At 33.3% G+C, this 57,671-nt stretch carries 46 protein-coding genes; 23 read left to right on the top strand and 23 right to left on the bottom strand.

Annotated elements, in window-relative coordinates:
* Positions 1-66 precede the first annotated feature (66 nt).
* The 11 genes from AAGV28_RS04650 to AAGV28_RS04600 form a co-directional block, all read right to left on the bottom strand.
* Entirely contained in the window at positions 67-633 is a 567-nt protein-coding gene (locus AAGV28_RS04650; RefSeq protein ID WP_373405659.1) for an anthranilate synthase component II, read from the bottom strand.
* A 78-nt stretch (positions 634-711) separates the two neighbouring features.
* Positions 712-2,112 (bottom strand): anthranilate synthase component I family protein, encoded by a 1,401-nt coding sequence (locus AAGV28_RS04645; RefSeq protein WP_373405658.1) that lies wholly within the window; start codon positions 2,110-2,112, stop codon positions 712-714.
* 319 nt (positions 2,113-2,431) lie between these two features.
* Complete coding sequence (locus AAGV28_RS04640; protein ID WP_373405657.1) at positions 2,432-2,998, bottom strand: YceI family protein; 567 nt, start codon at positions 2,996-2,998, stop codon at positions 2,432-2,434.
* 28 nt (positions 2,999-3,026) lie between these two features.
* The gene (locus AAGV28_RS04635; RefSeq protein ID WP_373405656.1) at positions 3,027-3,659 is read right to left on the bottom strand and encodes an NAD(P)H-dependent oxidoreductase; all 633 of its coding nucleotides are present in this window, start codon (positions 3,657-3,659) and stop codon (positions 3,027-3,029) included.
* A 10-nt stretch (positions 3,660-3,669) separates the two neighbouring features.
* Positions 3,670-4,125 (bottom strand): MarR family winged helix-turn-helix transcriptional regulator, encoded by a 456-nt coding sequence (locus tag AAGV28_RS04630; protein WP_373405655.1) that lies wholly within the window; start codon positions 4,123-4,125, stop codon positions 3,670-3,672.
* A 134-nt stretch (positions 4,126-4,259) separates the two neighbouring features.
* Positions 4,260-4,553, bottom strand: coding sequence for a chaperone modulator CbpM (locus tag AAGV28_RS04625; protein WP_373405654.1), 294 nt, complete (start codon positions 4,551-4,553; stop codon positions 4,260-4,262).
* Positions 4,550-5,449 carry a DnaJ C-terminal domain-containing protein gene (locus AAGV28_RS04620; RefSeq protein ID WP_373405653.1) on the bottom strand — a complete coding sequence of 300 codons (900 nt, stop codon included), beginning with the start codon at positions 5,447-5,449 and terminating at the stop codon, positions 4,550-4,552. The genes AAGV28_RS04625 and AAGV28_RS04620 overlap by 4 nt, the downstream gene beginning before the upstream one ends.
* Before the next feature lie 185 nt (positions 5,450-5,634).
* On the bottom strand, positions 5,635-7,068 hold the full coding sequence (locus AAGV28_RS04615; protein WP_373405652.1) for a hypothetical protein: 1,434 nt from the start codon (positions 7,066-7,068) through the stop codon (positions 5,635-5,637).
* A 97-nt stretch (positions 7,069-7,165) separates the two neighbouring features.
* The gene (locus AAGV28_RS04610; protein ID WP_373405651.1) at positions 7,166-9,403 is read right to left on the bottom strand and encodes a cation:proton antiporter domain-containing protein; all 2,238 of its coding nucleotides are present in this window, start codon (positions 9,401-9,403) and stop codon (positions 7,166-7,168) included.
* A gap of 139 nt (positions 9,404-9,542) precedes the next feature.
* Positions 9,543-10,889 carry an adenylosuccinate lyase gene (purB, locus tag AAGV28_RS04605; RefSeq protein ID WP_373405650.1) on the bottom strand — a complete coding sequence of 449 codons (1,347 nt, stop codon included), beginning with the start codon at positions 10,887-10,889 and terminating at the stop codon, positions 9,543-9,545.
* 333 nt (positions 10,890-11,222) lie between these two features.
* Positions 11,223-11,918, bottom strand: a complete 696-nt coding sequence (locus AAGV28_RS04600; protein ID WP_373405649.1) for an SIR2 family NAD-dependent protein deacylase — start codon at positions 11,916-11,918, stop codon at positions 11,223-11,225.
* A gap of 216 nt (positions 11,919-12,134) precedes the next feature.
* Here AAGV28_RS04600 and AAGV28_RS04595 point away from each other — a divergent pair, with 216 nt between their 5' ends.
* Positions 12,135-12,788 carry a TrmH family RNA methyltransferase gene (locus AAGV28_RS04595; protein WP_373405648.1) on the top strand — a complete coding sequence of 218 codons (654 nt, stop codon included), beginning with the start codon at positions 12,135-12,137 and terminating at the stop codon, positions 12,786-12,788.
* 62 nt (positions 12,789-12,850) lie between these two features.
* On the opposite strand, the gene AAGV28_RS04590 is transcribed toward AAGV28_RS04595, so the two are convergent.
* From AAGV28_RS04590 to AAGV28_RS04575, 4 genes are all read right to left on the bottom strand, one after another.
* Positions 12,851-14,449, bottom strand: a complete 1,599-nt coding sequence (locus AAGV28_RS04590) for a PepSY domain-containing protein (RefSeq protein WP_373405647.1) — start codon at positions 14,447-14,449, stop codon at positions 12,851-12,853.
* Positions 14,450-14,562: 113 nt separating this feature from the next.
* Positions 14,563-16,725, bottom strand: coding sequence for a TonB-dependent receptor (locus AAGV28_RS04585; RefSeq protein ID WP_373405646.1), 2,163 nt, complete (start codon positions 16,723-16,725; stop codon positions 14,563-14,565).
* 93 nt (positions 16,726-16,818) lie between these two features.
* Positions 16,819-17,199, bottom strand: coding sequence for a hypothetical protein (locus AAGV28_RS04580; RefSeq protein WP_373405645.1), 381 nt, complete (start codon positions 17,197-17,199; stop codon positions 16,819-16,821).
* Between the two features lie 348 nt (positions 17,200-17,547).
* A complete protein-coding gene (locus tag AAGV28_RS04575; protein ID WP_373405644.1) occupies positions 17,548-18,522 on the bottom strand; it encodes a D-alanine--D-alanine ligase in 975 nt (324 codons plus the stop codon).
* Positions 18,523-18,739: 217 nt separating this feature from the next.
* On the opposite strand from AAGV28_RS04575, the gene AAGV28_RS04570 reads away from it, so the two are divergent.
* The 4 genes from AAGV28_RS04570 (at position 18,740) to AAGV28_RS04555 (ending at position 25,021) form a co-directional block, all read left to right on the top strand.
* Positions 18,740-19,369 carry a PASTA domain-containing protein gene (locus tag AAGV28_RS04570; protein ID WP_373405643.1) on the top strand — a complete coding sequence of 210 codons (630 nt, stop codon included), beginning with the start codon at positions 18,740-18,742 and terminating at the stop codon, positions 19,367-19,369.
* A complete protein-coding gene (locus AAGV28_RS04565; protein ID WP_373405642.1) occupies positions 19,359-20,402 on the top strand; it encodes an RluA family pseudouridine synthase in 1,044 nt (347 codons plus the stop codon). Before AAGV28_RS04570 ends, AAGV28_RS04565 begins: the two co-directional genes overlap by 11 nt.
* Positions 20,403-20,972: 570 nt before the next feature.
* Complete coding sequence (locus tag AAGV28_RS04560; RefSeq protein WP_373405641.1) at positions 20,973-23,504, top strand: PAS domain S-box protein; 2,532 nt, start codon at positions 20,973-20,975, stop codon at positions 23,502-23,504.
* Positions 23,505-23,815: 311 nt separating this feature from the next.
* Positions 23,816-25,021 carry a sensor histidine kinase gene (locus AAGV28_RS04555; protein WP_373405640.1) on the top strand — a complete coding sequence of 402 codons (1,206 nt, stop codon included), beginning with the start codon at positions 23,816-23,818 and terminating at the stop codon, positions 25,019-25,021.
* 64 nt (positions 25,022-25,085) lie between these two features.
* On the opposite strand, the gene trxA is transcribed toward AAGV28_RS04555, so the two are convergent.
* The 4 genes from trxA to AAGV28_RS04535 form a co-directional block, all read right to left on the bottom strand.
* Positions 25,086-25,391 carry a thioredoxin gene (gene trxA, locus AAGV28_RS04550; RefSeq protein ID WP_373405639.1) on the bottom strand — a complete coding sequence of 102 codons (306 nt, stop codon included), beginning with the start codon at positions 25,389-25,391 and terminating at the stop codon, positions 25,086-25,088.
* Between the two features lie 36 nt (positions 25,392-25,427).
* A complete protein-coding gene (locus AAGV28_RS04545) occupies positions 25,428-26,258 on the bottom strand; it encodes a methyltransferase domain-containing protein (protein ID WP_373405638.1) in 831 nt (276 codons plus the stop codon).
* A 117-nt stretch (positions 26,259-26,375) separates the two neighbouring features.
* Positions 26,376-26,588, bottom strand: a complete 213-nt coding sequence (locus AAGV28_RS04540; RefSeq protein ID WP_373405637.1) for a YgaP family membrane protein — start codon at positions 26,586-26,588, stop codon at positions 26,376-26,378.
* An 80-nt stretch (positions 26,589-26,668) separates the two neighbouring features.
* Positions 26,669-28,087 carry an MBL fold metallo-hydrolase gene (locus AAGV28_RS04535; protein ID WP_373405636.1) on the bottom strand — a complete coding sequence of 473 codons (1,419 nt, stop codon included), beginning with the start codon at positions 28,085-28,087 and terminating at the stop codon, positions 26,669-26,671.
* A 194-nt stretch (positions 28,088-28,281) separates the two neighbouring features.
* Here AAGV28_RS04535 and AAGV28_RS04530 point away from each other — a divergent pair, with 194 nt between their 5' ends.
* From AAGV28_RS04530 to AAGV28_RS04520, 3 genes are all read left to right on the top strand, one after another.
* Positions 28,282-29,613 (top strand): cytochrome ubiquinol oxidase subunit I, encoded by a 1,332-nt coding sequence (locus AAGV28_RS04530; RefSeq protein ID WP_373405635.1) that lies wholly within the window; start codon positions 28,282-28,284, stop codon positions 29,611-29,613.
* A 121-nt stretch (positions 29,614-29,734) separates the two neighbouring features.
* Positions 29,735-30,811, top strand: a complete 1,077-nt coding sequence (gene cydB / locus AAGV28_RS04525; protein ID WP_373405634.1) for a cytochrome d ubiquinol oxidase subunit II — start codon at positions 29,735-29,737, stop codon at positions 30,809-30,811.
* 46 nt (positions 30,812-30,857) lie between these two features.
* Positions 30,858-31,382 carry a hypothetical protein gene (locus AAGV28_RS04520; protein WP_373405633.1) on the top strand — a complete coding sequence of 175 codons (525 nt, stop codon included), beginning with the start codon at positions 30,858-30,860 and terminating at the stop codon, positions 31,380-31,382.
* A gap of 89 nt (positions 31,383-31,471) precedes the next feature.
* On the opposite strand, the gene AAGV28_RS04515 is transcribed toward AAGV28_RS04520, so the two are convergent.
* Both AAGV28_RS04515 and AAGV28_RS04510 read right to left on the bottom strand, forming a co-directional pair.
* A complete protein-coding gene (locus AAGV28_RS04515; RefSeq protein ID WP_373405632.1) occupies positions 31,472-32,257 on the bottom strand; it encodes a sulfite exporter TauE/SafE family protein in 786 nt (261 codons plus the stop codon).
* Positions 32,258-32,327: 70 nt separating this feature from the next.
* Positions 32,328-32,963, bottom strand: coding sequence for a Crp/Fnr family transcriptional regulator (locus AAGV28_RS04510; protein ID WP_373405631.1), 636 nt, complete (start codon positions 32,961-32,963; stop codon positions 32,328-32,330).
* A gap of 325 nt (positions 32,964-33,288) precedes the next feature.
* On the opposite strand from AAGV28_RS04510, the gene AAGV28_RS04505 reads away from it, so the two are divergent.
* Together AAGV28_RS04505 and AAGV28_RS04500 are read left to right on the top strand one after the other, a co-directional pair.
* Entirely contained in the window at positions 33,289-33,600 is a 312-nt protein-coding gene (locus AAGV28_RS04505; protein ID WP_373405630.1) for a rhodanese-like domain-containing protein, read from the top strand.
* 41 nt (positions 33,601-33,641) lie between these two features.
* The gene (locus AAGV28_RS04500) at positions 33,642-35,222 is read left to right on the top strand and encodes an NADP-dependent glyceraldehyde-3-phosphate dehydrogenase (RefSeq protein WP_373405629.1); all 1,581 of its coding nucleotides are present in this window, start codon (positions 33,642-33,644) and stop codon (positions 35,220-35,222) included.
* A 201-nt stretch (positions 35,223-35,423) separates the two neighbouring features.
* Here AAGV28_RS04500 and AAGV28_RS04495 read toward each other — a convergent pair whose 3' ends face one another.
* Positions 35,424-36,113 carry an NUDIX hydrolase gene (locus AAGV28_RS04495; RefSeq protein WP_373405628.1) on the bottom strand — a complete coding sequence of 230 codons (690 nt, stop codon included), beginning with the start codon at positions 36,111-36,113 and terminating at the stop codon, positions 35,424-35,426.
* A gap of 144 nt (positions 36,114-36,257) precedes the next feature.
* A complete protein-coding gene (locus AAGV28_RS04490) occupies positions 36,258-36,833 on the bottom strand; it encodes an RNA polymerase sigma factor (RefSeq protein WP_373405627.1) in 576 nt (191 codons plus the stop codon).
* Between the two features lie 111 nt (positions 36,834-36,944).
* Between AAGV28_RS04490 and AAGV28_RS04485 the strand changes: the two genes are divergently transcribed.
* The 13 genes from AAGV28_RS04485 (at position 36,945) to AAGV28_RS04425 (ending at position 57,553) form a co-directional block, all read left to right on the top strand.
* A complete protein-coding gene (locus AAGV28_RS04485) occupies positions 36,945-38,114 on the top strand; it encodes a FecR family protein (protein ID WP_373405626.1) in 1,170 nt (389 codons plus the stop codon).
* Positions 38,115-38,266: 152 nt separating this feature from the next.
* The gene (locus AAGV28_RS04480) at positions 38,267-41,566 is read left to right on the top strand and encodes a SusC/RagA family TonB-linked outer membrane protein (protein ID WP_373405625.1); all 3,300 of its coding nucleotides are present in this window, start codon (positions 38,267-38,269) and stop codon (positions 41,564-41,566) included.
* A gap of 31 nt (positions 41,567-41,597) precedes the next feature.
* Positions 41,598-43,160: a RagB/SusD family nutrient uptake outer membrane protein gene (locus AAGV28_RS04475; protein ID WP_373405624.1), complete on the top strand. Its 1,563-nt coding sequence runs from the start codon at positions 41,598-41,600 to the stop codon at positions 43,158-43,160.
* 100 nt (positions 43,161-43,260) lie between these two features.
* The gene (locus AAGV28_RS04470; RefSeq protein ID WP_373405623.1) at positions 43,261-44,877 is read left to right on the top strand and encodes an arabinan endo-1,5-alpha-L-arabinosidase; all 1,617 of its coding nucleotides are present in this window, start codon (positions 43,261-43,263) and stop codon (positions 44,875-44,877) included.
* A 244-nt stretch (positions 44,878-45,121) separates the two neighbouring features.
* The gene (locus tag AAGV28_RS04465; RefSeq protein ID WP_373405622.1) at positions 45,122-46,669 is read left to right on the top strand and encodes an alpha-N-arabinofuranosidase; all 1,548 of its coding nucleotides are present in this window, start codon (positions 45,122-45,124) and stop codon (positions 46,667-46,669) included.
* Between the two features lie 9 nt (positions 46,670-46,678).
* Positions 46,679-47,668, top strand: coding sequence for a glycoside hydrolase family 43 protein (locus AAGV28_RS04460; RefSeq protein WP_373405621.1), 990 nt, complete (start codon positions 46,679-46,681; stop codon positions 47,666-47,668).
* Between the two features lie 4 nt (positions 47,669-47,672).
* The gene (locus tag AAGV28_RS04455; protein ID WP_373405620.1) at positions 47,673-48,638 is read left to right on the top strand and encodes an arabinan endo-1,5-alpha-L-arabinosidase; all 966 of its coding nucleotides are present in this window, start codon (positions 47,673-47,675) and stop codon (positions 48,636-48,638) included.
* 149 nt (positions 48,639-48,787) lie between these two features.
* On the top strand, positions 48,788-49,903 hold the full coding sequence (locus tag AAGV28_RS04450) for a family 43 glycosylhydrolase (RefSeq protein WP_373405619.1): 1,116 nt from the start codon (positions 48,788-48,790) through the stop codon (positions 49,901-49,903).
* 272 nt (positions 49,904-50,175) lie between these two features.
* Positions 50,176-52,161, top strand: coding sequence for an alpha-L-arabinofuranosidase C-terminal domain-containing protein (locus AAGV28_RS04445; protein WP_373405618.1), 1,986 nt, complete (start codon positions 50,176-50,178; stop codon positions 52,159-52,161).
* A 124-nt stretch (positions 52,162-52,285) separates the two neighbouring features.
* A complete protein-coding gene (locus AAGV28_RS04440) occupies positions 52,286-53,953 on the top strand; it encodes a ribulokinase (protein ID WP_373405617.1) in 1,668 nt (555 codons plus the stop codon).
* Between the two features lie 9 nt (positions 53,954-53,962).
* Positions 53,963-54,661: an L-ribulose-5-phosphate 4-epimerase gene (locus AAGV28_RS04435; protein WP_373405616.1), complete on the top strand. Its 699-nt coding sequence runs from the start codon at positions 53,963-53,965 to the stop codon at positions 54,659-54,661.
* 102 nt (positions 54,662-54,763) lie between these two features.
* Positions 54,764-56,272, top strand: coding sequence for an L-arabinose isomerase (gene araA, locus AAGV28_RS04430; RefSeq protein WP_373405615.1), 1,509 nt, complete (start codon positions 54,764-54,766; stop codon positions 56,270-56,272).
* 99 nt (positions 56,273-56,371) lie between these two features.
* Positions 56,372-57,553 (top strand): aldose epimerase family protein, encoded by a 1,182-nt coding sequence (locus tag AAGV28_RS04425; RefSeq protein ID WP_373405614.1) that lies wholly within the window; start codon positions 56,372-56,374, stop codon positions 57,551-57,553.
* Positions 57,554-57,671 lie beyond the last annotated feature (118 nt).

The raw sequence follows: 57,671 nt of genomic DNA, 5'->3' as shown, positions 1-57,671 counted from the left end.
AAACGTTTTATTCAGGCGTAGTTATATCTGTCTAGTCTCCCCTCCTTCGGAGGGGTTGGGGGAGGATTAACTATTTACCCAGTTTTCAAGCATTTTCTTTCCATTAGGCGTTAACACACTTTCAGGATGAAATTGTACTCCGCGAACATCAAATGTTTTGTGACGCAAAGACATTACCTGACCATTTTCGTCAAAAGAAGTGGCTTCTAAAACATCGGGTAAAGTGGCATCAACAACCCAGGAATGGTAACGTCCTACTTCAAATTCGTTGTCTAATCCTTGGAACAAAACTTCGTTATCCACAACCGTTTTTACCATTGTGGCAACACCGTGATAGACTTTGTCTAAGTTAGAAAGCGTTCCGCCGTAAACTTCACCAATGGCTTGTTGACCAAGGCAAACTCCAAAAATACTTTTGGTAGCTCCATATTTTGCAATAACTGGTTTTAATAAACCGGCTTCATCAGGAATTCCAGGTCCTGGTGAAAGTAGAATTTTGTCGAAATGAGCAATTTCGTCTAATTCAAATTCATCATTTCTATAAACGGTAACCTCACAATTTAAATCTTCCAGATAATGCACTAAATTGTATGTGAAACTATCGTAATTGTCTATAACTAGTATTTTCTTCATTTTATATAAAGTTGTGTGTTATAAGTTAGAGGTTATGCGTTTCACCGCTTAACATTTAACTCTTAACTTTTTTTCTTTTTAAATTGTTTCTGCTAAATCCAAAGCTGCATTTAAAGCTCTCAATTTGTTATATACTTCCTGCATTTCGCTTTCTTCATCTGAGCTGGCAACAATTCCGGCTCCTGCCTGACAATGCAATTGATGGTTTTTACTCAGGAAAGTACGAATCATAATGGCATGATTGAAATTGCCTTCAAAATCCATAAAACCGATGGCACCACCATAAAAATTACGATTTGTTTTTTCGTAATCTTCAATTAATTGCATCGCTCTGTGTTTTGGTGCACCGCTTAAAGTTCCTGCTGGGAAAGTATCGGCAACTACTTGCATCGTCGTAGCATCGTTATGCAAATGTCCGGTAACTTTTGAAACTAAGTGAATTACGTGTGAGAAAAACTGAACTTCTCTGTAACGCTCCACATTTACGTTATGTCCATGACGGCTCAAATCATTTCGAGCCAAATCAACTAACATGACGTGTTCGCTATTTTCTTTTTTGTCTTCTGATAATTGTTTGGCCAAAACAGCATCTTTTTCATCATCACCAGTTCTTTTAAAAGTTCCTGCAATGGGATGGATTTCGGCTTTTCTATTTTTTACAATAATTTGGGCTTCAGGCGAAGAACCAAATATTTTGAAATCGCCATAATCAAAAAAGAATAGGTAAGGTGATGGGTTGATGCTTCTTAAGGCTCTGTACACATTGAATTCGTCTCCTTTAAAACCTTGAGTAAATCGTCGGGAAAGTACTAATTGGAACACATCGCCACGGAAACAATGTTTTTTAGCCAAAGCCACATTGTGTTTGAATTCTTCATCAGTCAAATTAGAGAAACCTTCGCCTTCTTTCGAAAATTTATACGAAGGAATATTTCTGGATTGCATTAATTGCTCAATTTCAGAAATATTATTGCGGTCGTCCAGACTGTGGCAGAAAATATAAGCCTCATTTTTAAAATGATTGATAGCAATAATATTTTGGTAAACCGCATAATAAACATCAGGAATGGTATTGCTATTTTCTTTTTTAGCGATAGTTACTTTTTCGAAATAACGAACGGCATCATAAGAAATGTAACCAAACAATCCATTATTGATGAATTTAAAATTGTTTTTCTCTGACTTGAATTGTCCTGAAAATTGCTGAATTACTTCGGGAATATTCGTTTGCGCATCAATAGCAACTGTTTCGGTTGTACCGTCAGGGAATTGTTTAAAGATAGTTTCGTTTTCAATTTTTATCGAAGCAATAGGATTACAACAGATATAAGAAAAACTGTTGTCATTTCCATGATAATCACTGCTTTCCAGCAAAAGACTATTAGGGAATTTATCTCTAATTTTAAAATACACACTAACAGGAGTAATTGTGTCAGCTAGTATTTGCTTGAATTTTGTATTTAGTTTAAATTGTTTCAATTGGAATAAATTTAAAATTTGTATGCATTTGATTGAACTTCGTTTGGCATAAAAAAAAGGCCTGTCGTGATGACAAGCCTTTTCTATTTATAGATAATAATACCATAGGAGCTTAGTTCACGACTATTGACGTAAATTGTTCCACCACCAAGTATTATTTGTAATTGTTTCCATGTTGCAAATATAGGAATGTAATTTTAATTTTCAAATACTATAAAATAAAAAAATCCATTTTAATTGGAAAAATTGCTTAATTCTGTTCAAAAAGAAACCCCAACAAGTAAATGTTAGGGTTAATTAAAGTAAAATGCGTAATTGATTAGAATTTTAAAGCTACGGCTAATTCAAAGTCATCGTTGATTGTTTTGTCTCCTAAGCCTTGAAAAAAGTTTCCAGAACCGTATTTAATGTCATATTTAGTTCTGTCTACTTTAAATGCAGTTGTAGCAGTATTTCCTTTCACAGTAATATCAAAATTAACTGGTTTAGTAATTCCTTTAATCGTTAAATCAGCAGTTGCAGCATACACATCTTTAGCTTTTGCACCAATTTTTTTGATTACTAAAGTTGCAGTTGGATATTTGTCTGTTCCAAAGAAATCGTCAGCTTTCAGGTGACCGTCTAATTTTTGTTGGTACTCACCAGTTAAATCAGTAGCAGTAAGTGAAGTCATGTTTACAGTAAAACTACCACCAACTAATTTTTTTCCTTTTAAAACTACAGCGCCGTCTTTAAAGTTTACTGTTCCAGAGTGCTCTCCGGTTACTTTTTTACCTACCCATTTGATAGTAGATGCTTTTACGTCGATTTTTTTAGTTTGTGCATTTACTGAAATGCTAGCCGCAGCTACAAATAATGCTATTGCAATTGTTTTAAAATTTTTCATTTTTTTTAAATTTGATTTTAATTAATAATTATAAAGTGATAAATAATTCTTGTTCTGATTTTCTAACTTTTTTATAGTGCTGAGTGTCGTCTGCTTCGTGTCTGTAACCTAATGTTGCGATAAGCGAAGTGTTCAATCCTAATTTTTCTAATCCTAAAATTTCGTTTACTTGTTCAGGAATAAAACCTTCCATTGGTGTTACATCAATTTTTAATTCGGCTGCTGCGTTTAATAAATTCTCTAGCGCTAAATAAGTTTGTTTTGCTGTCCAAACATTTTTAGTCTCCTCAGGTAAAGTTAGGATTTTTGATTTCATGAAATCAGCATATCCTGAAAGTGCTTCCACAGGAATATTTCTTGTAGCACTAATATTGATTACATAATTATCAATGTCCTGTTCTTTTAGCTGTATTTCATTTGCAAAAATAATAAGGTGTGAAGCTTCTACAATTTGGGATTGTCCCCATGCAGCTGGTTGAATTTTTGCTCTTAATTCTGGATTTTCGACTATGATTACTTTGTAAGGTTGCAATCCATAAGAAGATGAACTTAATCGGATGGCTTCTTTAATGGTATTTAAATCTTCATTCGAAATTTTTTTTGTGGCATCAAATTTCTTTGTTGCATATCTCCAGTTTTGGTTTTCTAAAAAGGTGCTCATGGTAATTTTTTTATTGATTTCGGTATTTTTCTAATAAACTATTTAATTGTTCTAACTCTTCATTATTTAAATTACTGGTTAAGGCATTTTCATGTTCAATCACTTTAGGATCTAATTCTGCTAAAACATCTAATCCTTTTTGAGTTATAAGAACTTCAATTTTTCTACGATTATCAGAACAAACATTTCGGGTAACTAATTCTTTCAACAATAATTTGTCAACCAGTCTAGTGGTGTTGCTTGTTTTAGCAATCATCCGCTCTTGGATTACACACATATTGGCTGGATTCCCCTTTTGACCTCTAAGTATGCGTAACACATTGTATTGTTCTCCAGATAAATCGTATGGTTTTAAAACCTCATTAAACTTTTCATTCAAAATATTTTGTGTGTACATAATATTGAGAATTATTTTTTTAGAGAGTGTTAGTTCAACTGTACTTTTTATTTCCTCTTCAATTTTCATTCCAACACTGTTTTTGTTTGTTGGTACAAATGTAACACTTTTTTCATTTGTATATACAAATGTTTTAAAAAAATTCTAAATTATTTTTTAAAGGCATTGAAAATACGTTAAAGGAGTGCTATACTAGCGTTTGTTTAATTTTCATACAGTAATAAACGATTTCTCACTTTCAATAATTCGGTTTGTAAATCATCTATTTTTTGAAGTAAATTTAGAACAACATCAATTCCTTCAATATTAACATCCAGTTCTTTGTGCATGCGAACTATCTTTTCAATTTCATAAATAGATTCTTTATGGATGTATTGAATGTTATCGACATATTGAATTTCGATTAAGCCATTTTCATTGAGTGTATTAAAAAAACTAATTTCAAGTTTATAATGCTGACATAATGTATTGATTGGAATAAAGTTTTCAGTACTCATGGTCTTCTTAATTTAGATAGTTGGGTAAATAATTCCAGCTCTTTATCAGAGAGATTTGTTGGTATTTTAATTTGGAAAGTAATATATAAATCGCCAAAATGTCCTTCTTTTTTGTAAACAGGAAACCCTTTTCCTTTAAGTTTTACTTTTGTGCCGTTTTGTGTTCCAGGAGTAATTTTGAGTTTTACTTTACCATCAAAAGTAGTTACTGTAATTTCGCCTCCTAACACTGCTTCGAATAAATCTAGTGTTACAGAAGTGTACAAATTATCTTTATCTCTTTTAAAATCAGGGTGGTTTTTAATAAAAAAAGTAATAAATAAATCGCCTTTAGGTCCTCCGCCAATACCGTCACCACCGTGCCCTGCTATTTTAATAGTTTGTCCGTTTTCGACACCTGCAGGAATAGTGAATCGAATGTTTCTTCCATTAACTGTAATTGTCTTTTTTTGAGTTGTGTAGACTTCGTTTAGATCTAGCTGTAGTTCGGCATTAAAATCAGTTCCTTTAAATTGTTCGCTTCTGCTGCGATTTTGATTGCCATTACCAAAAAGCGATTCAAAAAAAGAAGAATAATCTTCACTGTCTCTTCCGTAAGAATTGAATTCTTCTTGGGAAGCATTTTTGTTATAATACCTTTGCTGCTGATTGGCTTTTTCATATTCCCCTGCATGTTGCCAGTTTTCGCCATAAGCATCATATTTTTTTCTTTTTTCAGTATTCCCTAATACTTCATTTGCCTCATTAATTTCTTTGAATTTTTTTTCCGCATCTTTATCATTTGGATTAATGTCTGGATGGTACTTACGGGCTAATTTTCGGTAAGCCTTTTTTATTTCTGCATCCGTTGCTTTTTTGTCTATTTCTAATATTTTGTAATAGTCTATAAATGCCATGTCAAATTGTTTTTAATTAGTGCTATTATAGAATTTCTGAAGGGAAATTTCAAGATTGCGTTAATAATTCCTGCTTCTTGATACTATAAATTTACTTAAATTTCAATTGTAAAAGGACATCTTAGAACTTTATTTTAGAAAAAAACAACGAGCAAAAAATTAATAATAATAGGTTTAACAAATAATTAATTCAAAGGTATTTTAATTCCTGTAATATAATAATCAGGATTGTCTGTTCCAAATGCCATAAAAAGATATAAGATATCGTTTTTAATAATAGGAGAGATGAATCCGCCTAAATGATCCCAGGCCCAATTATAAATAGGGTATTTATTATGAATTTGAACAGGATTGACAATTAGTGGACTTCGGCTATCATGTAGCCATTTGTCATTGTGTAAGCGCATTAAGCCATATTCTCTATTATTAGAAGTTAAATAGTTAGATGATACTTCTTCACCACCAATTATGATGTACAACTTTGATTTGAAAGTTATATAGGTAGCATCATCGGCTTTTCCTTTTAAATACCCCTGACTTAATCTCCCTTTGTGTATTATTTTAGAAGAAATTATGCCTTTGTTAAAATCCAATGCTTCCTCTAAATCCGAAAAAATAAGTTCATGTATTTCTCTATCAATAAAATTTTGGCTTCTTTTGTGTAATAATAGTCGGTACTGATTATTAAATTTGGTTAATGATAACGGGAAACTATTTTTATCTAATTCGTTCCATTGCGGTATCATAATTTTTTTAGGCTGTTGAATGATGTTTAGGTTTTCATCCATTATCATGTACGCTGAAGTGTAATTATTGTTAGGTTGTTCTACTCCTAATAAAAAAAGCAGGTTCCCATTATCTAATTTAAGAGGGTTTCCTGTTGAAAATACATTTCCATTTGTTTTACCAAAAGGAATCATATTTGTACTAAGTATTTTTTTATTATGAAAAACCCAATCATCTAAGTTTGTACTGCTGGCGTAATAAATACTTCTTTTATTATGTGATCCAAATACAATAGGGGTTAATAATATGTAAGTCCCATCTGATTTTTCAAATATACCTCCTGATTGAATGTAATTGAATTCTCCTTCTATTACAGATGTTGGATAAGGATCAAATAATGGTTTGTCTTGAATTATTTCGTAATTAATAAAAGGATTAAAAAATTCTAAAGTTGCACCAATACGGGAATTTAAAGTTCCTAAATAAGTATTTCCTAATGTAATCCAACCATCATTATTAATGCCTGTTATTTCAACAACTGTAGAAGCTTCACTACCTTGAGTTACAAACCAACTTTGATTGTTTTTTGCTTTGATTAGTAAATTTTTTAAATTACTATAGTTGGTTTTTATTCGATTATTTATGGCATCAAATTCAGTTATTTGTATGGGATTAGATCTATTAATGTTATTGAATCTATCTGAAATTAAAGCATTTGAAAAATAGCTATTTAAACTTCCTTCAGGAAAATTTTCTTCCACAGTAGCAATTTCCAATTCATTTGTTGGTTCTTCTACAGTTGGCAAAATTTCATCGTTTTTTAATGGAGTTGAATCTTCCTGACTACAAGATATAATAAGACAAAATGTAAAAAAAAGGAATGTTTTTTTCATGCAATAGTTTTTCACAATATTAAGTCTTTATTGTAAAAGCACAAATTATTTATTCTTAATTTTTTTACAGGTATTTTTTTGTTAAAAAAAATATGTTTTATTCTTTAAATATTTCTGCCATTAATTTTTTATCGCCCACAAGCCATAACAAATCATTTTTTTCTAAAATAATATTGGATTCAGGATTAAGTATTCGTTTTCCTTTCCGTTCCACACCCACTAATAATCCGTTTGTACGTTCTCTTAATTTAGATTGCCCCACACTAACACCAATGAAATCTTCGTTATTCAATTCAATTTGGCGCAATACAACTTGATCTGTGGCTTTTGAAGAAACTTCAACTTCATTTTGAGTTAAAAAGCTAGCAAATTCTTTCACTTGTGCATCCGAACCTATCACACAAATTTCATCACCAGGAAACAAACGTTCGTTTTTATTAGGAACCTGGATTACAATTTCTCCACGTGTAATATAAGCAATATTAACGCCTATAAGCTCTCTCATCTTGATTTCTCCGAGTGTTTTTCCAGCCAAATTAGATTCTTTTGCAATTTCAAATGTAGTCATGTGTCCATCCCAAGGCGTTAAGTTTGCATAGCGACGGTCTATTTTCTTTTCTTCTCGATCATTAAGATTCGTCAAGAAATGACTTTCAATTTTATGGTATTGCTCGTGTAACTTTTTTGGAAAAAACAAATAAATTACTATGGCTAATACCAAAGCAAAAAAGGCAATTATGGGAGAGAAAAAGATATTTAATAAAAATCCAATATAAAACACAGTCAATCCCATTCTAAAAAAGAAAAGCATTAAAATAGGACCGCGGTATTTTTTCTCTTCAAATAATAAATCGACTTCTTTTACAGCCACTCTTCGCAAAGAAAGTGCCCATAAAAATGGCGAAATAACAATCATAGTAATTAATGCTGCTATGGTATTTCCAAATTTTGAATCTTCGACTAAAGGCAAAATAAATTTAGAAGACAATAAAATAACCGAAGTAATAATAATGGTATGCAATACAATTTGGAGTAAATGAGCTCTAATCACTATTTGCCAGGTACTTACAGAACGAATGGCTTGTGCATTAGCACTGTAACGTGCAATTCGTTTAGTCCACTTTCTAGGTAATTTTTTTTCTAAATAACCAGAAAAAGGAACTGCCATTTTTACCATAAATGGAGTAGTAAATGTAGTCACAGCCGAAACAGCAACCACTACAGGATATAGAAATCCGCTTGTTACATTCATAGACATTCCCAGGGTGGCAATGATAAAGGAGAATTCTCCAATTTGAGATAAACTCATCCCTGTTTGTACCGATTGTTTTAAAGGTTGTCCTGAAATCAATGCACCAATAGTCGAACTGATAGATTGTCCAAAAATGGTAACAAATGTCAAGATAATTACGGGAATAGCATATTCATACAAAGTATCCGGGTTAATTAACATTCCTACCGATACAAAGAAAACCGCACCAAATAAATCTTTTACGGGTTTTATCAAGTGTTCAATATGTTCCGCTTGCGTAGTTTCTGCAATAATAGATCCCATGATAAAAGCACCTAAAGCAGGAGAAAAGCCCACATTTGAAGCTAAAATAACCATCATTAAGCATAAGGCTAATGATAGAATCAGCATCATTTCATCAGTTAGTAAATGTTTGGTTTTCTTTAATAAAGTAGGAATAAAAAAGATTCCGCCCACAAACCAGGCCACCAAGAAAAACCCTAATTTAAGTACGGAAAGTAACAATTCGCTACCCGAAAATTGTTGGCTAACCGCTACCGTTGACAATAATACCATCATTAAAATGGCTACTATATCCTGAACAATAAGCGATCCAATAACGATTCCAGCAAATTGTTGGGCTTTTACTCCCAGCTCATCAAAGGTTTTTAGTATAATTGTGGTCGAGGAAATGGACAGAATTACGCCGAGGAAAATACAATCCATTTCTTTCCATCCCATCCATTTACCCACTAGATAGCCCATTAAAACCATGACTATAATTTGGGTAATGGCTGTAATTGATGCTGTTCCGCCTACTTTCATTAACTTCTTAAAGCTAAATTCGAGACCTAAGCTAAATAATAAAATGATAACACCAATTTCGGCCCAGACTTCAACACTTTTCATATCAGTTATTGACGGAAAAAAATCAAAATGATTTCCTGCTAAAAATCCAGCAATCAAATAGCCTAAAACTAAAGGTTGTTTCATTTTTTTAAACAACAATACCGCAATTCCAGCAGTCATCAAAATTAGTCCTAAATCACTAATTAAGGGTTTTAAATGATGGGACGCATCAGCAACAGCAGCTATAGTACTCATATAGTATTCTTTAAAAATTCAATTTTGATAAATATAATAAAATGACTTTTGTTATGCAATTCTATTGTATAATTAATACCATTTTATAAAAAAAGCTATCGATTAGGATAGCTTTTTAAAAATAAATATGTTTTTTTAATTAGATTCCTAAAAAGTTACTTGGCGTAATTTGTAATAACTCCGCTTTAATTTCGTCAGAAACTTCTAAAGTACCTATAAATTCATGGATTGATTTTTTAGTAATTGCTTCGTTCGTTCTGGTTAAACCTTTTAAGGCTTCATAAGGATTTGGATAAGCTTCACGACGTAAAATCGTTTGGATAGCCTCAGCTACAACTGCCCAGTTGTTTTCTAAATCATCGTGGAATTTAGACTCGTTTAATAACAACTTGTTTAATCCTTTTAAAGTAGCTTCAAATGCAATAATTGTATGTCCCATTGGTACACCAATGTTTCTTAAAACCGTACTGTCTGTCAAATCACGTTGCAATCTTGAAACAGGTAATTTAGCTGATAAATGTTCGAAAATAGCGTTAGCAATTCCTAAGTTTCCCTCTGAATTTTCAAAATCAATTGGATTAACTTTATGCGGCATTGCCGATGAACCTATTTCTCCTGCCTTTATTTTTTGTTTGAAATATTCCATTGAAACATAGGTCCAGATATCACGATCTAAATCGATGATGATGGTGTTGATTCTTTTTAAAGCATCAAAAAAGGCAGCAAAATGATCGTAATGCTCGATTTGTGTTGTTGGGAATGAATGGTGTAATCCAAGGTTTTCTTGAACGAATTTAGTACCAAATTGCTTCCAGTCAATTTGTGGGTAAGCCACATGATGCGCATTATAATTTCCAGTTGCTCCACCAAATTTAGCTGCAAACGGAATGTTGAATAACAAACGCATTTGCTCTTCGATACGCTCCACAAAAACAGCAATTTCTTTTCCTAAACGAGTAGGAGAAGCTGGTTGTCCGTGGGTACGAGCTAACATTGGAATGTCCTTCCATTCTGAACTTAATTCTTTTAATTTTGAAATTAAAGTAATTAAAGAGGGCATGTAAACATTCTCAAAAGCTTCTTTTGTCGAAAGTGGAATCGCCGTATTATTGATATCTTGAGAAGTCAATCCAAAGTGGATGAATTCTTTAAATTCTGATAAACCTAATTTTTCAAAGGCATCTTTGATAAAATATTCAACGGCTTTAACATCGTGATTGGTTACTTTTTCTGTTTCTTTAATCCAAAGCGCATCTGCAGTAGAGAAGTTTTTATAGATATTACGTAAACTTTCGAATACGTTAGGATTTACATTTTTTAGTTGTGGCAAAGGCACTTCGCACAAAGCAATGAAATATTCAATTTCTACCAATACACGGTACTTGATTAAAGCTTCTTCTGAGAAAAAAGGAGCTAATGAAAGTGTTTTACTTCTATATCTTCCATCAATTGGAGAAATAGCATTCAATTCGTTTAAAGTCGTCATTGTGTTGTTATTTTTTCGAAAGGCACAAATATAGACAGAATTTTAGGAATTTCGGGCTATTTTAGAATTGATTTTAACGATAATAAAAATGGAATACAGTTCAAACTGATTTTAGCAGATTATCACAGATGGAGTTTTAAAAAAGCGATTTAAAATTGGTTTTATAGACTGTTTTTTTAGCCACGAATGCACGAATAATTCCTTCTATTATAACACAAATAATCAATGACTTTATTTGTAATTAGTGAAATTTAAAGATGTCTAATTCAAAAAATAATTTGTGAATTTGTGGCAAAAAATCAATAAGTATTAGTAATGTATAGTTGTTTTATCTTACTGAAATTCGGCTAATAATCTATTTTTTAAATGTGGAATTCCAGTTGTGGCTAACATCGGAAATGTTTCGACAATATTCTTCAGATTCGGAATTTGGATTGGTTTAGGATCAATATAGAATATAGGAATGTTTTTAGGAACAAAATCCAATAAACCCGCTGCGGGATACACCTGTAATGAAGTTCCAATAACGGCAAAATAATCGGCGGTTTCAGTAATGTTAATGGCTTCATCAAAAGCAGGAACGGCTTCGCCAAACCAAACAATATGCGGACGTAATTGATTTTTATGAGAATCCATATCGCCTAAATTCAAGTCGCCTTCCCATTCTAAAATAAAATTAGGGTTCTTTGTACTTCGCACTTTTAAAAGTTCGCCATGCAAGTGTAACACTTTTTTACTGCCAGCTCGTTCGTGCAAATCATCTACATTTTGGGTAATAATATGCACATCAAAATGAATTTGCAGCTGCGCTAATTCCCGATGTCCTAAATTGGGTTTTACTTCTTTGAGTTGTCGGCGTCTTTTGTTGTAAAAATCCAAAACTAATTCAGGATTTTTTTGCCAGCCTTCAATAGAAGCCACTTCCATAACATCATGTCCTTCCCACAATCCATCGCTGTCTCTAAAAGTTTTGATACCACTTTCGGCACTGATTCCTGCTCCAGTTAAAACCACTAATTTTTTTTTCATATTTATTTGAGGGATATAATGATTTTTTAATTTTAAAAAAATTAACCGCAAATTACACAAATTAACACAAATTAATTAGTGCTAATTTGTGTAATTTGTGGTTAATAAATAGCAGAACGAGTTTGTAATTGAACTTTAGTTTTTAATCATAAAGAAATATGTTGTGTTCCTAGCTTTTCTCTTTTTACTATTTTTGCCAAAATTAAAAAGAGTACAATGATTGATATCGATTACCTGAATTTCCTTGAAAATATATTAACTGACAATCGCAAAGAACGTTTTTTAGAAGTCTTAGCTAACCGAACGAAACATTTTACTGTTGTTGTCGAAGACGTTTTTCAAATGCACAATACTTCTGCGGTGATGCGTAGTTGTGAGGTTTTTGGAATTCAGGAATTGAATGTAATTGAGCAGCGTTATGGAAAAAAAATCGATAAAGAAATTGCTATGGGAGCCCAAAAATGGGTGGATATTAACCAGTTTGATTCGGTTTCCAATTGTATTTCGACTTTAAAAAATAAGGGGTACCAAATTATTGCAACCACGCCACATGAAAATGATTGTTTGCTGGAAGATTTCGATATTTCGAAACCAAGTGCGTTGTTTTTTGGAACAGAGCGCGACGGACTTTCGCCAGAAATACTAGAAAAAGCGGATGGTTTCCTGAAAATCCCTATGGTAGGTTTTACTGAGAGTTTAAATATTTCGGTTTCGGCAGCTATAATTATTCAGGATTTAACCAATAGATTGAGACGTTCCGAGATTGACTGGAAATTATCTGATGATGAAATTCTGGAAAAACGTTTGGCTTGGGCGAAGAATTCGATTAAAGATATTAAACGAATTGAAGCACGATACTATGAGTTATGAGTTAAAAGGTTATGGGTTATGAGTTCCAGTTGATAACTTATAACTCATAACCCATAACTTTTTTACTTCTTCTTTATAAAAAGAATCAATCCCAACACACTTACAATCAAAATAGCTAATGCCGCTAAAACCATTGTTAAATCGCGGATGTTTTTTCCCGCCCAGTCCATAAATAGAAATTTGTGAAGAATGGCAAAGGAATAACCTTCAATCCTATCAGCATTTTTGACAACAGCAGCCAGTCTTGAAGTAGATGTTTCTATAAAATAAGTGGTTTTTTCAGGAGTGTCATAAGCTAATTTTACCACTGGCAAACGCTTGTTGACAAAACCATATTCTCTGTTTTCAAAATTAGTAATTACTTTCGATTCTAATAATTTTACATTTTCAAGAGAAGTAACGCCTTCTTCAGGAATTTCAGGACTCATCATTTCACAACAAGCTGCTTTTGGAGCACCATCAGTAAAATAATAAGCCAAGAATTCAGCATATTGAATATCTAAATTTGGAACTGTTTTATTTGTGGTAGCATTGATATAAACTACTTCGGTTTTTGGAATTTCTTTTTTATTCCATTTCGAATTCGTATCTGACTTTGGCTTTTTGAATCTTCCAGTGGCTTTTTCGTCTAATTGGCAACGGAAATAAATACTATCATTAAACGTAATAAGACTTGCATTTTGAAAACGATTCCAGTCTAAATCGAGTTTGTTGTTTGCTAATGCAATTTCTGAAGTTTTAAAAGTCGGTTCGTAGACCATTTGGTCCAAGGTGTAAGGATCCCATTTGGTTGTTGCATGATAGCCGCCGCTAAATGCAAATGTTAACGTAAAAAGCGAAATCCAGATTCCTATTTGGCGATGGTATTTTCTGATTCCTTTTTTAGGTTCTAAGCTGTCTGATTTTTTAAATTGTTTCCATAAAAAGCCATAAATCACAATGCCACTAATGGCAGAAAATCCAATGATAGACAATAAGAGAATCATTGTGATGATGCGAATGCTATTGTTGCTAATCGCATCGATAAAAGACCAGTTGTGAAAAACATCAAAAAACCAAATGAAGAATTGTCTGGATGTGGGGTTGTAAGTCGCTAATTTGCCAGAAGATGTTTCCACATAAACTTCCATTGTATCTGGACGGTCTAAAGTTACTTTATAAACAGGCAAATACCGATTGATATATTTGTACTGATTGTCAAATTCAGTGATGATTTCGCTGTTTTTTAGACTGCTTTTTTGATCGTCTAGAAAATAACGCGACAACCATTCTGCATATATCCGGTCTCCGTTTTTAAGTTCATTTCCGGTTGAAGTATCAAAATACAATAAATCCCCAATTAGGTTTTTTACCTGATAAAAAGTAGTGCCATTGAAAGAAACAATCCGGAAGTTGGTAAATTGTTTAATATTGTTTTTTTCTAAAACTTCCTGAATAGAAAGCGATAAATCATTTTGATTGATTGTTTGAATCTCTATTTTTTCATTGGGAATTTCAGGTTTTAAAAAATGCGCCATAAATGGATGCATTAATCCTGATAAAGTCCAAAAAATAACTGGAATTATGGTAATAATACCAATGGTGCGATGCCATTGGTACATATTCTGTTTGATTTTCTTGACCAACTTGGAATCTTTCTTTTTGATGTTTTTCTTGCTCATTTTTGGAGAACTTAAGATTTGTTTTTTAGCCACAGATTAAAAAGATTAACACAGATTGTAAAATGAAATGTTTTAGAAAATCTTTTATTTTTTTTAATCTGTGGCTAGTTTTATTATTTGTTTTTCAACGAAAAATTATATTGAATTCCTAACACAAATGTTCTTGGCGCTGCTGCAGTAAAAGCAGCTTGCGCATTTGAGGCGTTGGCTCTCGAAACATTATACGCATATAATTTATCGGTTAGATTCATTACGTTTCCATAAAATTCAAAGTTTTTCCATTGGTAACCAATTCGGGCATTAAATAAATTATAACCATCGTATTTTACCGTATTGATTTGATCTTGGTAATAACTTCCCACATGTTGCCATTCGATGGAAGTTCTAAGTTTAGGAAGCCAATTTGGATAATAATAAATCTCCGAATTTCCAGACCATCTTGGTGCAGCTGGCATTTCTTTACCATCTAAATTTTGTAAAACATCAGTTGGTTTGTCTGAAACTTTGAAGTCGATAAAAGTATGTTGTGCATAAGTTCCGCCCAGGCGAAAGTGAATTTGAGTAGATGGTTTGTAGTTTATTCCAAACTCAATTCCTTTGTGACGCGTTTCCCCAGCCGAACGATAATCGGTTGAATTGTCTTCCAGTTTTACATTTAATAATTCGTTTTTGCCTTCCATATAATAGAAAGCATAATCAAAGTTTAGTTTATTTCGAAGTAAAGAAAACCAACCTCCAATTTCGTAATTTTCAAAACTGGCGGGTTTTAAATTATAATAAAACTCGGCAGGAACTCCAGTTGTTCCACCCGTTCCTGATTTGGCTCTAAAAATAGAAGTAATACCAGGAGGCGCAAAACCCTGAGAATAATTTCCATAAAATCCCGAAAAATCAAACGGATTGTAGTTTACTCCCGCTTTGAAAGTAGCTTTGTCGTAGATTTTATCGCCAGATGAAAGATCGAGTGCATTACTATATTTGATTTTCATATTATCATAACGACCGCCTAATGAAACCACTACTTTTTCGATAGGATTAAAACTCAACTGTGCATATCCAGCGGTGTTGTAAATATCCGCGGTATAATCGGCTATTTTTAAATCAGGTCGTTCTTCAATTACTTCATAGTGATGTACGGTTTGCGAACCAGTAGTTCCGGGATTTAAAACGGCTCTTAAATTAGTCCGATACGCCCAATAGTTTACAGGCGAATAATCATAAAGTGCTCCAGCAACGATTTTGGTATTTAAAAAATCAAATTTATGAGTGTGCTGTCCAATGGTTCCGTAGCTTTTAAAATTATTCGAATTCACTTCGCCAGTAGCCGTTGTTGGGTTTACAGCGGGATTCCATCTAATTCCATAAGAAGGATTTTGTCCCAGTTTATTGTCTCTAAAATATGCTGTAATGTAACTACTGGCGTTTTCGTTCCAGTCATGTTCCAGTGTTAATCTGGTGCGTAATGCGTCAGATTTTCTATAAGTAAAGTCAGAAGTACTGTTGTAGGTTCTATTATTGAAATCGGCTTCGTTGACACTTCCGCTCATTTGCGAGTAATATTTACCATACATCGTATTACTGATTAATCGGGTAGCAGCAGAGATGTTATAATCAATTCTAGCATTCAAATTGTCTTTGTTGTAATCAGAATTTGCCATCCAGCCATTTTCCTGTAAACTGGAAATTCCTGCAATATGAAAACCAATTTTTCCAATGGTGGCTCCACCAGCAGCCTGAATTCTGCGAAAACCAAAATGATCTCCCTGTATTCCAAATTTGAATTCGGGGTTGATACTTGGTTTTAGCGAAATAAAATTAATAGTTCCCCCTACAGCTTCTGGCCCATAAAGTGAAGAAACGGGGCCTTTAACCACTTCGATACTTTGCAAATTAAACTGATTGATTTCTAATAAAGCATTGTGATTAAAGATTCCCATTGGTCGAATAGGCAAACCATCTTCTAAATACAAGTAATACGCATTGGTAGTCATAGGCTGGCGAATAGCCATCGAATGTTGTTCGTTTCCTAAATTCACCATCAATACTCCAGGTGTTTTATTGACAATTTCGTATGCCGCATTCGCCTTAGTTTCGTTGATGGTTTTAGCGGTTAATTTGCTAATAGCAACTGGAGTTTCTTTGCGTAAAGTAGCCGTTCGATTAGCAGTTATAAAAACGTCCTGAAGTTCATGTACATTAGTGGTGTCTGATTTGCTTTTGTTTTGAGCAACAACAAATTGGCTTAATGCGAATAAAGCCAGTAGAATTTTCTTCATTTTAATTAATATAAATTTAAAAATAACGAGCTTTTCTTAGATGCAATCCAAGAAAATACAGTTCAATAAAAAATTGAAAACTGATATTAAAATTTATATCAAATAGGAGGGTGGTCGAAAAGAAGATAGGGAAACTGAGATTTCCTTCTTTTCTAAAATATAGAAATTAGGTTTGATAAGAAAATCGAATGCTATTAATTTAAAATCATTGGCAACAACGGTATTCTGGATAAAAACCAAATCTACTTTGCTGTCCAGGTTGTTTTGCATTCTTTTTTCGTTGTCTTCGTATTTTTTAAGGCTTTTTTGAAGCTCACAACGACCGTTACAACTGTTATTGACCATTTTTCGTTGTACACAAATGGTTTTTGCAATTTCGTCCTGATTTAATTTGAACGAACTGTAAGCAAAAAAGCTACCAAAAGAAGGTAGTAATAAAAGGATAGAAAGTACTATGCTGAATAGGGTCTTCAAAAAAGAACTTTTTTATTTTGGCTGCAAAAGTACAGTTTATTCTTTTTTTGAGAATGCTTTTTTGTTTTTTTAACACAAAATATTAGGCTGTTATTTCCTTAATCTTATTTCTTCGACGATGAAATTCACAAGCTATAGTAAACTGGCGAATCAATCACTTTAAGCAATTTGGTAAAGTATTATTACGAACACGGAATAAAATGCTGCACTAACTTTTTTTTTGGTATCTAATCGATTGGAAAGACAAAAATTAGGATAAACTATTCTGGAAAACCATATTTATGATAGCAAAAAAGCCACGTAAACTGTGGCTTTTTGACTATTTGTTTAGACGGATAGAATTTTATTTTAATGAGTTAAAGCCAATTCAATTGCATTGGTAAACAAATCTTCTAATGAAATTCCAGCTGCAGCAGCTTGTTGTGGAATCAAGCTTTCGGTGGTTAATCCCGGAATGGTATTCATTTCAAGCATGTGTGGTTCTTCGTTAACAATGATGAATTCTGAACGGGAGAATCCTTTCATTTTTAAAACTTCATAAGCACGTTTGGCAATGTTTCCTACTTTTTGAGTCATTTCGTCAGAAAGTCTTGCTGGAGTGATTTCCTGTGATTTTCCTTGATATTTGGCTTCATAATCAAAGAAATCATTTTCAGAAACGATTTCGGTAATAGGTAAGACAATAATCTCTCCTTTATAATTAATTACACCTACAGAAACTTCGATACCATCAAGGAAGCTTTCAATGATAATTTCGTTGTCTTCTTTGTAAGCGGTTTCGATTGCGGTAGGTAATTCGGCTTCGGTTTTTACTTTTGAAATTCCGAAACTAGATCCTGCTTTATTTGGTTTTACAAAACAAGGCAATCCTACTTTATGGATAATTTCAGTTGTATTAATTACATCGCCTTTGTTTAAATAATAAGAAATAGCTGTTTTAATTCCGTATGGTTTTAATACTGAAAGCAAATCTCTTTTATTGAAGGTTAAAGCGGCTTGGTAATAATCGCAAGAAGTTTGCGGAATGCCTAATAATTCAAAATAAGCTTGCATTAAACCATCTTCGCCTGGAGTTCCGTGAATGGCATTGAAAACGCAGTCAAAATTGATTTTGTTTCCGTTGACTGCTACTGAAAAATCGTTTTTGTCGATTGGAAATTCATTTTCGGAATCGTCTACATAAACCCATTTTTCTTTAAAAATGTGGATGCGAAACGCATTGTATTTTGATTGGTCTAGAAATTTGTAAACTACGTTACCGCTAATAAGTGAAATTTTGTACTCACTAGAATAGCCGCCCATGATGATGGCAATGTTTTTCATTTAGTCTCGTTATGTATTGTGAAAATTGGTTTTTTTGTTTTAGCCCCGATGGCAACGGCATCCTTTTTCTCGCTCCTTTAGCGAGGAAAAGATAGAGTGAACAGCGGGAAATAGCTTCTGAAATAAAATAAGCTAGAACAGAAGCTAGATTAAACAAAATTATCATTTTTTTTGAAACGAAATAGCTTTATCTTTGTCACCTTTCAAAAAAAAATATATGAGTATACGTAAATATCTTACTAGTCGCGCTTTTTTTACACAGGTTGTTATTGCTGCTTTGATAATCGTTCTTTTAGCTTATCTTTTAATGCATTGGTTGACTTTTACCACCGATCACGGAAATGAAATTACGGTTCCTGATTTGAGTAAATTGACAGAGGAACAAGTAGAGGAGAAGTTGGATGAATTAGATTTGTCTTATGTCTTGCTTGATAGCGTAGATTATAGAAGCAATTATCCTAAATACAGCGTGGTACAACAAGATCCATTGCCAGGAGCAAAGGTAAAAGAGGGAAGAAAAGTATATATTAAAATTAATAGTTCTGGTTTTTCATCGATTAGAGTACCAGATTTGATTGAGAAAACCTATCGTGAAGCGGTTCCAACATTAAGAGCATTAGGACTAGAAGAAGGAACAATTACTTATATTCCAAATCTGGGAAAAGATATGGTTTTAGAGATGCGTTATAAAGGAAGGAACATAAAACCAGGAGATCGTGTTTTGAAATCGTCTAAAATTGACTTGGTTTTAGGAGATGGAAAAGCGAGTTATGAAGAAGATATTACTAGTGAAACCGATACCATAATTGCTAATCCAGCAACAGAAGAAGCGCCAAATGAACAATAATATTGAGCCAATTGACATAGAAGAAGAGGAATTATTTGAGCATTTTAAATTTGAAGTTCCTAAAGGACAAGCAATTTTACGTATTGATAAATATTTGATGGGATTGATTCCCAATGCTACGCGAAATAAAATACAAAATGCTGCAACCGAAGGCAATATTTTTGTCAATAATGCTACGGTAAAATCCAATTATAAAGTAAAACCGATGGATGTAGTAACGGTAATGTTATCGCATCCGCCGTTTGAAAACCATGTTCTTCCAGAGAATATTCCGTTGAATATTGTGTATGAAGATGAGGCCTTATTATTGGTGAACAAAGAGCCGGGATTAGTGGTACATCCAGGTCACGGAAATTATACAGGAACTTTAGTGAATGCACTGGCTTTTCATTTTGAAAATTTACCAATGAATAGCAGCGAGCGCCCTGGATTGGTTCACCGAATTGATAAAGATACTTCGGGCTTGTTAGTCATTGCAAAAACTGAAGCGGCTATGACGCATTTAGCCAAACAATTTGAGGCTAAAACTACCGAAAGGGAATATGTGGCTTTGGTTTGGGGAAATGTAGCTGAAGAAAGCGGAACTATCGAAGGAAATCTGGCACGTCATTTAAAAGATCGTATGCAAATGGCTGTTTTTGCTGATCCCGAAATTGGAAAACCTGCCATTACACATTACAATGTTTTAGAGCGTTTTGGTTATGTAACTTTGATTACATGCCGATTAGAAACAGGTAGAACACACCAGATTAGAGCACACATGAAACACATTGGGCATCCATTATTCAATGATGAGCGTTATGGAGGTCATTTGATTTTAAAAGGAACTACGTTTACCAAATACAAGCAGTTTATAGAAAATTGTTTTAAAATCTTACCAAGACAGGCTTTGCATGCAAAAACATTGGGTTTTGTGCATCCTAATACAGGAGAGCTAATGCGTTTTGATACCGAATTACCTCAGGATTTTCAAGATTGTATCGAAAAATGGCGTAATTATTCCAAATCGCATGCTACTGGAGAAGACGAATAATGGAGTTATTCTAAAAAATATTCAATAAAAAAATCGGAACATAATTTAATTGTGTTCCGATTTTTTTATTCATTTTTTCGAGAATTTATTTTCAATAATTGCTCTTGGTCTTCCATGTTTCTAATTATACCGTTTAAATATAAATAAGGGAAGTAGCTAATCCATGCCCGTATGCAATCCTGTCTGCAATCGACCAATTTTCTATGGAAAATTAGCTAGTTTGTTCCACTCCTTTAATGTTCATAAAAAATTATCAATCAACCTTCAAGAACAAAGAAATGTGACTTGGAAATAACATCTTCAATAAATAAATTTTATTTGTTTGAACAGTTGTCGTTTTAAAAAAAGCAGATATGACATCAAAATCTTCATCGTATATTTGGATGAGTTTTTCTGAATAGAGTCGATATGTTTTGAAAATATTACTTTAGAAATGTGGTTAAAAGCTGTAGTATTTCAAATTCAAATATAAAAAAGCTTTAGCACTAGTTTTTTTGTTAATATTAGTACCGTTTTTTGATTACAAATGAGTACATTTATCAGTAAATGCACAGACTTACACGTTAATGTATGAAAGAAGATAAACCTAGTTATGAAGATTTATTGGTAGAAATAAATTTTCAAGAACAAAAAATGAATAAGGCAAAACGCTTGTATCTTTTTATAAGCCGAATTAATCAAATTATTGTTCGTACAAAGGAAAGAAATCAGTTATTCAAGGAAGTTTGTAATACTGCTGTTGAAATTGGCGGCTTTAAAATGGCTTGGATTGGCATGATTGATTTGGATACTCAAGATGTAATTCCTGTGGGTGTGGGTGGTCTTGACCAAGAATATTTGGTAAATATCAAGAAAATTTCTGCAAAAATAGATAAAGAAGGAGGAAGAGGACCTGCTGGAATAGCAATTAGAAAAGGAGTTCATCAGGTTTGTAATGCTATTGCAGATGACCCTTCTATGAATTTGTGGCGAGAAGAAGCATTAAAAAAAGGATTTCAATCCCTGATAGCTATACCTATTAAAATGTATGAAAAGGTAGTAGGTGTATTTATGATTTATGCTGCAGAGAAAAATTATTTTGATGATGAAGAAATTAGTTTGTTGAACAATGCAGCCTCCGATGTCACATTTGCTTTAGAGTTTTTTGAAGAAGAAATAATGAGAAAACAAGCCGAAGAGGCAGTTTTTCAAAGTGAAAAAAGATTTCATACCCTAACCGAAGTTTCTCCAGTGGGGATTTTTAGAACCGATTTAACAGGAGCAACAACTTATGTCAATCAGCGTTGGTCTCAAATAGTTGGTATTAGTTTTGAGGAATCAATGGGAAGAGGCTGGTATACAGCTCTTCATCCTGATGATCGTGTAAAAATAGACAAAGAGTTAAAAAAAATAATTACCGAAAAAGTTAGAGGATCATTAGAATATCGCTTTATAAAACCAGATGGCAGTATTGTTTGGGTAATAGGTCAAGCCATTCCTGAGACTAATACCGAAAATAAAATTATAGGATTCATTGGAACCATTACTGATATTACTGAGAGGAAAGAAGCCGAAGACAAGTTTATTAAAACCAGTAAAAAGATGGAAGCTATTATTCAGGCTATTCCAGATATGATATTTGAATTAAATTTAGAAGGAATAATTTTTAATTATCATTCACCAAATAGTGAGTTGTTATTAATGCCACCCTCTTTATTTATTAGAAAAAAGATAAACGAAGTTTTGCCTCCTCATGCTGCTGCTGTTTGTTTTTTGGCACTAAAAGAAGCGAATGAAAAAGGTTTTTCCAGAGGAAAACAATTTTTCTTAGAATTTCCTAACGGTAAATTTTGGTTTGAGTTATCATTAGCTCCAATGAAACAGGATGAAAAAAAAGAAAAACATTTTATAGTGATCTCTAGAGACGTTACCGAGCAAAATAAAATGAATCAGGAAATTCAAAAAGCAAAAGAATTAGCAGAGTCTGCCAGTAAATCTAAAACTGATTTTCTAGCGAATATGAGTCATGAAATAAGAACGCCATTAAACGGAATTATTGGTTTTACTTCCTTGCTGATGGAATCAAATTTAGAGCAAAGTCAGAAAGAATATATGCTTACCATCAATGAATCAGCAAATACACTGATGGAAATTGTCAATGATATTTTGGATTTTTCTAAAATTGAAGCAGGAAAATTAGAACTTAAAATTGAGGAAGCTGATCTCTATACTTTAACAGCTCAGATAATTTCGTTGTTTAAATACCAAGCCAATCAAAAACAAATCGATTTGGTTTTAGATATTGATGCCAATGTACCTCAGTATCTTTTTATAGATTCACTACGATTGAAACAAATTATCATCAATTTGATAGGAAATGCTGTAAAATTTACTCAAAAAGGACAAATTGTACTAGATATCAAAACCATTTTACCTGTCGAAGACGATTTTGTCCATCTCATTTTTTCGGTAAAAGACACAGGAATAGGGATTCAATCAAAAAATTTAGACAAAATATTTCATTCTTTCGAGCAGGGAGACAACTCTACCAGCCGTCAGTTTGGAGGAACAGGACTCGGATTAGCCATTTCTAACCGACTACTGGCTTTAATGGATTCGAATTTGGAATTAGAAAGTACTTATGGTGTGGGTAGTAATTTTCATTTTAAAATTAGATTAAAAAAATCGGAGCAACAAAATCACCATTTGTTAGAAACTAAGAGCAAGTTAACGATGGAGAATATTTTAGGAGCTAAGAAAGTTTTAATTGTAGAAGACAATTCCATCAATATGTTATTAGCTAAGACATTAGTTAAGAAAATTATTCCTGAAAGTATAATTATCGAAGCTTTTGACGGAGAAGAAGCCATTGAGCAATATCAAAACCAGCGGCCTGATATTATTTTGATGGATATCCAAATGCCCAACAAAAATGGATTTGAAGCGACTTATGAAATTAGAAAAATAGAGCAAGACCGAACCATACCAATTATCGCCTTGACAGCAGGAATATTTACAGAAGAAAAAGAACAATGTTTCAAATCAGGAATGAACGATTATATTACAAAACCCATAATTGTATCCGATTTAGAATTAGTAATGTTAAAGTGGTTGACACATTAGTTTGTTTTTATTATCTTCATTACTTTAATCGGTGTGATTTTTGTCATTATAATTTACAGAGACTATTGGTTAATAAATTTGATAACTAATCACAACCCAATTAAATCCAATTTTACTGCTAACTTGCATACAAGCATATTTAAAAATTGCAAGTCGCCCAAAAAGTACAATTGAAAAAACCAGTTATAGTTCTTGAAACTATTGAATAGGGATAAAAATAATATAAGTATTTACTACTAAAAGTGTATTTATATAAGTGTTTTTATTTTAATTAACAAATCGAAGTAACGGTTTATTATAAAGAAAAATATATGATCAAACCTGATAAATTTATAAAAGAAAGTGAGAGGCTAAAAGCCCTTGATTCCTATTCTATTTTAGATACACTTCCTGAGGATGAATATGATCAACTTACCGCAATAGCTGCTCAAATATGTGGCGCACCAATGTCATTAATAAGTCTTATAGACGAAAATAGACAGTGGTTTAAATCGCATTTTGGTATAGATGCTACTGAAACGCCTAGGGAAATTGCATTTTGTGCTCATGCCATACACAACATAGATGAGGTATTTGTTGTCGATGATGCTAGGAATGATAATCGATTTTATGATAATCCCTTTGTGGTTGGAGATCCTAATGTTGTATTTTACGCAGGTGCTCCTTTAGTAGGACAAGATGGCTTGCCACTGGGGACAATATGTGTATTTGATAATAAGCCTAATAAATTAACAGAAGCCCAAATACAATCCTTAAAAGCGCTTTCAAATCAAGTCATGAAGTTGTTAGAATTAAGAAAGAACAAAAAGCAACTTGAAAAAACTTTAATCGAATTTGAAAATAAAAACAAGGAATTAGAAAGATTTGCTTACATAGCAGCTCATGATTTAAAATCACCATTAGGGAATATTACCGCTTTGACCGATCTTTTTATTGAAAATTATGGAGACAATATCGACAAAGATGGAATAGAAATTATATCGCTAATTCATCATTCATCGGTTAAATTAAGACAATTAATTGATGATTTATTGGAGTACAGTAAATACGATAAAATTATTAAAGAAGGAAAAACAGAAGTCAATTTGGAAACCCTTAAAGAAGAAATTTTAGGACTTTTTAGTTTAAATAAAAAGTATATTATTTCTTTAAAGTCAGATGTGACCACAATGGTTACTAATAAAATTGCCTTAGAACAAATTTTGATAAATCTTGTTTCTAATGCGATCAAGTACAATGATAAAGAGTTTGCAGAAATTGAAATTTTTATAACAGAAGAACCATTACAATACCTCATTTCAGTAAGAGATAATGGATCAGGGATATTAAAAAAAGACCAAGATAAAATTTTTGAACTTTTTGAAGTTTTAGACACTTATGATAAGGATGGTGAAACAGGACATGGTATTGGCCTGGCAACAGTAAAAAAACTTGTATTAGCACTTGGTGGTACAATTAATATTGAATCTGAAGTAGGGAAGTTTACGGTTTTTAACTTTACTTTAGACAAACATTAACCATTGTTTAGAATTGCGTTATAATCGAAAAATCTAAATCTATAAAAATAGAAGTCCTAGTTTTTTAGGACTTGCTTTTTTCTAAAACAATTTGGACAATAGTGTTTTTGTCTAGAACACCTGATTGTCGCCATAATTGTTTTCCTTTTTGGAATAAAATCATTGTGGGAACACCGCGAACTTGGTATTGTGAAGCAATTTGTTGATTTTTGTCTACATCAATTTTTATAATAGAAATCTGCTCTCCTAACTGTTCTTTTACTTCTTTTAAAATGGGGCTAAGCATTTTGCAAGGACCGCACCAGGTCGCAAAAAAATCGATTAATATTGGTTTTTCAGATTGAATTAATTTATCGAAATTGCTGTTCATTTTTATCTTATTTATTTGTTGGATTTTGGCATTTGCTTAAAGTAGATGTATTTTATATTTCTGCTCATAAGAAATAATTTCTTGTAATTTTTTTTGTTGTATTTCGGTTTCACTTACTATTAGCACTTCACTATAATCAGAACTCATACTTACATTTAAAACAGTTGGAAGAGTTGCGAATTTTGCTGATACCGTTTCCATACAGCCACTGCAAGTAATTCCTTCAAAAGCATAAAGATGAACTTGTACTGTGTTATTTTTTTTGAATTCGAAAAATAATTCTGAATTTTGTCTCGGTTCGGCTGAGTGGGCTGCTATTTCCAATTTTAAAAAATAGAAAGCATCTTTAAAAAGCAGTTTGTATTCTTTTTGGCTTCCACCAAAAGGAGGACTTATTTCAAAAGTTCTATTGAATAGCAAACCTGCTATTATTCCTTCGTTAGCTAAAAGCCGGTGCATTTTCCAAACGTATTTTTGACGTAAAAATGGTGGGAGCGCACAGAAAAAAGTTTGTTCGATAATAACATCATATTCTCCTTGATGTTCAAAAAAATCACCTAAAATAATAGCTATATTAGGATTGTTAGCAAATTTTTGCTGTAACATTGTCACTAATGTTGGCGCAATATCAATAACTGTAATATTGGTAAACCCTATTTCTAAAAGATATTCAGCTTCGTAGGTATTGCCGCATCCTGGAATTAAAATGCGGCTGTTTTTATTTTCTAATGTGTTAATGAAATTTTGAATCGGAGGAGCAATTTGGCCTAAATCCCATCCAGTTGCCCTTGCTTTGTATTGTGCATCCCAGTAATTTTGGTCTAAAGGACTTTCGCAAGTTATTGTACAGCATTGTTCGTTATTCATGATAATTTTTTGTAATAATTTGAAGGTAAAACACAAAAGGAATCAGCAAAAAGCTAAAATTAGTTTTTGTACTGTTTCATAAACTTTTAAAAGAATTATGGCGAACTTGTTTATCATTTAAGGACTGAGTTTCTTTTTATTTGTATTGATACCCCAAGGAGTATACATAGGACAAAAATTGATTCCCACAGTAATTAATACGATTACGGCAATAGCCATTAAAATGATTCCTAAATTTCCAGTAACAGTGTTTGTAAGATACAATGTTGCTAGTGCGATGGCAATAATTACACGGATTGTTTTGTCTGTTTTTCCCATATTATGTTTCATGATTTCTAGAATTTAAGGGTTAAAAGATGTGTTCAAATTACCATATAAATTTAAGGATTAATATCTTTTAAATCAATAGTTTAGTTGTTTAATGTTTTGCTATGACACACAAAATTTGTTTTAGGAATAGTCGTTTTGGCAATGGCATTAAAACCACCTTCAATTTCTGTGAAATTTCTAAAACCTCTTGCTTGTAAAATGGAAGCAGCAATCATGCTGCGGTATCCACCAGCACAATGAAGATAGAATTTTTCTTTTGGGTCAATGTCTTTAATCCAATCGTTAATGTAGGCTAAAGGTTTCGAAAAAGCTTCTTCAACATGTTCAGCAGCATATTCTGTCTCTTTGCGAACATCGATAATTTTGCTTTCGCCAATTTTAACTTCTTTGGTAAATTCTTCAGTAGAAATTCGGTTAATGGTGTCGATTTCTTTTTCTGCTTTTTGCCAAGCTTCAAAACCGCCATTTAGATGACCAATGATGTTGTCAAAACCCACACGGCTTAAGCGCGTTACCGATTCTTCTTCTTGATCGATTTCAGTCACTAAAATAATGGGTTGTTTGACATCGGCAATTAAAGCACCTACCCAAGGAGCAAAATCGCCTTCAATTCCAATATTGATGGACTGCGGAATAAAACCTTTGGCAAAGTCTCCATTTTTACGAGTATCTAAAATTAAGGCGCCAGATTCTTTAGCAACTACCTCTAAATCGTTTACTTCAATAGCTTTCATTCCTTGATTAAGAACGGTTTCAAAACTTTCATATCCCTGTTTGTTCATGGCTACATTCATTCCAAAATAAGCTGGCGGAGGCAATAATCCATCAGTTACTTCTTTAATAAATTCGGCTTCAGTCATATTGGCTCTCAAAGCATAATTAGTTGTTCTTTGGTTACCAATAGTCGAAATCGTTTCTTTACTCATGTTTTTTCCGCAAGCACTTCCAGCTCCATGCGCAGGATACACAATAACATCATCAGGCAAAGTCATTATTTTATCTCTTAGCGAATGATATAAGGTTGCTGCCAGTTGTTCCTGAGTCATGTGTGCTGCTTTTTGAGCTAAATCAGGTCGACCTACATCGCCAATGAATAAGGTATCTCCAGAGAAGATAGCATTTTTTTTACCATTTTCATCTATCAATAAATAAGACGTACTCTCCATGGTGTGACCTGGAGTATGTAGTGCTTTTATTGTAATTTTTCCAATACGGAATACCTGTCCATCAGTTGCGATAATGGAATCAAATTCAGGTTTTGCTGTAGGTCCATAAACAATAGGTGCCGAAGTTTCTTTACTTAAATCGATATGTCCTGATACAAAATCGGCATGGAAATGGGTTTCGAAAATGTATTTTAGTTTCACATTATCGCGTTCTAAACGGTCAAGGTAAGGCTGTACTTCACGCAAAGGATCAATAATAGCCGCTTCGCCATTTGAAGTGATGTAATAAGCACCTTGAGCAAGACATCCCGTATATATTTGTTCGATTTTCATAATAACTTTTTTTTAAATTTAATATAACAAAGATAAAGTTTACTTCTAGGGGATATAGTGACTAAAGTTACATAAAGAATCTTAATTCTCAGTTTTCTAAAAACGGAGAAAAAAAGTAAATTAAAATAGATTTTTCATGAGGGTTTTAGAGGCATTTGAGTTAAATTTGGGCTATCAAAAAAAACTCCTTTTCAATGGAAGAAATGCTCTTTTATGATCGAATGCAATTTGCATTTACCATTACTTTTCATTACTTATTTCCGCAATTAACAATGGGTCTTTCGTTAATCATTGTTTATTTTAAATGGAAATTCTTAAAAACAAACGATCCTCATTATAATAAAGCGACTCATTTTTGGATGCGTATTTTTGCACTCAATTTTGCAATGGGTGTAGTAACGGGAATTCCCATGGAATTTCAGTTTGGAACCAATTGGGCTAAATTTTCGGAACTTACAGGCGGGATTATTGGACAAACCTTAGCGATGGAAGGCATGTTTTCTTTCTTTTTAGAATCCTCTTTTTTAGGTATGTTTTTATTTGGCGAAAAAATCATCGGACACCGATGGCATTTTGTAACCGGATTATTGATTTGTTTGGGTTCCTGGGCCAGCGGATTCCTGATTATTGCTACGCATTCCTGGATGCAACATCCGGTGGGTTACGAAGTATTGGAAAACGGTAAATTTGTCTTGACTAATTTCTCGGCTTTATTTACCAATGTGTGGTTGTGGCCTTCGTATTTGCACAATCAGGCAGCTTCTATGGTTACGAGTTCTTTTGTGGTAGCAGGAATTGGCGCTTTTTATATTTTATCGAACAAAAATGTTTCTTACGGAAAATTGTTTTTGAAAACAGGAGTGGTTTTTGGATTGATTTCAAGTATTATTGTTGCTGTGCCAACGGGTGATTTATTAGCTAAAAATGTAGTAAAACACCAGCCAGTAACTTTTGCAGCGATGGAAGGAATTTTTCATACTGAGGAAAAAGGAGCCGAAATTGTTCTTATTGGACAACCAGACGTAAAAGACAAAAAACTGGATAATAAAATTGCAGTGCCTAACGTATTGAGTTTTTTAACTTATGGCAATTGGGATACCGAAGTGAAAGGATTGGATCAATTTCCAGAAGATACACACCCAACAAACATTTCGGGATTGTATTATGCGTATCATATTATGGTGGGTTTAGGAACACTTTTTATTGGCGTGATGGTGTTGGCTGCTTTTCAGTTAAGTCGAAAACAATTGTTTCAAACCCAATGGCTTTTATGGTCGTTTATGTTCTTAATGCCATTTCCTTACATCGCCAACATAACAGGTTGGTACACGGCTGAATTAGGACGGCAACCTTGGTTAGTGTATGATTTATTACGCACTGCCGATGGTGCTTCGCCAACGGTTTCCTCAGGTAATACCTTATTCACCCTGATGGGATTTGTAGGTTTGTACGCTTTGCTTGGAATGTTGTATGCCATTTTAGTTGGAAAAATTATTTATCACGGTCCAGAACCAAAACATTCTTAATTTTTTAAAATAAACCATTAAGAAGTTAAGCTTATTTAAGTGTTAATTTTTCTTAATTTCTTAATGGTTTAAAATGAATTTATAAAATATTTATTTGTCAAAGAAATATAAAAAATAAACTATGGAATTCTTTTGGTATGTTGTATTAATTGGCATTTTAGCGACTTATTTGGTGCTGGATGGTTACGATTTTGGAGCAGGAATCATTCATTTGTTTTTTGCCAAAACAGAGAAAGATAAAAAAGCAATTACCAATGCTATTGGCCCTTTTTGGGATGCCAATGAAGTTTGGTTGATTGCCGCAGGGGGTATTTTGTTTTATGCTTTTCCCACCTTGTATGCTGCTTCGTTTAGTGGATTTTACTTGCCGTTGATGATGATTTTATGGTTGCTTATTTTTAGAGCAGTAGGATTAGAATTGCGCGGACAAATTCACAATAAAATGTGGGAAGCCGTTTGGGATAAAGCCTTCGGGATAGCTAGTTTACTATTGGCTTTGTTTTTCGGGATGGCGTTAGGAAATGTAGTTCGCGGAGTAAATCTCGGAATGGTAGAGAATGGTGTTTCGACTCAGGAACCGCATTTTTTCTTCCTGCCGTTGTGGAATCCAACGCTGAGTCCAGTATCTTCTGAGTTGGGAATTATCGACTGGTTTACGCTTTTTCTGGGAGTGGTGAGTGTGGTGGCTTTAATGATTCATGGTGCCAATTGGATTATTTATAAAACCAATTCGTCGTTGAATACTCAGTTAAAAGAGATGATTTTTAAAATGAATTTTGTTTTGCTGGCACTGGTGATTGTTTCATTATCAGTTTGGCATATAATTGAGAAAGAGCCTTTTCATAACTTCCTGAATAACCCTATACTTTTTATTTTTCCGTTGATTACGTTTGTGGGTTTGTTTGGACTTTTTAAAGTAAAAACATTTAAAAAAGATGGGACAGGATTTCTGTTTTCGACTCTTTTCCTCGTTGGCGGATTTACTTCGACTACGGCTTCTATTTTTCCTGTAGTATTGCCGTCAACAAATAAAGTGAATCCTTCTTTGACTATTTATAATGTTGCCAATGACGAATATGCTTTATCAGTTGGTGTGTATTGGTTTGCTATTGCTTTGGTTTTGGTAATTGGGTATTTTATCATTCAATACAAAGTGTTTAATGGGAAAATGGATGATGTGGGTTATGGGGAGCATTAAGAAGTATTAAGTTGTGAGTATTTGAAGAATAACCTTGTTTACAAATATGAAAAAAATATCAATTATAATATTAATCATTTTTCTATCAATAACGGTAAGTGTTATATATGGCATATTGCATGATTTTATTACCTCTGGAATTTCACCTGAATTTTATACAAAATACACTTTTTTTAATTTTGGTATTTTGGATGATTATTCGAGACCGTTTAATGGAAATTGGGTTTTTGCGTTAATTTGGGTTGGTTTTTTTTCAACTTGGTGGTTTGGTTTTTTTGCAGGTTTAATTTTAGCTATATTAGGTTTAAAATACAATGATCTAAAATTAATTTTGAATGTAACATTAAAATCAATTATGGTAATTATTGGAATTACTTTATTGTTTGGTGTTTTTGGATATGTAATTGCAGTATTAAACCCATCTGAAATTATCGAAAACTATAATTTTCCATTTGAAATAGAGAATAAAATAGATTTTAATAAAGTCAGGAAAATTCATAACTTCTCCTATTTAGGAGGTTTTTTCGGGTTAATGATAGGGACATTTAATCAAATAAAAAACAAATGGTAACTAGTCTAAATTTAGTTTAGTATAAATCTTCTTTTTCTTTGCGAAAGCTTTGTCACCTTTGTGGTAAAAAAAATCGCGGTTAAAAACCATCACAGTAAAACTTCTTTAACAATAATATAAATCCCCATTACCATTACAAACCATCCAAAAATAGGCTTCAGTTTGTCTCCATTTATTTTTTTAGAAAGTAGAATTCCAATGAACATTCCGATAAAAGCCATTGCTGAAATTAATAGTAGAAACTTATAATCAATAGGAGTGTTGAGGTACAAATCGCCAGCAAAACCTATTGCCGAGTTGATAAAAATAATCAATAATGAAGTCCCTACGGCTTGTTTCATGGGCAAATTACCAAAAAACAACAAGGCAGGAATAATTAAAAACCCACCACCAGCGCCTAGAAATCCAGTTACAATTCCTACTAGGAAACCAATAAAAGCCAGTTGTGGATAATTAGTTTTAGCATTTAGGATTTCTGTTTTGTCGTTTTTGATCATGGAAATCGAAGCACTAATCATCAGAATAGCAAAGACAATCATGATTAATAAATCTTTGGAAACCGTGTAAGTAGCGACAGTAAATAGCGTCGTGGCTATTTGAGGAAAGATTACTTCTCTAATGATTAATAACGAAACAACCGAGGGAATAGCGAAATACAAGGCAGTTTTTAGTTGTAAATTACCAAGTTTGTAATGACTGTAACCACCATACAAAGCTGTAACGCCAACAATAAACAAAGAGTAGCTAGTAGCGAGTTCAGGATTTACTTTGAATAAGTAAACCAAAATAGGAATAGTTAGTATGGAGCCGCCGCCGCCTATTAATCCTAATGAAAGCCCAATTATAATTGAAGCAAAATAGCCAATATATTCCATCGTTTAATTTTTTTTACAAAGATTGGAAGTATTTTGACTAGCCACAGTAACATTTGTCACACGGGCAATCTTAGATTTTTAATTCAATTTGATTGCGGTGTAAATGGACTAAACCACGTTGTTCCATTTTTTTTAGTAAGCGCGAAACCACTTCTCTGGAAGTATTTAATTCCAGAGCAATTTCTTGATGAGATAAGTTAATTTCTTTGCAACCACAAGCTTTAGCATGACGTTTTAAATAGAATTCCAATCGTTCGTCCATAGCTCTAAACGCAATGTTATCGATAACTTCCAGCACTTCTTCAAATCGAGTTCTATAGGTGTAAATTACAAATTCGTACCAAGAGCGGTGGTTCATCATCCATTTGTCCATTAAAGCCAGCGAAATGGTTACGGCTTCAACATCTTCAACCACTTTCGCTGTAATTTGGCTCTTTTGATCTTTTGTAGAACAAATTAACGAAATGGCACAGGCTTGTCCTGCTTGCAAGTAATACATTAAAAACTCTTCGCCATCTTCTCCTTCACGATAAATTTTTAATTGTCCTTTTAGAATCAAAATGGTGCTTTTGATGTATTGTCCTGTTCGCATAATGACATCTCCTGCTTTAAAGGACTGAAAACTAGAATTGGTTTCAATTTCTTGAATCAGTTCATTAGAGAAATTAGGGAAGGTATTTTTAAGTATGAATGTTTCTTCTGACATGTTTGTATTTTTTAAATCGAAATCTTATTAATCTATCGATTTTTTGGGTAAAAACCTAAGACTTTAGTAAAAGTAATTAAAATTTAATGATAGAAAGAGCGTATTTTGTTAATAATTTTTATTAGAATCGAAAATACGAAATTGCAGATTTTACATTTAAAGCGATAAAAAACAAGTAATCTTTAACATAATATTAAGGAAATGTATTTTTTGTTGATTTTTATAATCTTACTAAAACGTTTTCTTTAAATTATTTGCTAATTCAAATATAGTAAGTCGCTCCTATTTAAAAACATCGTATTTTTACAAAAAACACAATAGTATTATGAATTTAACACAAGAAGATTGGATTGCTCAACTCGAAGCAGATGAGAATGCAGTAATTTTAGACGTAAGAACAGGAGACGAATGTGAGGATGGCATTATTGCTAACGCAATAAACATTGATATTCATAAAGGTCAAGATTTTATTTCTGAAATAGAGAAATTGGATAAAAGTAAAAATTACTATGTCTATTGTCGTTCTGGTGCAAGAAGCGGAAAGGCTTGCGAAATCATGAATGAATTAGGATTTGATAATGCCTATAACTTATTGGGAGGTATGTTAGACTGGGATGGAGAAGTAGTTGCTCCTTAATTACTAATACATTTTTTAACTAACTAAAATAATAAAACTAGATGAATTCAATTCCAGAAGAGTTTAAAATAAAAACATTATTACACCAAGATACTTATTTAGTGGATGGCGAGTTGAAAAAATGGACAGGAAAAACAACTGAGGTTTTTTCTACTATTTCTTCTACCGAAGAATATGCTCCTACTTTGTTAGGAACCATTCCATTTATGGGAGAGAAAGAAGCGGCAGAGGTTGTTAATTCGGCAAAAAATGCTTTTAATAACGGTCAGGGTTTATGGCCAACCATGAAAGTGGCGGATCGTATTAAATGTATGGAAAATTTCGTTTCACAAATGAAAACTACCCGTCAGGAAGTAGTGAAGTTGTTAATGTGGGAAATTGGAAAATCATTAGGAGATTCTGAAAAAGAATTTGATAGAACAGTTGATTATATTTATGATACTATTGAACATTACAAACAATTAGACAGAAGTAACGCTCGTTTTACAAAAAGCCAAGGGGTAAATGCCATGATTCGTCGTGGGCCTATTGGAGTAGTTTTGTGTTTAGGACCTTACAATTATCCTTTGAATGAGACTTTTTCATTATTGATTCCAGCTTTAATTATGGGAAATCCCGTAATTTTTAAACCGGCTAAAAACGGAGTATTGTTAATATCGCCATTATTAGAAGCTTTTAAAACTAGTTTTCCAAAAGGTGCTATCAATATTGTTTATGGTAGAGGTAGAGAAATTGCTTCGCCAATTATGAAATCAGGAGTGGTAGATATTTTGGCTTTAATTGGAAACAGCAAGTCGGCAATTGCTTTGCAAGATCAGCATCCAAATAAAAATAGATTGCGTTTAGTTTTAGGATTAGAAGCTAAAAATCCAGCAATTATTTTACCAGATGCCGATTTAGATTTGGCTATCTCAGAATGTATTACAGGAACTTTGTCTTTCAATGGGCAACGTTGTACAGCTTTAAAAGTTTTATATGTTCATGAATCGATTGCTGAAGAATTCAATAAAAGATTCTCTCAAAAAGTAGACGAACTAATTTTTGGAAATCCTTGGGACAAATCAGTTGCATTGACGCCACTTCCAGAAGCTGAAAAACCAGCTTACATTCAAGGTTTAATTGATGATGCTACTGCCAAAGGAGCTAAAATTATAAACCAAAAAGGAGGACAACATTCGGATAATTATATTTTTCCTGCAGTGCTATTTCCTGTGAATAAAGAAATGCGTTTGTATCACGAAGAGCAATTTGGACCAGTAGTGCCTATTATGACTTTCAAAGATATTCAGGAACCATTGAACGATATGGCTGAATCTAATTATGGTCAACAAGTAAGTTTATTTGGTAAAAATATCAAAACAATTGCACCACTTATTGATGCTTTAGTAAACTTAGTATGTAGAGTTAACCTGAACAGTTCTTGCCAGCGTGGACCTGATGTGTATCCGTTTACAGGTCGTAAAGATTCTGCTGTAGGTACTTTAAGTGTTTTTGACGCCTTACGTTCCTTCTCTATTAGAACTTTTGTAGCTTCTAAAGACAATGCTTACAATAACGAAATATTACAAGAATTATTGAATAGTAAAGAATCCAACTTTATTAATACCGATTACATCTTGTAATACGCAACTAAAACAAACTAAAAACAAGAAAAACCGTCTCATTGAGGCGGTTTTTTTATGGTTTTAAATACAGACAAATTATGTAATAAAGTGTTTTAATTTTTGCTACACTATTTCAGTTGTTTTATCTAATGAGCATCTTTTGATATTACCACACTTAATAATTTTCAACTTTCAACTTTCAACTTTCAACTTGTTTAGTTATAAGTTTAAAACGAAGTGATTTAGCAATTTAGCATCGTATTTTTCTTTGTCAAACATATAAAGATAAGAGCCTTTTCTGGAAGACAACATGTCCTTTTCATTGAGTTTTACCAGAATATCTAAAGAATTGATTTTGCTAATGAAATTTCGTTTATCCAAATTTTTGTCCAGAACTGCTTCGTATAATTCAAGTAACTGACGCATGGTAAATTTTTCAGGTAAAAGTTCAAATCCTACTGGTTTTGTTGAGGTTCTGTATCTCAACCTTCTCATGGCATGAGAAACCATTTCATTATGGTCAAAAATTAATTTTGGCATATTTGAAATGCTAAACCATTGTGCTTCGTAATTCTTAATTAGTTCAGCATTGTGATTTTCAATATTAATTAAGGCATAGTAGGCCACAGAAATAGTTCTTTCCACTGGATCACGATCTACGTCACTGTACGCATAGAATTGTTCCATATAGATGTCTTGTAATCCTGTGTAAAAATTAAGAACTCGTATGGCTGCTTTATTTAAAGACTCCTCTTTTTTAAGAAATCCCCCCATTAAAGACCATTTGCCTTTTTCTGGTTCAAAATCTCTTTTGATTAATAAAATTTTTAATCCTTCATTGTCAAATCCAAAAATGATACAATCGACTGATAGTAAAACTTTGTCTTCGGAATTATAATTGTTTAACATCTTAGTTGTTTATTTTAGGGTAAATATACTCACTTCTAAAAAAGTATCATAATAATTAGTTTAGAATGAGCACTTAATGAACTATCTCTAAAGAACCTTAAGGTTTTTATAAAATAAATCAGATTCAATGCTAATAAAAATAGATTATCTGAACATTAAAAATAAATAAATGTTTGTGTTTTCTCCCAGAGAACTACGTAAAATAGAATAGGCCTTTGTTATATGAGCTTCTACAGATTTAATAGAAACGTTTTTGTACTCCGCAATTTCTATATTAGTGAGTCCATCTTCTTTACTTAGTAAAAAGATTTCCTTACATTTAGGTGGCAGGTTTTGTATTTCTCTTTTAACCAATTTAATAATTCGCTCCAAAGAATGTTCATCCTCATTTTCTACAATCATATTAAGAGCATCAATATATTTTTTTTCTAAAGGGTAAGTAGATTTTTGACTGCGATATTGATCAATAAATTCATTATAAACAGATTTATATAGGAAACTAATAATTACAAAATCTTCTTTTAAATTTTTTCGTTTGTTCCAGATACGCATAAAAACATTTTGAACAATATCTTCAGATAAACTATGATCATGCGTAAAACTGTAGGCATAAACGCATAGTTTGTGATGATAAGTATTTACCAGAAAAGTATAGGCTTTTGGGTCTCCCGTTTTTAAAGCATGAATCAGTTGAATGTTGTCAGAATATATCTCTTGCATTATGTGAATTAGAAATAATTAGCTTAAATTTTGTGCAATGTATAAAAAAAAACAGAAAAAAGTTAGGGTAGTGTAAAATCTACACGTATTAATAGAAAATAGTATCAAAAGATGACAACTACTAAAATAGAAAATATAATAACTAAATTTTTAACCAATCAAGTTTCAGCTTCTGTGTTGAGCCAGTTAGAGATATGGATACAAGATCCAAATAATGAAAAGTTGTTTAATCAGTATGTTAAAATCAATTATGTAATTGAATATAATATGAAAGAATTTGATTCTCAAAAAATAAAAAGCAAGCTATTGGAAGCATTTGCTAGAGAAAAGAAAGAAATAAAACTTAAAAAGTTGCGTAAAATTATTTATTATTCAGCTGCAGCTGTTGTTTTAGGAATACTAACAACGACTTATTTCTTCAGAGCAAGTTTGTTTAATGATCCCATAGCAGAGCCTGTAATAATAGTAAACAATACTATCAAAGCAGGAACAGACAAAGCAAAATTGACTCTTGAAGATGGATCGGTTGTAACATTGGAAAAAGATAAAATCTATAAGAAAGATAATGTAGTTAGCAATGGTAAAGAATTAGTTTATAAAAATAGCAATAAGGCCAAATCAGGGTTGGCATATAATTATTTGACAATACCTAGAGGGGGGCAATTTCAGGTAAAATTAGCTGATGGAACAAAAGTTTGGTTAAATTCTGACTCTAAACTAAAATTTCCAGTTGCTTTTGTAGAAGGTCGCCCACGTGAAGTTGAATTGATTTATGGAGAAGCTTTTTTTGATGTATCCCCAAGTAGGGAACACAAAGGAGCTAAGTTTAAAGTTTTAAATAAAGATCAAGAAGTAGAGGTTTTGGGCACGGAGTTTAATATAAAAGCCTACAAAGATGAAGATAAAATATATACCACTTTAGTTGAAGGGAAAGTAACTGTAAGTGGTTTTAATTCAAAAAAATACTTGGTTCCCAACCAACAATCTATTATCAATCTTAAAAATGGAAATATTACTATAAATTTAATTGATGCTTACAATGAAGTGCTATGGACAAAAAGAATCTTTAGTTTCAAGAGCAAAACATTAAAAGAAATTATGAACGTAATGTCTCGATGGTATGATGTTCAAGTGGTGTTTAAAAATGCAGAACTTGAAAAAGTTAAATTCAATGGAGTACTTAGTAAAAATGATGATATAAAAGAAATCCTGACAATAATTAAGAAAACTAACTTTATAAATGAATATGAGATAAAAGACCAGAAAATCACAATAAAATAAAAAAGAAAGGGAACAAAGTAATACCTGGACAGTACGATACTTTATCCCCCCATCAGATTATTAATTAACATTTAACCAATAAACACAAATATATGAAAATTGAATTTACTAACCATTTTTTCTTTTTAAAGAGAAAATTTTTACTAACCTGTATGAAAGCTTTTATATTGTTTTTTTGTACGACTGCCTTTAGTTTTTCTTCGAGTAAAGTTTTTACGCAGAATGTAAAAATTGTTATAGATAAGGATAAGGTTGCAACTATTGATGAGGTCTTTGACCTTTTAAGAGAACAAACTGATTTTACATTTATCTATCAAGAAGATATGTTTAAAAATGTTCCAAAAATAAAACTAAAAAAGGGGACAATTAGTGCAAACAAGTTACTAAGCGAAAATCTTGGTAATGAAGGTTTCAATTTTGAGCTTATAGGAAAAAATAAGCTTGTAATAACTAAAACTAAACTTGAAGAAAAAGCTCCACAGCAAATAAAGCTCTCAGGAGTTGTAAAAGATTCTAATGGAGCACCCATTCCAGGAGTAAATGTTGTTGTAAAAGGTACTACAAACGGAGTTCAAACTGATTTTGACGGAAAATTTTCCATAGATGTAGCTGGACCAAATACGGCACTTATAATTTCTTACATAGGTTTTGTAAATCAGGAGATTAAAGTGGGTAACCAAACCAATGTTACAGTTACGCTTTTAGAGGATTACGCTAAATTAGATGAAGTTGTAGTAATTGGATATGGAACACAAAAGAAATCTGATTTAACTGGATCTGTTTCTGTTGTTAATATGGAAAGTGCAAAAAAAACAGTTACTTATGATGCTGCTAAAATGTTGCAAGGACAAGTGGCTGGTGTTACAGTACAATCTTCTGGTGAGCCTGGTGGATTTGTAAATATAAAAATTAGGGGTATAAACTCTTTTAGTAATAACAACCCATTATTTGTTATTGATGGAGTAATTGTAGATTCACCGTTTGATTTTGCACCTGGAGATATTGAATCCATGCAAGTTTTGAAAGATGCTTCCTCAGCAGCTATTTATGGAGTTCGTGGAGCTAATGGAGTAGTAATTATCACTACTAAAAAAGGAAAAGCAGGAGCAATGGAAATCAAATACAAATCTCTTTTTGGTGTCCAAAACGTAGCAAGAGAATGGTCAGTAACTGATAGAGTAGGTTACCAAAGAATTACTACAGCAGCAGAACAAAATGATAATTTGGGTGTAGCTCCGGGTAATGATCCTACGAGTCCATATTTTATCAATGATGTAAATACTAATTGGCAAAAAGAAGCTTATGGTACGGGTACAGTTCAAAATCATTCCCTTTCGTTTAATGGTGGTGCAGAATCTCTGGGATACAATATGAATATTGACTATTTCAAAAATACTTCTTATTTAGAAACACCACAAGATTATGAAAGGTATTCTATGAATTTGAATTTGCATGGTAAAAAAGGAAAATTAAAATACGGTTCAAAAATTGCCTATACTGAATCAGACAAACAATCATTTAATAGTTGGGTGGGTGAATCAGCAATTGGTGCATTACTAACCGCAATTCCAACAATGCCTGTTTATGATGAAAACTGGTTAGGTGGATATGGTGGTACCTACAGCGACACTCAAAGAGCAATTTCGCTTAATGTTATTGGTTATAATAACTTAATTACAAACACAGGAAAAAGAAACCATTTTATAGGAGATATTTGGGCAGAGTTAGAGTTAGTTAAAGGGTTAAAATACAAACTAGATGTTAGTTATGATAAATTACACTGGTTCGACCGCAGATATACTCCTGAATTTGAACTTGGATGGTATTATAGAGTACCAAGTGATAGAGCAACTCTTAATATAGCTACTGGAGATCAAACTAAAACGTTTGTAAATAATATTCTTACTTATAATTTTACTGCTGGAAAACATAATGTAGATGCTTTAGTGGGATCTATTGACGAAAGAAATAATCATTATAATCATTATTCATCTGGTGTAGGATATGAAGCTAACGATATTAAAAAACTGCAATTTGCGGATAATAGAAATTCCGATGAATATGAATATACCATTACAGCAAAATCGTACATAAGCAGATTGAATTATGGTTATGATGACCGTTATTTACTTACGGCTAACTTTAGACAAGATAAAACCTCTTTATTCAGTCAAAAATACAATTCGGCTAATTTCTACTCCTTTTCAGGTGCCTGGAAATTGAGTAATGAAAAATTCATTCACTTGCCAGAATGGGTTAGCAATGTTAAGTTAAGAGGAGGATATGGAATTATAGGAAACAACACTATTCCACAATATTTCTTTGCTACCACTATGAATAGTTTTGCCAGTTATAATTTCAATAATGAATTGGCTCCAGGTACTACAGTAGTAAGCGCTTTAGATCCTAATGTGCATTGGGAAGAAACAAATACTACTAATGTGGCTCTTGAAGTTGGTATGCTTAATAATGACTTGCAATTTACAGCAGAGTATTATCTTAAAAAATCAAATGATTTATTGATTGACGTGCCATTGCCTTTTTCTTCTGGAGCATTTCCTGCTTTGGTTAAGACAAATGCCGCATCAGTAGAAAACACAGGATTAGAATTCTCATTGGTTTATAATAATAATCACAATGAATTCAAATACAGTATTGCTGCTAATATTGGTACTTTAAAAAACAAAGTAACACAAATTGGTTTTTCTGATTCAGGGAATCCTATTCCTGGGGCTGCATCTATGACTGTAGTAGGAAGATCAATAGGTGAAATTTACGCTTGGGAAACAGATGGAATTTTTCAATCTCAAGAAGAAATCAATGCAGCACCTTCACAAACAAATGCACAAGTAGGTGATATAAAATTCAAAGATCAATTAACAATTGATACTAATGGTGATGGTGTTTTTGATACAGCTGATGGAGTTATAAATGATGGTGACCGAGTGTTTCAAGGTGTAACAATACCTAAATACAATTACGGTATCAATCTTAGTGCTTCTTATAAAAATTGGAGTGCTTCTATGTTTTGGCAAGGAAGTGGTGGGAACAAAGTATTTAATGGAGTGTATCGTGATTTAATGGCTGGAAGATATGGAAACCATCATACAGATATGTTAAATTATTGGACTCCTACTAATACCAACACTAATGTACCACGTCCATCAACACAGGATGCTAATGCAAACGGAAGAGATTCGAATCGTTTTATAGAAAGTGGAAATTACATTAAATTACAAACAGCCGAGATTAGTTATAATATTCCAGTTAGTAAAACTAGTTTTATTCAAAATGCAAGAGTGTATGCTAATGGACAAAATTTATGGATTATATCTAAGTACAGAGGTTACGATCCCGATTTTAATAGTGATGGATTGTTCTCCAGAGGTTATGATAATGGCTCTTTCCCAAATCCAAGAACCATCTCTTTAGGTATTGAAATGAATTTTTAAAATCAAGGTATCAATTTAAAAATAAATCAAAATGAAATATAAAATATATAATTATTTAGCTGGTTTCTTCTCACTAGCAATAATAACAACAAGTTGTGTTAACGATGAGGATTTAATTCAGGTTGACCCTAATAATAGTGCAGTTGACTCTTTTTGGAAAACCGATTCAGATGCTTTGCAAGGTGTCAATGCTGCTTACGGAAGTTTACTTACTGACGGATCTTATATGCGTAGTACTCCGTTATTACTAGACTTAAAAGGAGATGATACCCGCAGTAACAGCCCATGGGGAGCTATGGCTAATGTGGGAAGATTCAATTCTAATCCTACTGATGCAGCAATTTACGGTTGGGCTTATGAAACTTATTATCAGGGTATTTTTAGAGCAAACCAAGTTTTAACTAATGTACCTGCTATCGATTTTGAAAATGCGGAATTAAAAAATAGAATTCTAGGACAGGCTTATTTTTTAAGAGGCTTATTTTTGTTTCATGCAGTTAACATGTTTAAGAATGTACCCGTTCCAACAGAGATAGCTGCAATTTATCCACAAAAAACAGAAGCAGAGGGTTGGGCTCAAGTTATTGCTGATTTTAAAAAAGCAGCTGAATTATTACCTACATCTTACACCACTGTTTCAGGTTTAGACGCAGGACAAAAAGGACGAGCGACCAAAGGTGCTGCTTTAGGTTATTTAGGAAAAGCCTATTTGTTTACCAAAGATTTCATTAATGCAAGAGACACTTTTAAAGACGTAATCGATTTAGGAGTTTACTCTTTGGTAGCTAATTACCGTGATAATTTTACCGAAAACAATGAAAACAATTCAGAATCATTGTTTGAAGTACAATTCAGTAGAGAAGCTGGTGGTGTTGACCTAGGTTGGGGAGGAGCTCCTGCTTCAGGATGGGGAAAAACTTCAGCCAGAGCAATTACTTATGGGCCAAGAGGATTTGGATTTACTGACGTCCAACCAACATGGGCTTTATATAATGAATATCAAGAAGAAAAAACTTCTGCAAATACTATAGATCCTCGTTTAGATGCTACGATGTTCTACAATAAACCAGGAGGAATGCAATTGTATGGACAAGATTTTGCAACTAGATATGCTTCTAATACAGCAGATTTGAATGATTTGTTTTGTAGAAAATACCAAAACTCTGATGGACAAAAAGTTGATGAATTCGACTGGAGATCTGGAATCAATGAACGTTTATTGCGTTATGCAGATATATTGTTAATGTATGCAGAGTGTTTAAATGAAACAAGCAATACTGCTGATGCTTATACTTATATTCAAATAGTTAGAGACCGTGTGGGTTTGCCAAATTTAAGTATTGTTAAACCAAACTTAACAAAGGAACAAATGAGAGAGCAAATTGGGCACGAAAGATTCTTAGAATTTCCATTAGAAGGACACCGATTTGATGATATTCGCCGATGGGGATGGTTACAAGATCCCGTAAAATTAGCTTGGTTGAGATCTAGAGATGCTGAGTTTAATTCTTATGCACCCGGTAGGGAATTTTTTCCAATACCACAATTAGAAAGAGATAACAATCCTGGAACAATTCCAAACGATAGCTATTAATATTTTTTCAATTAATTAGAATTTATACTATCATAATCGTAGCTTTTTTTCAAGTTTGCCATTATGATAGTATAAACTATAGAAAACAGCATTAAAGAAAATGAAAAATTCAAATTCCATTACAAAAACAGCTTCTTATTTCGGGCTTTTTTTATTTGTATTTACTACTGTAAGTTGTTCAAAAGAGGATTCTGCAACAAATGAGACAGATCCTGTAGTGGTTGCGCCTCCAGTAGTTACGCCTACATTTAATGGTCCAAAATATGCCGATAATTACACTTCTATTTCTTCTTGGAGCAGCAGAGCACAATGGAATTTAGCCAACGTACATGATCCATCCGTTGAAAAATCTGGAGAGTATTATTATATGTATCAAACCGATGCTTCTTATGGTAATGCGCATGACGGACACGGACATTTTCCTTACAGACGTTCTAAAGACTTAATTACGTGGGAATTTATGGGTACAGCTATGGCACAAGCACCTGCTTGGATTAAAGATTCTTTGAACAACAAAAGAGCCAGAATGGTTCCTGCTTTACCACCTATCGCTAATCCAAGATATGGATATTGGGCTCCTTTTGTAAAAAAGGTAGGCAACAAATACCGAATGTATTACAGCATTGTGGTAGATGAACCAATTACAGGAACTAGTTTTGACACTTCATGGTCAGAAAGAGCCTTTATTGGATTGGCGGAATCTGACGATTTAGCATCTAATGTCTGGGTTGACAAAGGAATGGTGGTATGTTCAGAGCCAGATGGCTTGAAGCCTTATTCTTATACAGGGGCAAGGAATTGGGAAAATGCTTATTTTAAATTCAATGCAATTGATCCAACTTTTACCATCACTCCAGAAGGTGAACACTATTTAATTTATGGTTCCTGGCATTCAGGAATTGTAGCTTTGAAGTTGAATCCAACAACAGGAAAACCAGATCAACTAAAAACCTTAAGTGATTACGGAACACGTATCGCATCTCGTCACAGCACTAGCCGTTGGCAAGCTTCTGAAGGTCCAGAAATAATATACAATCCTGATACACAATATTATTATCTGTTTTTAGCTTATGACGAACTTTCGGTAGCTTACAATACCCGTGTGGCTAGATCCAGAAGCATAACTGGACCATATTTAGGAATTAACGGTGCCAATATTACAAACGGAGCAGACTGTTGGCCTATGCTAACACATCCATATTCTTTTAATAACCACACTGGGTGGGTTGGTTTTTCACATTGTTCTGTGTTTCAAAATCCGGACACCAAAGAATGGTTTTACGCTTCTCAAGCCCGTTTGCCTGAAGGTGTGCCTGGGATTAATGCGTCTAATGCAGTAATGATGGGGCACGTGCGAGCTATTCAATGGACTGAAGATGGATGGCCAGTAGTGGCCGCCGAACGCTATGCTGGTGTACCTAAAACAACCTTGACTGAGGCATCGTTTGTAGGCTCTTGGGAACAAATTACAATGAATTATCAATACAAAACTATTCAAAAATCAGTTACTATATTTTTAACTGCCGATAAAAAAGTATCTGGTGGAGTTACTGGAAATTGGTCTTACGACAGTACTAAACAAGTACTTACCGTAAATGGAATACAATGCAAAGTAAGCGATGCATGGGATTGGGAAGCTTCCACTAGAAAAGTAACCCTAAGTTATTCTGGATTAACTCCAGATGGAAGACCAGTTTGGGGTAAAAAAATAAATTAGTTTTTTTAAATATTGCCTTTTCTAAATTGTAAGAAAAGGCTTTTATTTAGAATTGGATTTATGTCGTAATCAATCTAAAATATAAATAAATACACTTTCTTTCTTTTTTAATTCCTCAAAACTTGTTAATAAATAGTGAGTATTTTGTCTTTATTTTATTTTTTAGCTTTTTTTAATCCTTTTGTTTTGAGTATATTTACAAATGTTAATCGTACACTTATAACCAATAAAAAATGTAATTAGAATGAAAAAAAATCTGTTCTTATTGTTGATTTTTACTTTTTGTAATCAACTAGCTTTTTCACAAAAAGAAAGCACAATTATTAGTATTAAAAAAGCTGAAAAGCCTACTGTTATTGATAAAAATATTTATGGTCACTTTGCAGAACATTTGGGGAGATGTATCTACGGAGGTTTTTTTGTAGGCGATACTTCTAAGATTCCAAATACAAACGGAGTTAGAAATGACATCATTTCTGCTTTAAAAGAATTAAAAATACCAAATTTAAGATGGCCAGGAGGTTGTTTTGCTGATACATACCATTGGAAAGACGGCGTTGGTCCAAGAGAAAAAAGACCAACAATTGTAAACACATGGTGGGGTGGAGTAACTGAGGATAATAGTTTTGGAACACACGACTTTTTAAACCTGTGTGAATTGCTTGAAGCTCAGCCGTATTTGTCTGGAAATGTTGGAAGTGGAACTGTTCAGGAATTAGCTGATTGGGTTCAATACACTAATTTTTCAGGAAAAAGTCCGATGAGTGATTTGCGTAAAGCAAATGGAAGAACTGAACCTTGGAAAGTGAAATTTTGGGGAATTGGTAACGAAGCATGGGGATGTGGAGGAAATATGACTCCAGAATATTATGCTGGTGAGTATAGAAAATTTGCCACTTTCATGTCAGATTGGGAAAATACAGGTGGATTAACACGTATTGCTTCTGGAGCTAATGGAAGTGATTACAATTGGACAGAAGTTTTGATGAAAAACATTCCAATAAATATGTTGGGTGGAGTTGGAGTACATCATTATGCGGTAATCAATTGGTCTAAAAAAGGAGATGCTGTAGATTTTAATGAGGATGGTTATTTTAAAACGATGACTTCGGCTTTAAAAATGGAAGAATATGTAACCAAACATGCTGCTATTATGGATAAATATGATCCTGAGAAAAAAGTAGCGATGATGGTGGACGAATGGGGAGCTTGGTATGAAGTAGAAAAAGGAAGTAATCCGGGTTTTTTATACCAACAAAATACAATGAGAGATGCAGTTTTAGCTGGTTCAACACTAAATATTTTTAACAATCACGCCGACAGAGTACGTATGGCTAATTTAGCACAATGTGTGAATGTATTGCAAGCAGTAATTTTGACGGATAAGGCAAAAATGATTTTGACACCAACATACCATATCATGAAAATGTATCGTGTACATCAAGATGCTGAATTGTTGCCTATTTATTTCAAATCTCCAGAATATACTTTTGAAGGGAACACGCTGCCTGCAATCTCGGCTTCGGCTTCAAAAGATAAAAGCGGATTGGTGCATGTTTCTTTAGTAAATATTGATGCTAAAAAAGAAAATAAAATCGAAATTAATTTGGCTGAATTGGGTTTAAAAAATGTTACAGCAACAATTTTGACCTCTAAAAAATTACAAGACTACAATTCATTTGATAAACCAAATGCAATTGAACCTAAAGAATTCAAAGGGTTTAAAAATTCAAAAGGAAAATTAGAAGTAATTATTCCTGCATTTTCTGTTGTAGTATTAGAAGGAAAATAAATTAGTATAATGAAAATCACAAAACTATTATTAAGTGTGAGTCTTTTATCAGCAGTTGTTTCTTGTAAAACAACTGCTGTAAAAAAAACAACTTCTGCCGAAAATCAGTCTTCGCTGAAAATGAATAATCCTATTATTACCGATAAATATACCGCTGATCCAGCCGCAATTGTCCACAAAGATAAGGTCTATCTTTATGCAGGGCATGATGTTCCTGAAAAAGGAGAGAATACTTATCGAATGAACGAATGGTTGGTGTATTCTTCTTCGAATATGGTCAATTGGGAGGAACATCCAGTGCCATTAAAACCTACTGATTTTGCTTGGGCAAAAGGAGATGCCTGGGCAGGACAAGTGATTGAAAGAAACGGGAAATTCTATTGGTACGTAACTGTTTCTCACGGAACAATTCACGGAAAATCGATAGGAATTGCAGTTTCTGATAGTCCAACAGGGCCTTTTAAAGATGCTTTAGGAAAAGCATTAATTACCAATGATATGACTACCAAAACTAAAATCAGTTGGGATGATATTGATCCAACAGTGATTGTAGATGATGTTGGTCAGGCTTATCTTTTTTGGGGAAATACCGTTTGTAATTATGTGAAATTAAAAGAAAACATGATTGAAATGGATGGACCAATGCAAACTATAGATTTACCTAATTTTACCGAAGCGCCTTGGATTCACAAGCGTAAGGACTGGTATTATTTGTCCTATGCCTATCAATTTCCTGAAAAAATTGCTTACGCTATGAGTAAATCGGTTAATGGACCTTGGGAATACAAAGGTATTTTAAATGAGGTAGCTGGAAATTCAAATACGAATCATCAAGCAATAATTGATTTTAAAGGCAAGTCGTATTTTATATATCACAATGGCTCTATTCCTACCGAAGGAGGAAGTTTTAGAAGATCAGTTTGTGTGGATCGTTTGTATTATAATCCAGATGGTACTATGAAACGTGTGGTAATGACATCAGAAGGAATTCAAAAATAAAAAGATGCTATTTTTTAAAACCAAGTTTAGGCTAGTAATGTTACTGTTTTTGATTGTTTTCGAATCAAATGCACAAACTATTTCGGTCCATGATCCTGTAGTTATCAAAGAAAAAGATACGTATTATCTATTTTGTACAGGAAAAGGAATTAAAACGTATAGTTCTAAGGACTTGAAAAATTGGAAAGCAGAACCAGCTGTTTTTAAAGAAAAACCCGTTTGGACGGAATCAGTCGTGCCTAATTTTGAAAATCATATTTGGGCTCCCGATATTATTTTTCATAACAATTTGTATTATTTATACTATTCCGTTTCAGCTTTTGGTAAAAATACTTCGGCAATTGGAGTGACTACTAATGTTACTTTAAATCCGGAAGACAAAAATTATCATTGGAAAGATCAGGGAATTGTGATTGAATCTTCGCCAAATAGAGACGAATGGAACGCCATTGATCCTAATGTAATTATTGACGAAAATAATACGCCTTGGTTGTCATTTGGTTCATTTTGGGATGGAATAAAATTGGTTAAATTAAATCCTGATTTAAAGACTATTGCAAAACCTCAGGAATGGCATACTATTGCGAAACGAAGAAATACAGCACTTTCTGAAGGAAGTTCAGCTATTGAAGCACCATTTATTTTCAAGAAAAACGGATATTATTATTTGTTTACTTCCTGGGATTTATGTTGTAAAGGAAAAGAAAGTACCTATAAAGTAGCCGTTGGAAGATCAAAAGATGTTACAGGACCTTATAAAGATAAAGAAGGTAATTTACTAAGTCAAGGTGGCGGAAGCATTGTAGTAAAAGGTAATGAGGATTATTTTGGCGTAGGCCATAATAGCGCTTATACTTTTGATGGTGTAGATTATTTGTTTTATCATGGTTATGATGCGAAACAAAAAGGAAAACCTGTTTTAGTAGTTAAAGAATTAAAATGGGATGCTGATTTATGGCCAAGTCTATAAGTATCCAACATTGACTTAATAGTTTGGTTTATTACAATGTGCTATGGGAGGTCAATCTTGTGGTGGAGCTCAAATATTGAGAATAGCTGGTGAGAAGCGCATCAAAACCGACCTCTCAAATAAATTTAATTCACACAAACAAGTTTAACATGCAAACAAACAGATTAAAAAACCTAGTATTTTCAGCAGTTGTATTGATAAGTATTACTTCTTGTACAGATAAAAAAACACAAAAAGAGGTGTCAAAAGAAGAAGTTACTGCTACAAAAACAACTTTGACAAATAAACCTATTGTGTTGCAAAGAGCAGATCCATTTATCTATAAGCATACAGATGGGTATTACTATTTTACAGGATCGGTACCAACTTATGACGCAATTGAGTTAAGACGAGCAAAATCTATTGATGAACTTCAAAATGCTGAAACTTTTAAAGTATGGGAAAAACATAAAAGCGGACCAATGAGTCGTCATGTTTGGGCACCGGAAATTCATTATTTGGATGGAAAATGGTACGTGTATTTTGCAGCAAGTGAAGAAGAAGATATTTGGAAATTAAGACCTTATGTTTTGGAGTGTACAGGTCAAGATCCTTTACATGACAAGTGGGTTGAGCTTGGACAAATGCAAGCAGCCGATGCAGATCCAAAAAGCTTTACTGATTTTTCTCTGGACGGTACTGTATTTGAGCATAAAAATAAACGCTATTTCTGTTGGGCAGAAAAAACGGGAGGACAATTTGCAGCTTCTAATTTGTATTTAGCTGAAATGGAATCACCTATAAAACTAAAAACAGTTCAATTTATGCTAACGACTCCCGATTATGATTGGGAACGCATAGACTTTTGGGTGAATGAAGGTCCTGCAGTTATTAAAAACAAAGGAAAAGTTTACATTACTTTTTCGGCAAGCGCTACTGGAGCATGTTACAGTATGGGCATGATGGAAGCAGACGAAAATGCGGATTTACTAGATAGAAATTCTTGGAAAAAATCTAGATATCCAGTATTAAAGACCAATGAAGCGAAAAAAATTTATGGTCCAGGACATAATTCCTTCACAGTTGATGAAAACGGAGAACCTTTAGTAATATATCATGCAAGGGATTACGACAAAGCTGTTGGTGATCCAAAAGTAGTGCCAGCGACAGATAAAAGACCGTTGAAAGAAATTATTGTAGATCCGTTATATGACCCTAATCGTCATGCGAGAATGATGAAATTAAAATTTGATGAAAACGGTAAACCAGTATTCGAATTTAATTAAAAGTATAACCCGTTGGGTGTAATTATCAAAAACGTCAATGGTAGTTTTTTTTTGCGTAATGAAATGGAGTGAAAAATGTATCGAGAATCGTTTTTTGATAATAATTTTTCTTGTTCTCGATACAATTTTCTATCGAAAATTACTCGAACTGACGAAAAATTATGATCAAAAACTAATTACATCCAACGGGTTAAAAGTATAAAAATATAGCTTGTCAAAAGAACTGTACATTCATGTCCTTTTGATAGACAAATAAAAAGAAAAATTAAAAAATGAAATTAAATGTAATAACCAAAAGTACCGTTTGCGGTTTGTTACTGAGTAGTTTTTTGGCAACAGCCCAAAAAACAAATTTAGAAGTAGATTTAACCAAATCAATTACTAAAATCCAACCAACAATGTATGGTGTCTTTTTCGAAGATATCAATTTTGCTGCTGATGGAGGTTTGTATGCAGAAATGGTTAAAAACAGAACTTTTGGGTTTGATACGCCACTTATGGGATGGTCGCAACCCAATAGTAATGTACATTCTTTGAATAAGGAATCGGGAATGGCGACTCCAATGCGCACTTCTGAAAACCCAAATAATCCTGATTTTTGTAGAATTATCATCAATAATGATAAAGGATACCAAATTATCAATGAAGGATTTAGAGGGATGGGGATTAAGAAATATGCAAAATATAACCTTTCGTTAAAAGCCGCAAATCACAACAACGCCATTAAAAAAATAATTATTCAATTTATTGATGTAGATAAAAAAGTTTTGGGAGAAACAACTATTGTTCCTTCATCAGCAAATTGGAAAGACTATTCGACACAAATTGTAGCTACTGCAACTGAAGCAAAAGCGCAATTGAAAATTACTTTCGAAGGAAATGGAACAATCGATTTAGATATGATTTCGTTATTTCCACAAGAAACTTGGAATAACAGAAAAAATGGTTTACGTAAAGATATTGTTCAATTATTGTATGATTTAAAACCTGGATTTGTACGTTTTCCTGGAGGATGCATCGTTGAAGGAAGAACTTTAGAAAATAGATACCAATGGAAAAAAACCGTTGGTGCTGTTGAAGACAGAGAGACCATGATTAATAGATGGAATGTGGAGTTCAAACACAAACAAGCACCAGATTATTTTCAGTCTTTTGGTTTAGGATTTTATGAGTATTTCCAACTTTCGGAAGATTTAGGAGCAGAGCCGTTGCCAATTTTAAGCTGTGGAATAGCTTGTCAGTACAATACAGGAGAATTGGTTCCAATGGAAGAATTAGATCCTTATGTTCAAGATGCTTTGGATTTGATCGAATTTGCAAATGGTGCTGTTACTACCAAATGGGGAAAATTAAGATCGGATATGGGGCATCCAACGCCGTTTAATCTTAAATTTATTGGAGTTGGAAACGAACAATGGGGGCCACAATATATTGAAAGATATAAGGTTTTTGCAAAAGCTATCAAAGAAAAATATCCAAATATGACGATTGTTTCAGGTTCAGGACCTTCGCCTGATGGTGTTTTTTTTGATTATGGATGGGATGAATTGAAAAAATTGAATGCTGAAATTATCGATGAGCATTATTATAAAAATCCAGAATGGTTTAAAGAAAATGCCGCACGATATGATAATTATGATAGAAAAGGACCAAAGATTTTTACTGGAGAATATGCAGCGCATCCTAAAGGTGTGGAAGATGGTTTGAAAGAGAATAACTGGTTATCAGCACTTTCAGAATCAGCATTTATGACTGGTTTAGAACGTAATGCTGATGTAGTTCATTTAACTTCTTACGCACCTTTAATGGCTCACGTAGATGCATTTCAATGGGCTCCAGATATGATTTGGTTTGATAATTTAAATTCTTATGGTACGGCTAATTATTACGTTCAAAAATTATTTTCAAATAATAAAGGAACTGATGTTTTAGCAATTACAAAAGATGGAAAAGCCTTAACTGGCCAAAATGAATTGTATGCAACTGCAGCAAAAGATGTAGATAAAAAAGAACTGATTTTGAAGCTAGTGAATACTTCTGGAAAAGCTCAGGATATTGAAGTCAATTTATCTGGAAAAAAAGTTGATTCTAAAGGAAAGATGATTCTGTTAACGAATCAAAATTTAGAAGAATACAATACATTGGAGGAGCCAACAAAAATTGTTCCTACTGAAAAAGAATATAAATTAAGTGGAAAAAAAGCGGCAGTAACTCTGCCAGCTTATTCTTTAGTGATATTAAAGTTAAAGATGAAATAATGTCTTTTTTGAGAATTATTTTTATAACTAAATAAATCAAAATTTAATAAAATTATATGAAGTGTAAGTGTTACACTTCATATAATTTTATGCTATATTTGTAGCCATATTTTAAATAGTGAAGATGAAAAATTATGTAATAGGTTTAGATTACGGATCGGATTCAGTTCGTGCCGTATTAATTGATACCGAAAATGGGCAAGAATTAGCCTCAGATGTTTGCCATTACAAGAGATGGAAAAACAAGCAATATTGCAATCCGTCAATCAATCAATTCCGTCAACATCCTTTGGATCATATTGAAGGATTGGAATCAACAATTAAAAATATTGTAACAGCAAGTAAGGTTGATCCTTCTTTGATAAAAAGTATCTGTATTGATACAACAGGTTCTTCGCCTGTTCCAGTTACCGAAGATGGAACTCCACTAGCTTTGACAGCTGAATTTGCTGAAAATCCAAATGCGATGATGGTGTTGTGGAAAGATCATACAGCAATTAATGAAGCTAACGAAATTAACGAACTTGCAGCAACTTGGGGTGGAGAAAATTTCACAAAATACGAAGGAGGAATTTATTCCTCGGAGTGGTTTTGGGCAAAAATATTACACATTGCTCGTGAGGATGAAGCCGTTAGGAATGCAGCTTATACTTGGTTAGAGCACTGTGATTTAATGACTTATTTGTTAATTGACAATAAAGATTTAAAAACATTCAAAAGAAGCCGTTGTGCAGCAGGACACAAAGCAATGTGGCACGAAGACTGGAATGGATTACCACCAGAGGAATTCTTAGGAAAATTACACCCATACTTGGCTCAGCTAAGAGGAAAATTATACGACGAAACGTATACTTCAGATATTGTTGCCGGAACTTTAAATCAAGAATGGGCAACAAAATTAGGTTTGACTACCGATACTATTATTGCTGTTGGAACTTTTGATGCACATTCAGGAGCTGTTGGTGCTAAAATTGACGAATATGCTTTAGTTCGTGTAATGGGAACTTCAACTTGTGATATTATTGTTTCTGCTAAAGAAAACGTAGGAAGCAAAACCGTTAAAGGTATTTGTGGACAAGTAGATGGTTCTGTTATTCCAGGTTACATTGGTCTTGAAGCGGGACAATCTGCTTTTGGAGATGTGTTGGCTTGGTTTAAAGATACGCTTTCTTGGCCATTGGATAATTTGGTTTACAGTTCAGCTATTTTATCTGAAGATCAAAAAGCACAATTAAAAGAAGAAGTAGAATCTAATTTCATCAAAACTTTAACAGAGCAAGCTGAGGCAATTCCGTTATCAGAAAGTATTCCAACTGCGCTGGACTGGGTAAATGGTCGTAGAACTCCAGATGCAAATCAAGGATTGAAAAGTGCGATGACTAATTTATCATTAGGAACAAAAGCACCGCATATTTTCAAAGCTTTAATCAATTCGATTTGTTTTGGTTCTAAGAAAATTGTTGACCGTTTTGAAGAAGAAGGAGTTCGTATTGATACCGTAATCGGAATTGGTGGTGTAGCTAGAAAATCACCTTTTATTATGCAGACTTTGGCGAATGTGTTGAACAAACCTATCAAAGTAGCCGCATCAGATCAAGCACCAGCATTGGGAGCTGCTATTTATGCTGCAGTTGCTGCTGGAATTTATCCAAATGTTATTGAAGCAAGTAAAAAAATGGGAAGTGATTTTGAAAGCGAATATTTCCCACAATCAGACCAAGTAGAAACCTATAAAGAATTGATGGATTCGTATTCGGAATTGGCTCAATTTGTAGAAAGTATCACCAAATAAAAATCTAAAATGTCAAAATATACTGCTTTAAAACAAGAATGCTACGAGGCTAATATGCAATTGAACGCATTGAAATTAGTAGTTTATACTTTTGGAAATGTAAGTGCTGTGGATAGAGAAAATGGTGTTTTCGCCATCAAACCTAGCGGCGTGGCTTATGAAGAGTTGAAACCCGAAGATATTGTTATTGTAGATTTCGACAACAACATTATCGAAGGTTCGATGCGTCCGTCATCAGATACAAAAACGCACGCTTATTTGTACAAAAACTGGCCAAATATTGGAGGAGTTGCGCATACTCATGCTACTTATTCTGTAGCTTGGGCACAAGCTCAAAGAGATATTCCGATTTTTGGAACCACTCACGCCGATCATTTAACCAAAGATATTCCTTGTGCTCCGCCAATGGCAGATTCTTTGATTGAGGGAAATTACGAGCACAATACAGGAATTCAAATTTTAGATTGTTTCAAAGAGAAAAACCTTTCGTACGAAGAAGTAGAGATGATTCTTATTGGAAATCACGGACCATTTGCTTGGGGGAAAAACGCTGCAAAAGCAGTTTACAATTCTAAAGTTTTGGAAGTTGTTGCCGAAATGGCACATCTAACCGAGTTGATTAACCCAAATGCGCCAAGATTAAAAGATTCTTTAATTAAAAAGCATTACGAGCGCAAACACGGAAAAGATTCGTATTACGGACAATAAATTAGGTTTGTAGTTTAGGGTTTTTGGTTTTAAACGATAAACGCTAAACGACAATCAATTAACAACAAACAACAAATAATAAACAATAAACATTTAGATAAAATGATAGATATTTCTAAAAAAGAAATTTGGTTCGTAGTAGGAAGCCAAAATTTATATGGTGAAGAGACTTTAAAGCAAGTTGCCGTACATTCACAAGAAATTGCAAAAGGAATTGATGCGTCTTCATCTGTTCCTGTAAAAGTGATTTACAAATCGGTGGCAAAATCACCTAGTGAAATCACTGATATTTGTTTAGAAGCCAATACCAACAAAAACTGTATTGGTATCATCGCTTGGATGCATACTTTTTCTCCAGCTAAAATGTGGATTAACGGTTTAAGCATTCTTAAAAAACCATTATGTCATTTGCACACCCAATACAATGCTGAAATTCCATGGGCTTCTATCGATATGGATTTCATGAACTTGAATCAATCGGCTCACGGAGACAGAGAGTTTGGGTACATCATGTCAAGAATGCGTAAAAAACGTAAAGTTGTTGTTGGGCACTGGGAAGACAAAAGAGTACAAACTAAATTAGGAAACTGGTCCAGAGTAGCTTTGGGTTGGGACGAAATGCAAAATCTAAAAGTGGCGCGTTTTGGAGATAACATGCGTGAAGTTGCCGTTACGGATGGTGACAAAGTAGAAGCTCAAATTCGTTTTGGAATGTCTGTAAACGGATACGACTCTTCTGATATCGTTAATAAAATGAAATTGGTTACCGATGCACAAGTAGATGCTTTAGTAGCGGTTTATGAGGAATCATATAATTTAGCTCCAAAATTGCAAGTAGGAGGAGAGCAAAGACAATCATTATTAGATGCTGCTAAAATCGAATTAGGATTGAGAGCTTTCTTAGAAGAAGGTGGTTTTGGTGCTTTTACTGATACTTTTGAAAACTTGGGAGAATTAAAACAATTACCAGGTATTGCAACTCAGCGTTTAATGGCGGATGGTTACGGTTTTGGTGGCGAAGGCGACTGGAAAACTGCGGCTATGGTAAGAGTTATGAAAGTAATGAACATCGGTCTTGAAGGCGGAACTTCTTTCATGGAAGATTATACCTACCACTTCACTCCTGAGAAATCTTATGTATTAGGTTCTCACATGTTGGAAATTTGTCCTTCTATAACTGATGGAAAACCTTCTTGCGAAATTCATCCATTAGGAATAGGCGGAAAAGAAGATCCAGTTCGTTTGGTATTCAATTCACCTGCTGGAGATGCAATCAATGTATCATTAGTAGATATGGGAACTCGTTTCCGTTTAATTGTAAACGAAGTAACTGCTGTGAAACCAATGGCTGATTTGCCTAAATTACCAGTTGCACGTGTGCTTTGGGATTGTAAACCTAATTTAGATATCGCTGCCACGGCTTGGATTCTTGCAGGTGGTGCGCATCATACGGTTTACAGTCAGGCGGTAACTACCGAATTCATGGAAGATTTTGCCGATATTGCAGGAATCGAATTGGTCGTGATTGACAATGATACCAAAATTCGTGCTTTCAAAGATACCTTGAATGCTAATGAAGCATACTATCACTTGTTTCAACACGGACTATAAATAAGTAAAATAACAAAAGTTTGAAGGTTAAAAAACAATCTGTTTTGAAACCTTCAAACTTTTGCTTTAATTAATATTAACCCAAAAAACCAATAAATTATGAATGTATTAAAATATTGTATTTATGGAATTTCTATAGTAAGTTTGGCAAGTATGAATATTCAATGTAAAGGAGATAAAAAAGTGGAAGAAACAACCCTAGAAACAAAAGCTACCGATTCAGTATCAATCGTAAAATCATCCTACGGCAAAACTGCCAATGGAGAACAAGTAGATAATTATACCCTGAAAAACCAAAAAGGGATGGAAATAAACATTATCACTTATGGTGGAATTATTACTTCGTTGAAAGTACCTAACAAAGCGGGAGTATCAGAAGAAGTGGTTATTGGTTTTAATAATTTAGAACAATACCAAAAAGCCAATCCTTATTTTGGAGCCCTTATCGGAAGATTCGGAAACCGAATTGCTAAAGGAAAATTCAGCCTTGACGGAAAAGAATACCAATTGGCTACTAACAATGGAAAAAACGCTTTGCATGGTGGGCCAGAAGGTTTTCATAGGAGAGTTTGGACTGCCGAAGAAGTGAAAGGTGGTGCTAATGCTACTTTAAAGTTGAAATATGTCAGCAAAGACATGGAAGAAGGGTATCCAGGAAACTTGACTGTTTTTGTAACTTACACTTTGAACAATGACAACTCATTAGATGTTGTTTACGAAGCGACTACCGACAAGAAAACGGTGTTGAACTTAACTCAACATTCTTATTTTAACTTATCAGGCGATTTTACCAAAACAATTTTGGATCACGAAGTTGTAATTGATGCCGATAAATTAGTTCCTGTAGATGGAGATTTGATTCCAACAGGTCAATTAACAGATGTAACTAATACACCTTTCGATTTTAGAAAACCAAAAATAATTGGAAAAGATATTGAAGCGAAAGACGATCAATTGAAAAAAGGATTAGGTTACGATCACTGCTGGGTGTTGAACAACCAAGACAAAGGCGAGCGTTTTGTTGCATCAGCTTATGAAGCTAAGAGCGGACGTTTGTTAGAAGTATTCTCAACTGAACCAGGAATTCAATTGTACACCGGAAATTTCCTAGACGGAACTTTACCAATGAGAAACGGTGGAACTTATGCTCATAGAACAGGTCTTTGTTTAGAAACACAACATTATCCAGATTCTCCAAATCAAAAAGATTTCCCAACTACGGTTTTAAACCCGGGAGAAAACTATAAAACCAAAACTTCTTTCAAGTTTTCTACTAAGTAATATTAGGAAAAAGAATTTGTTTTAATCTATAAAACCTGTCTCGTTATAAACGAGGCAGGTTTTTTTGTGTTTTTGAATATAGTCAATTTTGTACATATATATAAGAGTGATTTTCTGT

The sequence above is a fragment of the Flavobacterium zubiriense genome, assembly GCF_041729725.1.
Taxonomy (GTDB): domain Bacteria; phylum Bacteroidota; class Bacteroidia; order Flavobacteriales; family Flavobacteriaceae; genus Flavobacterium; species Flavobacterium zubiriense.
Note: the sequence above shows the minus strand (reverse complement) of the source record. Positions and strands in the feature narration are given on the sequence as shown.

Coding starts and splice junctions, on each gene's coding strand:
- AAGV28_RS04650 (WP_373405659.1), bottom strand. CDS start 633: ATGAAGAAAATACTAGTTATAGACAATTACGATAGTTTCACATACAAT.
- AAGV28_RS04640 (WP_373405657.1), bottom strand. CDS start 2,998: ATGAAAAATTTTAAAACAATTGCAATAGCATTATTTGTAGCTGCGGCT.
- AAGV28_RS04635 (WP_373405656.1), bottom strand. CDS start 3,659: ATGAGCACCTTTTTAGAAAACCAAAACTGGAGATATGCAACAAAGAAA.
- AAGV28_RS04630 (WP_373405655.1), bottom strand. CDS start 4,125: ATGAAAATTGAAGAGGAAATAAAAAGTACAGTTGAACTAACACTCTCT.
- AAGV28_RS04625 (WP_373405654.1), bottom strand. CDS start 4,553: ATGAGTACTGAAAACTTTATTCCAATCAATACATTATGTCAGCATTAT.
- AAGV28_RS04620 (WP_373405653.1), bottom strand. CDS start 5,449: ATGGCATTTATAGACTATTACAAAATATTAGAAATAGACAAAAAAGCA.
- AAGV28_RS04615 (WP_373405652.1), bottom strand. CDS start 7,068: ATGAAAAAAACATTCCTTTTTTTTACATTTTGTCTTATTATATCTTGT.
- AAGV28_RS04610 (WP_373405651.1), bottom strand. CDS start 9,403: ATGAGTACTATAGCTGCTGTTGCTGATGCGTCCCATCATTTAAAACCC.
- purB (WP_373405650.1), bottom strand. CDS start 10,889: ATGACGACTTTAAACGAATTGAATGCTATTTCTCCAATTGATGGAAGA.
- AAGV28_RS04600 (WP_373405649.1), bottom strand. CDS start 11,918: ATGAAAAAAAAATTAGTGGTTTTAACTGGAGCAGGAATCAGTGCCGAA.
- AAGV28_RS04595 (WP_373405648.1), top strand. CDS start 12,135: ATGATTGATATCGATTACCTGAATTTCCTTGAAAATATATTAACTGAC.
- AAGV28_RS04590 (WP_373405647.1), bottom strand. CDS start 14,449: ATGAGCAAGAAAAACATCAAAAAGAAAGATTCCAAGTTGGTCAAGAAA.
- AAGV28_RS04585 (WP_373405646.1), bottom strand. CDS start 16,725: ATGAAGAAAATTCTACTGGCTTTATTCGCATTAAGCCAATTTGTTGTT.
- AAGV28_RS04575 (WP_373405644.1), bottom strand. CDS start 18,522: ATGAAAAACATTGCCATCATCATGGGCGGCTATTCTAGTGAGTACAAA.
- AAGV28_RS04570 (WP_373405643.1), top strand. CDS start 18,740: ATGAGTATACGTAAATATCTTACTAGTCGCGCTTTTTTTACACAGGTT.
- AAGV28_RS04565 (WP_373405642.1), top strand. CDS start 19,359: ATGAACAATAATATTGAGCCAATTGACATAGAAGAAGAGGAATTATTT.
- AAGV28_RS04560 (WP_373405641.1), top strand. CDS start 20,973: ATGAAAGAAGATAAACCTAGTTATGAAGATTTATTGGTAGAAATAAAT.
- AAGV28_RS04555 (WP_373405640.1), top strand. CDS start 23,816: ATGATCAAACCTGATAAATTTATAAAAGAAAGTGAGAGGCTAAAAGCC.
- trxA (WP_373405639.1), bottom strand. CDS start 25,391: ATGAACAGCAATTTCGATAAATTAATTCAATCTGAAAAACCAATATTA.
- AAGV28_RS04545 (WP_373405638.1), bottom strand. CDS start 26,258: ATGAATAACGAACAATGCTGTACAATAACTTGCGAAAGTCCTTTAGAC.
- AAGV28_RS04540 (WP_373405637.1), bottom strand. CDS start 26,588: ATGAAACATAATATGGGAAAAACAGACAAAACAATCCGTGTAATTATT.
- AAGV28_RS04535 (WP_373405636.1), bottom strand. CDS start 28,087: ATGAAAATCGAACAAATATATACGGGATGTCTTGCTCAAGGTGCTTAT.
- AAGV28_RS04530 (WP_373405635.1), top strand. CDS start 28,282: ATGGAAGAAATGCTCTTTTATGATCGAATGCAATTTGCATTTACCATT.
- cydB (WP_373405634.1), top strand. CDS start 29,735: ATGGAATTCTTTTGGTATGTTGTATTAATTGGCATTTTAGCGACTTAT.
- AAGV28_RS04520 (WP_373405633.1), top strand. CDS start 30,858: ATGAAAAAAATATCAATTATAATATTAATCATTTTTCTATCAATAACG.
- AAGV28_RS04515 (WP_373405632.1), bottom strand. CDS start 32,257: ATGGAATATATTGGCTATTTTGCTTCAATTATAATTGGGCTTTCATTA.
- AAGV28_RS04510 (WP_373405631.1), bottom strand. CDS start 32,963: ATGTCAGAAGAAACATTCATACTTAAAAATACCTTCCCTAATTTCTCT.
- AAGV28_RS04505 (WP_373405630.1), top strand. CDS start 33,289: ATGAATTTAACACAAGAAGATTGGATTGCTCAACTCGAAGCAGATGAG.
- AAGV28_RS04500 (WP_373405629.1), top strand. CDS start 33,642: ATGAATTCAATTCCAGAAGAGTTTAAAATAAAAACATTATTACACCAA.
- AAGV28_RS04495 (WP_373405628.1), bottom strand. CDS start 36,113: ATGTTAAACAATTATAATTCCGAAGACAAAGTTTTACTATCAGTCGAT.
- AAGV28_RS04490 (WP_373405627.1), bottom strand. CDS start 36,833: ATGCAAGAGATATATTCTGACAACATTCAACTGATTCATGCTTTAAAA.
- AAGV28_RS04485 (WP_373405626.1), top strand. CDS start 36,945: ATGACAACTACTAAAATAGAAAATATAATAACTAAATTTTTAACCAAT.
- AAGV28_RS04480 (WP_373405625.1), top strand. CDS start 38,267: ATGAAAGCTTTTATATTGTTTTTTTGTACGACTGCCTTTAGTTTTTCT.
- AAGV28_RS04475 (WP_373405624.1), top strand. CDS start 41,598: ATGAAATATAAAATATATAATTATTTAGCTGGTTTCTTCTCACTAGCA.
- AAGV28_RS04470 (WP_373405623.1), top strand. CDS start 43,261: ATGAAAAATTCAAATTCCATTACAAAAACAGCTTCTTATTTCGGGCTT.
- AAGV28_RS04465 (WP_373405622.1), top strand. CDS start 45,122: ATGAAAAAAAATCTGTTCTTATTGTTGATTTTTACTTTTTGTAATCAA.
- AAGV28_RS04460 (WP_373405621.1), top strand. CDS start 46,679: ATGAAAATCACAAAACTATTATTAAGTGTGAGTCTTTTATCAGCAGTT.
- AAGV28_RS04455 (WP_373405620.1), top strand. CDS start 47,673: ATGCTATTTTTTAAAACCAAGTTTAGGCTAGTAATGTTACTGTTTTTG.
- AAGV28_RS04450 (WP_373405619.1), top strand. CDS start 48,788: ATGCAAACAAACAGATTAAAAAACCTAGTATTTTCAGCAGTTGTATTG.
- AAGV28_RS04445 (WP_373405618.1), top strand. CDS start 50,176: ATGAAATTAAATGTAATAACCAAAAGTACCGTTTGCGGTTTGTTACTG.
- AAGV28_RS04440 (WP_373405617.1), top strand. CDS start 52,286: ATGAAAAATTATGTAATAGGTTTAGATTACGGATCGGATTCAGTTCGT.
- AAGV28_RS04435 (WP_373405616.1), top strand. CDS start 53,963: ATGTCAAAATATACTGCTTTAAAACAAGAATGCTACGAGGCTAATATG.
- araA (WP_373405615.1), top strand. CDS start 54,764: ATGATAGATATTTCTAAAAAAGAAATTTGGTTCGTAGTAGGAAGCCAA.
- AAGV28_RS04425 (WP_373405614.1), top strand. CDS start 56,372: ATGAATGTATTAAAATATTGTATTTATGGAATTTCTATAGTAAGTTTG.